Below are 55,896 nucleotides of genomic sequence, written 5' to 3' on the forward strand. Positions count from 1 at the left end.
CCGCAAGGCCTCCCTGAGCCCTTTCTAATGAGGCCCCGATACTGTGGCTGTTTGAACGAGCTGCCGACGCCACGCACTTTCACGAAGCGCACGGCGTTTCCACACGGCCTCCAGCGGTCGCCGACATCGCCCTTCGACAGGCGAACGACAGCTCGCAGGCTTCGAACTGACGGAGCTCGGGGCCAAGGAGTCGACAAGTTGAGAGGCAGTTTCGGCCCATATCCGGCAGGTGTTTCTTCGCTTCGAAGCTGGGTCTTTCCAGCTTCGGTCGTAGCGGATGCCGGCCATTTCCATGGTGGCCTCGCATAAAATGCCCATTTTGGGTATATTTATGCCCAATATGGGCATTCAAGCCAACCCCAAGACGCCGGCGTCCGGCCTCGCCGATGCCCTGTTCTCTGGAACGAGGCAGCGTCTGATCGGCTTGCTGTTCGGCCAAGCTGGACGCAGCTTCTACGCGACCGAGCTGATCGGACTGACGAAGAGCGGCTCCGGCGCCGTGCAGCGTGAGCTGGCCAGTCTGGCGCAGAGCGGTCTCGTCACAGTGCGTGCCGTCGGCAACCAGAAGCACTATCAGGCGAACCCCGAGTCGCCGATCTTCGAAGAGCTGAGCGGCATCGCGCGCAAGACGATCGGGCTGGCAGATCCGTTGCGAGAGGCGCTCGCGCCACTGGCCGAGAAGATCAAGGCTGCCTTTGTGTACGGTTCCATCGCCAAGCGCACCGACACCGTCGGCAGCGACATTGATATGCTGCTGCTGTCCGACGAGCTGGCCTACGCCGACGTCTTTGCCGCGTTGGAGGCAGCGAGTTCAACGCTTGGTCGGCCGGTCAATCCGACCATCCTGACATCCGCCGAGCTCCGGAAACGCCTCAAGAACGAGGAGTCATTTCTGACCCGCGTCCTGGCGCAGCCCAAGATCTGGTTGATCGGAGGTGAAGATGCCCTCGCCATTTGAAAACCTGAGCGGTCCGGGCAAGCCGCTGAAGGCCGAGCCAGCCGACGCCAAGGAATTTGCCGGCCTCAAACGCGCTGGCCTGGCGCGGCTGCAGGATGCCTCCAACACGGGCCTGGCTCTCGAAAGCCGATTCGATCTGGGCTACAACGCTGCCCACGGGTTGTGCCTGGCCGCGCTTCGCTGGCACGGGTATCGATCGACGAATCGATACATCGTTTTCCAACTGCTGCCGCACACGCTCGACTTGGGGCCCGCGGTGTGGCGCGTCCTGTCGAAGTGCCACGAGATCCGCAACCTGGGCGAATATGAGGGTGATCTGAACGTCGATGAGCGGATCGTCGCCGACCTGCTGATTGCCTGTGCGGCCGTCGCGGCGAAGCTCGAGGGCCTGGCGCCCATCGGGACGGCATGAGCCGGATGCAGCGCTCCGCAGTGGCGGACTGACGCCAATGCGCTATTGGTGGGTCAACCAGAACCAAACCTACCGCCACGAGGTGTCGGGCGGGTATCTCTGGTCACCCAAGCGCAAGGCGAATCAGGCGGCGAACCCGTTCTACGACTTCATGAGGGAGGTTTCGCCCGGCGACGTCATCTTCTCGTTCTCCGAGACCCTGATTCGTGCCATCGGCATCGCTGCATCGCACGCGTATGAGGCGCCCAAGCCACTCGAGTTCAAGCAGACAGGGGCCTACTGGGAAAAGATCGGCTGGCGTGTGGATATGCGATTCCATGAGCTCAGGCTGCCCATCAAGCCGTCCCAACACATGGCCGTGCTCAACCCATTGCTGCCGAAGAGGTACGCACCGTTGCAGTCGAGTGGTGCGGGCCTCCAGAGTGTCTATCTAACCCGAGTTCCCGAGGAGCTCGCGGCTGCCCTGATCGATCTGCTGGGGGCCGAAGCGCATGACCTGGTGCTCGGCTACCGGGTGGCGGAGGAGCTGCCGATCGCTTCAGCAGTCGGCCTGGTCGAATGGGAAGAACACGAGCTGAACGCGGTTCAAGGCGACGCGACGCTGCTGGACACACAACGACAAGCAATCGTGCTGGCTCGTCGCGGCCAGGGGCTGTTCAAGAAGCGCGTCATGACCATCGAGCACGCATGCCGCATCACCGGCGTCAACCGCGAGGAGCATCTGCGCGCGAGCCATTGCAAGCCCTGGCGAGACGCAACCAACGACGAGCGCCTGGACGGCGAGAACGGACTCCTTTTGACGCCCAGCATCGATCACCTCTTCGACCGCGGATTCATCGCGTTCGAAGACGACGGCCAAGTCATCGTCTCGCCGGTCGCACACCACGAGTCCTTGCATCGCATGGGCATCCAGCCGGGTAGCCCGCCGAAGACCGGCAACTTTTCGACCGGGCAGCGACGCTTCCTGGCGTATCACCGCGAGAACGTGCTGCTGCGTTCGAGTTTTCTCGAGAAACTATAGGTCGAATCGGTACCAGGTTTGTGATTCGTTCAATGCGAGGACGCTGGTCGATCCGCGCTCCAGCGCTCCAAGTCCGTCACGCGCCAAGCGACTGCGCGAGTCGCCAACACAACCGGTGCAGGAAACTTGTTTGCCGCGATCATGCGATAGATCGTTGACCTGCCGAGCCCAGTCCAATTCATGACCGTGGGCAGCCGCATGAACCGTGGCGGCATGGCTTCTTGTGTGGCCTTCACGGCGTGGCTTTGGGTGTGTTGCATCGTGCACTCCTGACGTCGAGACGTAGTGCAACGATAGGCCGCATGCGCATGGTTCGAGGCGCTGGATTTCGCACAGAATCCAGCGCAGCGTGAGAGCGTCGCTGCTTGAATGCAGCGAAAAAATGTGCAACCAAGCGTGAGCGCGCCGCGGGCTGATCGGATCGCGATGGACGATGCGAGCACGTGCTGGACATTGTGGGACGTGGCGTCGCAGAGGCGTGCCCGTGTTTACGTTGGCAACGAGCTGCGGCACCATCAGCGCATGCAGCCGTTAGGGCAAAGATTCAACGAATTGCAGCTCAATCTGCTCGATAGAGAGCCGGGATCCGAGGAGCTGCGCCCGTCCGTACATCAGCTGGTAAATCCGCAGCCTCGGGCGTCCGAGGTGACTCCAGACCCATCGGGCGGGTCAGGAGTAGGAAGCATCTGCGGCCTGGCGCTGCAGGTTGCGGCTTCCCTGTTGCACGAGGATGCGAGCAACCCACGCACTGAATTTCCGGACAGCGAGATCGACGAGCTGTCCGCAGACATTCGCGAGCGCGGCATCCTGCAGCCCATCGTCGTGCACCCCGCCGACGAGTCAGGTCAGTACCGCATTCACTTCGGCGCGAAGCGGTTGCGCGCGGCGTTGCGAGCGGGGCTGGACGTCGTTCCAGTCGTCGTGCGCAACGCCGCCGCGGATCCGTATGCCGCAGTGGCGGAGAACCAGAAGCGCCACAACCTGTCGCCGCTGGATCTCGCGCGTTTCATCAAGGGACGCGTGGTGGCGGGAGAGTCTAACGCCGTGATCGCCCGCAAGCTCGGCATGGATCTGACGACGGTAGCGCATCACATGGCACTGCTCGACCTGCCGCCGCCCGTCGACCAAGCCTTGAAGACGGGCCTATGTACCTCGCCACGAACCTTGTACGAGTTGAGCAAGCTGCATGACGAGAAGCCCGAGCAGGTCAGAGCGCTGATCGCCGGCGGCGAGATCACCCGGAGCTCGGTTGCGGCATTGAAGGCACCACGTTCCCTCGCGGCGCCCACGCCCTCACCCAGGGTCACTGAACTCACTAAGGCGACCTTCTGCTGCGCACTTCTGGAGGGGTCTCTCGACAAGATCAACCGGGCGCGCGGAGACTTCAGTGAGGCTGATCTCACGGTCTTCCGGCAACGATTGTCCGAGCTCGCGAATCGGCTGGGTTGAGGGTCGGACTGTCCGACCCCTGCGTCTCCCGAAGACGTCGTACGAGACCGTCGACGCCTGGGGGCCGCCAAACGTGTGTAACTGCATCGCATGCAGTAACCAGGAGCACCTACGTCATGGCCACCGCTTCCCGACAACGCGTCACCGTCGATCTCCGCGGCGCGGCAGACCGCTTGCATGCATTCGCGGCTGCGCGGCACATGACGACCGCTGCAGTGGTTCGCATGGCCATCCGCCAGACGCTCGATGGGCAGGTCGGTGCCGACAGCACCGTCACGCAACCTGCCCGCACGCTGATCGACCGGGCCGCCATCAAGGTCACGATCCGCCTGGCCCCCGAGGCTGCGACTGCACTCGTCAGGCGAGCCCATGCGGCGGATGTTTCGCAGGGGGCCTACGTCGCCGGGCTGCTCGAAGGATCCCCGCCGCCCATGAGGCCGTCGGATCACGGCGACGCCGTGGCGGCGCTTGCGAAGTCGACGGATGCGCTTGCCGGGCTGCGCGTCGACTTGAACGCGTTCACGCGGATGATGCGCATGGCCGGCGCGAACGGACTGGCAGGGCAGGACGCGAATCTTGATGTGATGAGCAAACAGATGCTGGAGCACATCGCGATCGCCGCTCGACTGATCATCGGCCTGCAGCCATATGCCCGTGCTCGTCGCGAGCGCCTGGCGGCGCCGCGCACCTCGAAGCGATCGTCATGACGGCAGCGCCTTCGGTGGACGGCGTGCTGGTGCAGTGGGGCGAACGCCTCTTCTATCCCGGCAATCGAATCGTCAAGACAAGCCCGCTGCCGCGACTGAGCAGTTCGGTCTGGCAGCGCGCACAGGGCATCCGCAACCGCATTCACGCGACCGTGACGTTGCGCGCTCCGCAGGTGATGGTCAAGGTCACGGGCGGTGGTCGCGGGATGGCCGCCATCGCCGCGCACTTCCGCTACATCAGCAAGAACGGCCGGCTGACCATCGAGGACGACCGCAGGGTCGATCACGAGGGCAAGGAGGCCTTGCACGACCTGGTCGACCAGTGGCGTTTCGGCGGTTCTTTCATCGACGAGGTCAGCTACCGGCGCGAAGCGTTCAACATCATGCTGTCGATGCCACGGGGCACGGATCCGGACACCGTGAAGGGCGCAGCGCGCGAGTTCGCACAGACCGAGCTCGCAGGACATCGGTGGGTGATGGTGCTGCACGACCACCAGGCCAACCCGCACGTTCACCTGAGCGTTCGGGCCGAGTCCATCTCGGGCCAGCGCCTGAATCCTCGCAAGGGCGATCTGCAGCGCTGGCGCGAAACCTTCGCCGAGAAGCTGCGCGATCGCGGAATCCAGGCCGAAGCGACGCGCCAGTTCACGCGGGGCGCCAACCGGAGCCATGACGCGCTCTGGCGCATCAAGGCAAAGGACGACGATCGACTCCGCAAGGTCGGCGCTGACGTCAAGACTGGCAAGACGTATGAGCTCAGCCGGCGCGAGGCAATAACGGCCTGGGCGCATGTCGTCGTTGCGCTCGAACATTCCGACGACCCGTGGGATCAATCCCTGGCCAAGGACGCCCGTCGATTCTTGAGCGAGTCGGCGTATTTCAAGGAAGCCGTCAAGCGGCGACTGCGAGAGCGCGTGGTGGAAGTCCGGCCAGAGCCCAAGCCCGTCGTGCGTCCGGTGGTGACCCGAGATCGCTCCGGGCCCGAAATGGAGCGTTGACCCCCACCCCTGGCCCCGCCCCGGGGCGGGGAAGGCCTTGCCGCCGGCCGGGCTCGGGGCGCAGCATCACGTTGTGCTGCCACACCCGAGCCATGAGCGTCTCTGTTTGCCGCGCGCCGTCAAGGGTGCGCTGCGCCGGGCAGAGCCCGCCCTTGACCCCGCGCGACAAACGGCTCGTCGACACCGTCCAGTGGCGATCCTCCGTGAGCTGCCCAGTTCTCCCTTGCGTCCGACGCGCGCTCCAGGCTGACCCTGCTCGCCGCGGAAGGGTACTTGGTGTCGTGCGCGGCCAAGATTGTTCGGTTATGCACCGGATACGGTTCGCTTACGGACCGGTCTTGAGTCACATTGAATCCGTTTCTGTTCACTTGTTAGTCGGTCTCGATTCGCTTCTTGTGCAGAATTTATTCACCTGCACCCGTCCCGTGGCTCAGATGAGCGTGCGGCCCGCTGGATTCCGGCCCGAATCCAGCGGTACAACGTACTTGATTTGAACCAAAGGAGCATGTCAAAGAGGAGGGCAGGATAGGCTGGTCGCCAGCAATTGGATGCCAGTCGGATTGCCTTCGTCATAGAAGCTGGGATTGCCACTACGTCCTGTTGGACTGGCCGGGCGGTGACTGAGCCAGCGGCGCCTTGCCGCCCGATGGAACGCCATCAACGGCAGGCGACCCAGATATGACTGCGTCATTTCGCTTTGGCGTGCGCGAAGCGCCCTGCTCCTATCACGACGCAGGCATGGAACGTGGAACTGGAGCGTCGCGGACATGGTGATCGACCGCTTTTGAATGTCGAGCATGCGCGAAATAAGTGCACTTCCGTTGCTGACGAAGCGTATGAGCGTAATTTGTCGCGCATGCGCGACGAAGGTTGCATATCATCCGTGACTTGAGCTCCGCAGGTATAACCCATGATTCGATTCCGACTTCGTGAACGAATGGCCGACAAGTCCTTCAAGTCGGGCCAGCGCGTCACCCTCGAGTCCGTTGCAGAGGCCACCGGCATCCACCGCGCCACGTTGTCCAAGATTGCCTCCCAACGGGCCTACAACACCACGACCGACGTGCTCGAGAAGCTGTGTCGCTTCTTCGAGTGCTCATGGTCTGAGATAGCCGAATACGTCCCGGACGACCTCGTGCCGACGGCGTCGAACGAACAGCATTGAGATTCATGAATCACCAAGCCCTTTCGTCCTTCATCTGGTCGGTCGCCGACCTCCTCCGTGGCGACTACAAGCAATCCGAGTACGGACGCGTCATCCTGCCCTTCACGGTGCTTCGAAGGCTTGACTGCGTGCTGGAGGGCACCAAGCCGGCTGTCCTGGCCGAATTCCAGGCTAAGACCAAAGCCGGTCTGAATCCCGACCCCTTCCTGCGTCGCAAGGCGGGCCAAAGCTTCTACAACACCTCCCCGCTGGACTTGGTCAAGCTGCTCGGCGACCAGGACCACATCCGTCAGAACCTTTACGCCTACGTCCAGGCGTTCTCACCGGCCGCGCGCGACATCTTCGAGCGCTTCGACTTCTATACGCAGGTCGAGCGCCTGGCCAAGGCGAACCTGCTGTATCTCGTCGCCGAGAAGTTCGCCAACATCGACCTGCACCCCACGGCGGTCGACAACGCCGGCATGGGTGCGGTGTTCGAGGAACTCATTCGAAAGTTCGCTGAACTCTCGAACGAGACGGCCGGGGAGCACTTCACGCCCCGCGAGGTCATCCGGCTGATGGTGAACCTGCTGTTCATCGAGGACGACGACGTGCTTAGTCCGGGCAATGCCGTCGTGCGCACCATCTACGACCCCACAGCGGGCACCGGCGGCATGCTCTCGGTGGCGGGCGAGTATCTGCTGGAACACAACCCGCAGGCGCGACTGACGATGTACGGCCAGGAACTCAACGACGAGTCCTACGCCATCTGCAAGGCCGACATGCTGATCAAGGGCCAGGACGTCGCCAACATCGTCTCGGGCAACACGCTCAGTGACGACGGTCACGCTCAGCGCAAGTTCGACTACATGCTCTCTAACCCCCCCTTCGGCGTGGAGTGGAAGAAAGTTGAGAAGGCGGTCCGGCAAGAGTACGAGCAGAAGGGCTTCGACGGCCGCTTCGGCCCTGGCCTGCCTCGCGTGAGCGACGGCTCGATGTTGTTCCTGATGCATCTGCTGTCCAAGATGCGCTCGGCCAAGGACGGCGGCAGCCGCTTTGGCATCGTGCTCAACGGCTCGCCATTGTTCACCGGCGGTGCTGGCAGCGGTGAGAGCGAAATTCGTCGCTACGTGCTGGAAAACGACTTGGTCGAAGCCATCGTCGGCCTTCCCACCGACATGTTCTACAACACTGGCATCAGTACTTACGTCTGGATTCTGTCGAATCGCAAGCCGGCCGACCGCAAGGGCTTTGTGCAGCTCATCGACGCCAGCGGCTTTTGGCAGAAGATGCGTAAGGGCCTGGGCAGCAAGCGCAAGGAGATGAGCGAGGCGCACATTGCCACCGTCACGAGGCTGTTCGGCGGCTTCACCGAAGCCGATTTGGTGACTGCGCTCGATAGCGCAGCCCAACCTGTGGGCCAACCGCGTCTCGTCACCAATACCGACGAGCCGCCCAGTGCCCCCGACGGTGGCCGGCTCAGACGCGTACCCATCGCACGCATCTTTCGCAACGAGGACTTCGGCTACACGAGCATCACGGTTGAACGACCGCTACGCGACGAGCGGGGTCAAGTGGTACTGGGCGAACGCGGCAAACTGAAGGGCAAGCCTCAGCCCGACAGTGCCCTGCGGGACACCGAGAGCGTGCCGCTCACCGCAGACATCGGAGCCTACTTCAAACACGAGGTGCTGCCGCACGCACCCGGCGCGTGGATAGACGAAGAAAAAAGCAAGGTCGGCTACGAGATTCCGTTCAACCGGCACTTCTACGTCTTCGAGCCGCCGCGCAGCCTGCACACCATTGACGAGGAACTGAAAACCATCACGACCAGCATCATGAAGATGCTGGAGGAGTTGGCGGAATGAGTTTGCCGAGGTATCCAGAATACAGGGAGAGTAGTGCCGCATGGCTCGGTAGCCTGCCTGCGCATTGGGAGAATTGGCAAGCACGCCGGCTCTTCGAGCAACGGCGCGATGGCGCTCGCCCGGGTGACGAGCAGCTCTCCGCCACGCAAAAGTACGGAGTCATCCCGCAGCGCATGTTCATGGAACAAGAAGACCAGAAGCTCGTCCTGGCGCTCGGTGGCTTGGACAACTTCAAGCATGTAGAGCCAAACGACTTCGTCATAAGCCTGCGCAGCTTCCAAGGTGGCATAGAACGGAGCGCCCACGCAGGTTGCGTCAGTCCAGCGTACACCGTGCTTCGTCCGAAATCGGGCCTTGTCGCGCACTACTGGGCGTACCTGTTCAAGTGCGCCCAATACATTGCAGCTTTACAGACAACAACCGACGGAATCCGCGAAGGGAAAAGCATCAGCTACGGTCAGTTCGGCGCGCTGTTGCTGCCGCTGCCTCCCAAAAGCGAGCAGACAGCAATCGCCACTTTCCTTGACCGCGAAACCGCCAAGATTGATGCGCTGATTGAGGAGCAGCAAAGGCTCATCACTCTGCTGGACGAAAAGCGCCAAGCCACCATCGTCCACGCCGTCACTCGCGGCCTCAATCCCAACGTGCCTATGAAGGGCTCGGGTGTGACATGGATGGGGGAGGTTCCGGCGCATTGGGAGGTCTGCCTGCTCAAAACTCGATTCAGCTCCGTTGACTATGGAATTTCGGATTCCTTATCGGCTGACGGTTCTGTGGCGGTGCTCCGGATGGGCAACATCGTCGATGGAGAAGTGAGGCTAGATGACCTGAGATTCGTCGACGAAGTGGAACCCTCTTTGTTGCTTCAAAGCGGAGACCTACTGTTCAATCGAACGAACAGTCTTGCTTTGGTAGGCAAGGTTGGGTTGTTTGAATGCGTCGAGTTCCCCGTGTCATTCGCCTCTTACCTCGTGCGAATCCGACTAAGAGTTGGAAATCTGCCGAAATACTTTGCGTACCTATTAAATGCCCCGGGAATGCTGGGCGATGTGCGCTCTCGCGCATTTGAAGCGATTGGCCAGTGCAACCTAAATCCAACCCGATATGGTCAGATTCTTGTAGCCACACCGCCCGGCGTCGAGCAGCGGGCTATAGCTGTCTTCCTTGAGAGCGAAACTCGACGCGTTGACGTTCTGAGAGACGAGGTAAAACAGACCATAGCTCTGCTAGAAGAGCGCCGCGCAGCTTTGATTGCTGCCGCCGTCACAGGCCAAATCGACGTGCGCGATGCTGCACATGAGACCGAGGCTAGGGAGAAAATCGCCGCATGAAGACCATCGACGGGAAGGCACGCACCCTCAGCGAGGTACTCAAAGGCAAGCGCTACGGCATCGACTACTATCAGCGCGAGTACCGTTGGCAGCGCAAGCAGGCCAAGGAGCTGGTGGACGACCTGACCGCGCAGTTCCTGCAATCGCACCGGTCTGGAAACCCGCGAGGAGCTGTGGCGCAGTACGGCAACTACTTCTTGGGCTCCATCATTCTCAGTGAGCGCGACAACCAGTTCTTCATCGTCGACGGCCAACAGCGCCTGACTACCTTGACGTTACTGCTGTTGTTGCTGCATAGCCGCCAGGGGCAGCGACCCGACCGTGTACACCTGGAAGAGCTGATTTACTCCGAACGCTTCGGCGAACGCGCCTTCAACATCGCGGTGGAAGACCGCCGCGCTATCATGAGCGCGCTGTTCAACGGCGAGGTGCCTGACACCAGCGAGGCATCCGAGTCGGTGCAAACTATCGTCGCGCGCTACGCAGACCTGCAAGAGTTGCTGGACGAGCTGGGAGAAGAGCTGGACGATGCTGCCCTGCCCTATTTCTGTGACTGGCTGACCGAGAAGGTCTACCTCATCGAAATACGTGCGGCATCGGATGAGGATGCTTACACCATCTTCGAGACGATGAATGACCGCGGCCTGTCGCTTTCCCCGTTGGACATGCTGAAGGGCTACCTGCTGGCCAACATCAACGACGTTGGTCAGCGCAATGAGGCCGCGCGACTATGGCGTGAGCGTACGGAGGCGCTTCGCAAGCTAGGCAAGGATGAAGACACCGACGCGGTCAAGGCTTGGCTGCGTGCCCGATACGCGAACAGCGTTCGTCAACGTGGTGCCGGCGCAGAGAACAAGGACTTCGAGCGCATCGGCACCGAGTTCCATCGTTGGGTCGGAGAACATGCCGAAGCACTGGGACTGAGCACCGGCGAGGACTACTCGCGCTTCGTCTGCGAGGAGATGGTGTTCTATACGCGCCAGTACGAACGCATCCGCAAGGCCTCCCTCAAGCCCGAGGCCGGGCTGGAACCTGTCTACCACGTGGCTTGCTTTAACTTCAGTCTGCAGTACCCGCTGCTGTTGGCACCTTTGCTGGTGACTGACTCGCCCGAGACAGTGAAGCGCAAGGTGCGCGGAGTGGCCATCTTCCTGGACATCCTGTTGGCCAGGCGCGCGGTGAACTACCTGAGCATGACGTACGGCGCCATGTCGTATGCAGTGTTCCTCATCTTGCGCGACATCCGAGGCAAGAACCTGACCGACCTGGTGGCCCTTCTGTCTGCGCGTCTGGGAGAGCAGGGCTGCGACTTCGAGGGCACCAGCGACCGCAAGCGCAACGGCTTCACAGGTTTCGGCCTCAACCAATGGTCGATGCGCTACATCAAAGTGCTGCTGGCGCGCATGACAGCGCACCTGGAAGCGGTGTCGGGCGTGCACAGTCAGACCAGCGACTATCTGGTCGACGGACGTGGCCGCTTCGAAATCGAGCATATCTGGGCCGACCATCCCGAGCTACACACCGACGAATTCGCATCGCCCACCGAGTTCACCGAGTGGCGCAACCGGTTCGGTGGCTTGCTGCTGCTCCCTAAGACCTTCAACGCCAGCTACAGCGACTTGCCTTACGAAGAGAAGCGCCAGTACTACGTGAGCCAGAACGTGCTAGCGCGCTCGCTTCACGAGCAGTGCTACGAACGCCATCCAGGCTTCCTGGCTTACATCCACCAGGAAGGCCTGCCCTTCGTGCCGTTGCCGCACTTCCACAAGGCGGAACTGTTGGCCCGTCAGCAGTTGTACCGGCAGTTGGCCGACCGCGTCTGGGACCCCCAGCAACTGGCCCGTGAAGCACAGGGAGCCGCATGAGCTTGCATAAGGAAATTCACTTCGAGGCGGAAATCTGCCAGCACCTGGCGGCGAACGGCTGGCTGTACGCCGAGGGTGACGCTGCGCTGTTCGACCGCGCCTACGGCCTTTTCATGCCCGATGTGCTGGCCTGGGTGGCGACCACGCAGCCCGAGAGCTTCGAGCGACTGACCAAGACTCACGGGGCGGCCCTGGCAGCTGTTCTCGCGGAGCGGGTGCGCAAGAACCTGAACGAACGCGGTACGCTCGATGTGCTGAGGCGTGGCGTTGAGATGCTGGGCTTGAAGGAGCCGCTGATGCTGGCGCAGTTCAAGCCGGCGCTGGCCATCAACCCGGCCATCCAGGAGCGTTACGCTGCCAACCGGCTGCGCGTGGTGAGGCAGGTCACTCATTCACCGAACAACCCCAAGGCAGAGCTGGACCTTGTGCTTTTTGTCAACGGCGTTGCCGTGGCCACGGCCGAGCTGAAGTCGGACTTCACGCAGAGCGCCCACGACGCGGTGGACCAGTACCGTTTCGACAGGCACCCGCAACCAAAGGGCGGTGTACTGGAGCCACTGCTGGGCTTCCCCGGTGGCGCCTTGGTGCACTTCGCGGTCAGCCAGTCGGAAGTGATGATGACGACTAGGCTGGCCGGGCCTGGGACAACGTTTCTGCCTTTCAATCGTGGCAATGCCGGCGCCGCCGGAAACGCGCCCAACCCCGAAGGTTTCGCGACCGCCTACCTGTGGGAGGAGGTGTGGACGCGCGAGAGCTGGCTCGACATCCTGCACCGCTACCTCATCGGTAAGCGCGACGACAAGAAGCAGCTCACGAGCGTCATCTTCCCGCGCTACCACCAACTCGACTCGATTCGCAAGCTGGTGGCGGACGTGCGCGTCAACGGTGCCGGCGAGCGTTACCTGATTCAGCACTCCGCCGGCTCAGGCAAGACAAACTCCATCGCATGGACGGCGCACTTCCTGGCTGACCTGCACGGCGCCGAACACACGAAGATGTTCGACAGCGTGCTCGTCGTCTCGGACCGAAACGTGTTGGACGCGCAATTGAAGGAGGCCATCTTCGACTTTCAGCGCACCACTGGCGTGGTCGCCAGCATCACCAATGAGCACGGTAGCAAGAGCGCCCAGCTGAGCCAAGCGCTGAAGGACGGCAAGAAAATCATCGTCTGCACTATCCAGACCTTCCCGTTCGCGCTGCAGGCGGTACGAGAACTGGCAGCGACCGAGGGCAAGCGCTTCGCCGTGATTGCAGACGAGGCGCACAGCTCTCAGACGGGTGAGTCGGCCGCCAAGCTGAAGCAACTGCTGTCAGCCCAGGAGTGGGCGGAGTTGCAGGACGGTGGGGAAGTCGACACCGAGGCACTGCTGGCCGCACAAATGGAAGCCAGGGCAGGAGTGAAAGGGCTGACCTACGTGGCGTTCACGGCCACACCCAAGGCCAAGACGCTGGAGCTGTTCGGACGGCCCGGCCCGGACGGCCTGCCCGTGCCGTTCCACGTCTATTCGATGCGCCAGGCTATCGAGGAGGGCTTCATCCTCGACGTTCTCAAGAACTACACCAGCTACAAGCTGGCGTTCAAGTTGGCGCACGACGGGCAGGAGTACGACGAGAAGCAGGTCGAGCGCAGCACGGCGACGAAGGGCATCATGCAGTGGGTTCGGCTGCACCCGTACAACATCTCGCAGAAGGTTCAGGTGGTCGTCGAGCACTACCGCGAAAACGTGCAACCGCTGTTGTCCGGCCGCGCCAAGGCCATGGTGGTGGTGGGCAGCCGCAAGGAGGCGGTGCGCTGGCAAAAGGCCATCCGATCCTATATCGCGAAGCAGAACTACCCGCTGGGAGTGCTGGTGGCCTTCTCGGGAGAGGTGAACGACCCGGAGAGCTACCCGCAGGCCGTGAGCGAAACCAGCAAGGACCTGAACCCGGGACTGAAGGGCCGCGACATCCGCGATGCATTCGCAGAGCCCGACTATCACCTGCTGCTGGTGGCCAACAAGTTCCAGACCGGCTTCGACCAGCCGCTCCTGTGCGGCATGTACGTGGACAAGATGTTGGGCGGCATCCAGGCGGTTCAGACTTTGTCGCGGCTGAACCGCGCCCATCCGGGCAAGGACACGACCTACATCCTGGACTTCGTCAACGATGCCGGCGACATCCTCAAAGCCTTCAAGACCTACTACGAGACGGCCGAAATGGAGGCCGGGACTGACCCACATCTGGTCTACGACCTGCGTGCCAAGCTGGATGCGACCGGCTACTACGACGAGTTCGAGGTCGACCGAGTTGCCAAGGTCGACCTTAACCCGCATGGCACTCAGAAACAGCTCGACGCGGCGATCGCACCAGTCGCCGACCGTCTCTTGAAGCGCTACAAGGGGGCGCAACAAGAAAAATCTGCCGCGGAGGAGCAAACGGACGACAAGGCCGCCCTGGCAGCGAAGGACGTGCTCGACGCATTGGTGCTGTTCAAGAACGACATGGGCGCGTACGTCCGGTTGTACTCGTTCCTGAGCCAAATCTTCGACTACGGCAACACCGACATCGAGAAGCGATTCCTGTTCTTCAAGCGCCTCATACGGCTGTTGGACTTCGGCCGCGAGCGCGACGTCGTGGACCTGAGCAAAGTAGTGCTGACCCACCACACGCTGAAAGACCAGGGCAAGCAGCCAATGGGGTTGAACCAGGACGGCACGTTCAAACTACCGCCGATGGACGCAGTGGGTAGCGGCTCGGTGCAGGAGAGGCAGCAGGCCTATTTGGTCGAAATCATCCAGAAGGTGAATGGCCTGTTCGAGGGTGAGCTTACCGACGATGACCAGTTGGTCTATGTGAATGGCGTGCTGAAGGGCAAGCTACTTGAAAACGAGACCCTTATGCAGCAGGCCGCAAGCAACAGCAAAGAGCAGTTCGCCAATTCGCCCGACCTGAAAGATGCGCTGCTGCACGCCATCATGGATGCGCTGGACGCGCACACGATGATGAGTACGCAGGCGTTGGGCTCAGAACGCGTACGAGATGGACTCAAAGACATCCTGCTCGGACCGGCGCAGCTATACGAAGCACTGCGAGCAAGAGGAAATCCGGCGCAAGCGAGCCAGTAGTCTTGTGACCGCCCCTTCGAGTATGCAGAGAAGAATCGAGACGATTGGCAGTGCCAAACACCGAAGTGCGCGACGATACGGTTAATCCAGGCTTGTTGCTCATCCGAACCGATTCGCCCGGCCATGGACGCAGCTTTCAGTACGTCGGAAAAGGCAAGCTTCGCCTCATGAAGCTGGAACCGAAGATGGGCACCAAGGGCTCCGGAGCCAGCAGCAGGTCGCCCGCAGCTCTTCGCCCATCATGGAAGCTCGACAGTGGCCGATGCCCAGGAATAAGCTTGCATTCCCGCAACTTGACCAAACTTGACTAAGTGTGACCTAACAAGTAAAATCCTCGACCAATGTCGCTTAACCTCCCCCTCATTCAGGAACGACAGAATTTGCTCGGCCTTTCGGGCACAGCACTGGCGTCCGCTTGCGAAGTCAGCAAAGAAGCCGTTTCCAACTGGTTGCGCGGAGAGTCTGTCCCGCGTCCTAGCAAGCTAGTGCAGCTGGCTCGAACGCTCGAGGTCTCGGTTGCCGAGCTTCTGGGGGTTGCCGCACCCCCGCCAGCACCGGTTATCGCGTACCGCACAAAACTGAATCGCGAGGTCACAGACGAAGCAGCGCTGGCTGCGGAGGGTGTGGCTCAACATCTGCGTCGACTCGTCCCGCTGTTTCCGGCAGAGCCTCGCATCGAGTCTCCTCGTGATGCTGCCCCACAGGCGCTGACTAGCCATGTGCGCGGCGTTGCCGCTGAGATGCGAGAGAAGCTTGGCTTGTCTGCCATGGAGGTTGTCTGCGAAGAACACGTGTTGACGCTCTTGCGTCATTTCGGCGCTATTCTCGTTCCCGTTCTGTGGGGACGAGACAAGGAGCGGCACGAAAACGCCCTGAGTGTCTACCTTCCCGAGTCGGGGCATTCATTTGTGGTCTTCAATCTGGACTGCAAGGCAGACGACTACCTATATTGGCTGTCACACGAGTTTGGTCATTGCCTCTCTTTGCACAAGCTTCAGGGAAAGCCTGGGGAGGACTACGCAGAATTGTTCGCCCAGCATTTCCTCTTTCCAGATGAAGCGGCGCACGCGTGTGCAGAGGAAATCGGCACTGCCTCTTGGAGAGTCGCGATGGAGGTCGCGATTAGGTGGGCATCGAGCTACGGCATCTCGCTGTTGACAATTGTTCGTCGCGTAGATGAGATTCGCGCAGCTCACGGCATGCAGAAGCTCGAAGGCGGGAAGCAATTTTGGTACTGCTTCCACTCGCATCGAACTGATATCCCATCTTGGGGAGACGTCGTTTGCGAGGGAGCGATGTCTTCGGTTTCTCAGTACGTCGAAGTCGCTGAGCGGCACTACAAAACGCCGGTACTGAAGGCACTTGAGATACTTCAAATCGAAGATGGTGGCCGCAATCCTCAAGCCATCCAGGGCACTCTGATGGTACCGATAACTCAAGCTGTAGACCTAAGTCTCGAGTTGTGGAAACGGCGTAACGTCTGAGCTACCGGCTCAACGCTGGCCGTCTGGCGCTTTCGCTTTGAAGTGCCTCTGATAGAGACCGTCGGATTCTCGGTGCAGCGCCTCGCCCCAAAGGCGCCACTGGCGATAGGTCTGGACGCGATGTGCTGAAGTAATGAGCGCTTCGCGCTCAAGTAGCGCGAGAACGTCAACGGAAAGCCAAGACTCGAGTAGCGCGCCACTCTTGCTCGACTGACCTTGGGCCACAAATCGAAGGGGCCACTCGTCGGTAACCAAGACCCCATCGAGTTCGATTGCTGCGCCCAAAGCCAGAGCATCCTTAAAACTCAGAACTCGCGAGGTAATGCCTTGACGAGCGCAGTGCGCGTCAAGCAACGGTTGCCCAGCTGCCATCACGCCATGTGCTTCGACCCTTACGGCGTTAGCCTCCGCACGAGTCAACTTGCAAACGGCAGCATCAATCTCGGGAAGGTCACGGTGAAGCCAGGAGTAGTCCTCTCGCTTGGCGAGATGCTTTACTTCGTTGGCGAGTTCGACCAACGTCAGTAGGTGAAACCCGCCGGCGACATTGCCCGCCACCGGCCGCAATGTGGTGTAGTACAGCCTAGCAAGGCTGCACGTGTCGATGATGACGGTCTTGTTATTTGCAGGCATCGTGTACGTCGTTCCCGTCCGCGTTGATAGGCGCTTGGGTTCCATGGCTTGACAGCTCTCTCATCGGACGGACGTCAGGTTCCAACACGCAATAGAGGAGGTGGCCGCGTATGCGGCCGTTTTCCTTTGCGCTATACATTGCCTACCTCTCGCAGCAGCACGGCCAACCTAGCCTCCAGGGCTTCCATTTCGTCATTGAGTTGCGCGCGTTCAGACCGCAGCGCGCTCACATCGATCGCCGCTTCGTCCTCTGTCGCGTCAACGTAGCGCCCTACACTGAGGTTGCTGTCGTTGTGCAGAATCTCTGGTAGCGGCACCAAACGCGCGTACCGTTCAACATCATGCCGAGCTTGGTATGCGGTCTGAATGCGTGCAATATCTTCTTCACGGAGCAAGTTCTGGGTCTTGCCGTGTTGGTAGTCTCGACTGGCATCGATGAAGAGCACGCTGTTGTCGAGCTTGTCCCTGCGCAATATAAAGAGCGCAACCGGGATGCCCGTGTGCGGGAGCATCTTCGCGGGCAACGCAATCACAGCGTCGATCAGGTTTTCCTGCAGGAGCCGCTCCCGAATCTGCTGCTCTGCACCGCCCCGAAACAGCACGCCGAGTGAGACGACCGCGGCCATCCGGCCTGTCTCGGGCTTGAGCGTTTCGACCATGTGGCTGATGAACGCATAGTCGCCAGCAGCGCGAGGAGGAACGCCTCGGCCGTAACGTTGAAAGGCATCAAGCTCGGCATTTTCGTGCCCCCAGTCCCGCAAGGAAAAAGGAGGGCTGGACACGACGACGTCGAAGGTTAGGAGGCTGCGGCCATCATTGGTGAGCAACTTTGGGTCGCGTAGCGTGTCGCCCCATGCAAGATCTGCTAGTGCTTCGCCGTGCAAAACCATGTTGATTTTGGCCAGTGCCCATGTGCTGCCATTCTTCTCCTGGCCGTACAGAGCGCAGCCTTGTTGACCGGACTTCGCGCGCGCCAATTGACTGCATGTAAGCAGAAGCGTGCCAGATCCGCAGCACGGATCGCAGACGCTTTCTCCAGCCTCAGGCTGCAACAATCCAGCGATAAGCCGCGAGATTTCCGGAGGGGTGAAAAACTCTCCTCCTCGCCTTCCGCTTACCTCCGCGGCTTGCCTGATGAGTGAATCGCAAGCGAAGGCGACGGCATCTGCCGCTGGCGATCCTCCCCCGCGAAAATCAAGGGCTGCGGCCTGGAAGCTAGTCAGCAGTTCCGACAGCACTCGATCCTTCTGCTCATAGTTGCCCAGGGCCGTTGAGTTGAATCCCCTTCCTTGGAAGACAGACCGCAGAGACGGGTTGGCGTCTTCGATGGCTCGGAGCGCGTCGTCGATGCGTTTGCCGTTGCCCGCTTGGTGCCTGGCTGCGTGCAACGTGTAGAAGTCCGAACCCTCAGGCACCACCCATGCGGCCGGAACTGTCAACCCAATCTTTGTGCCATGGGTGTACAGGGTAGAGTCTGAGAGGTACTTCAGCAGGAGCATCGCCAGGACGAAATCCCGAAAGTCGCTCACGTCGGCAGCACCGCGAAGAATGTGACCTGCGGTCCTCACGGCTTCGTCAATCGCGCGCTGCAGTTTGAGTTCAAGCATGGGCACCCCCCGCACGCAGCAGTTGACTGGTGACATAGGCGATTTCGGCATCGTCCAGCTCGCTCAACCGATGCCGGATGGCCCTGATTCGTCGCGTAGTCTGGTCCAGCTCGGCGATTCGCCGTTGCCTTGGAAGGTCGGGCGTTTCGATCTCCAGCGAAACCAGTGAAGTCTTGGTGAGCGCCTTGATGCTGGAACCGGTCAGCATCAGGGAAATCTTTGCCTGCGTTGCCTTCAGGTTCAGGTACCAGACCAAGTAGCCAGCATCTATGCTTGGCGACGGACGAATGACATTCAACTGCCCAACTGGGAGCACAGGCTCTTCTGCTTGAGGGAACAGCCAGGCCTTGTAGTAGTCGCCCCTCGACGGAATCACGACGTCGCCGGGCTGAAGACAGTGAGCGAGATACTTGTCCTGTACAGCCACCCGTGGCAAATCGTGCCATTGCAGTGGCTTGCTCGACACAAGATCCCTAATCGCCAGCGCGCGCACGTTGCCCTTTGGATCTTCCTGGGGGGGCTGATCCCGGAATACCACGGCGGTGAAAACCTGGGAAAGTGCGTTGAGTGGGCTAAACATTTATAGCAAAGAGTTCTACTGTGAATGCAGTGTACGCCAAATTGCATGGCGATACAACAGTAGAACTCTTTGATGCGTCTTAAGCGGTTCGAGGGACTGTTTTACAACCCGCGTCCGTCGCCGCGTCGCGACGCCACGGGCGCCAAAAATCGGCGAGTCTCGGCAGCGCAACAGTACCGGCAGGACCGAGCCAGTCGGACTTCCCCAGCCGGGCCAAACTTGTGCCTTTGAGCCCCTCCAGTAGCGACTCGAGACTCGGGTAGTGACCTTTCCTCCAGATCGGCCTTACCCAACAATTGGGTGCCGGTGAGACGCCCCGATCTCGACTGCATGCAATCCTGCGAGATCAGCCAAGTTATGTTCAACTAACCGGCCCGCTCGACTCGGCATCGACGCACGGTTAGGGTAGACCAATTTGAGGTTGCCATCAGGCGCCGTTGGTCATGTCCGAATACAGCCGTGTACCGGCAGTGCTCAACGTGTCCCCTGCCGATCGACAACGTCCCAGACGGATTCGAGTCGTCTTCGTCGCGAGGCATAAACCTACCCGCGCCAACCTACTTTCAAGCCGGCATCGCTTGCAATCAGACGACGTTGGGAAGATGATCGTCGCAGTCGAAATCGCAGCTTCGATCCCCGCCGAAAGTGCTTAATATTTAAGCGCGCTGGATCCCACACCGCAGCCGACTTTTCGAGCGACGGGAATTCTGGCAGCAACTCTCGCGCCTCCATAACGACGCATTCAAGCATCGCAAAGGCTAACCACTGTCTTCAGCGGGAGCCCCAGGCCACCAGAACATCCAAGCCCTCGATTCCTGCCGGAGTCGAGGGCTTTTTGCGTTTCAGGGCCCAGCCGCTTCGACTCTTTCGCAGGTGTCCATGACGTCCGGCCACAGGTCGTGGCCCCGTCCCACGCAAGGGATCCATGACCGGTTCGCATCCTGAACCGATCTGGCGAAACCCCCAATCGTGGGGGGTCAAAAAGTGCTCCCAAAACGCCGTCGTCGTCTTAGACTGGGGCCAGATACAAATCGCGACAACGACGACGCGCAGCTCCTTGAGGGTCGAGGAGGCGGATTCGATCGGGGAGCGCGTGGAGGGTCAAGACGATGAGCCAGCTGCTGACGCCCGATCAGGAAATCCTGCGGAGCCGTATCCGATTCGCGTTGCGCCGGGCCACCGGCTTCGTGTTCGACATCGACGCGATGCTGCGCAAGCCCGAGCTGCGGTCACGCCGGATCGGCCTGTGGCGGGATGTCGCGAGCGGGGAGCTCAACAGCCTGCTCGATCAGCTCGAGACCGAATTCCAGGCCGACGCCGAGCACGACGACGAGGAGCGCACCGTCGTCCTGCGCCGCGAAGAAATGGACGCGTTGCGGCGCTGAATCCCGGCGCAGGGCCGGCCGCAGCCGCTGCGCCGCGGCGCGCACCCCTAACGTCGCTGCCTCTCCCTATGCCGCCGCCCCGCGCCGGTTGACCGGGGAGAGACCCGCTTCCAGACTTGGCCGTGCGCCAGGCTTTCATGGCGCGCGCGTTTCCCGGGGGTGGCCCAGATGTCGCATCTCGTCGATCGTCGTGTCGCGCTGGCAGTCGCCGGCACGGGGCTGGTCTGGAGCGGACTGCTGCTGCCATCCACCGCCGCCGCCGCTGCGCAAGGCTCCTGGCGCTTCTGCCGCAAGTGCTCGTCGCTGTTCTACGACGGCTTTCCGGCCAAGGGCGTCTGCGCCGCCGGCGGCGCGCACGAGGCGGCCGGGCTGGTGTTCGTGCTGCCGTACGGCGTGCCGGAGACGCCCAAGGCGCAAAGCCATTGGCGCTTCTGCGGCAAGTGCTCGGTGATGTTCTTCAACGGCATGCCCCAGAAGGGCGCCTGCCCGGCACACGGCGGCCACGAGGCCCACGGCTTCGAGTTCACGCTGCCGCACAGCACGCCCGAGACGCCCACCTCGCAGGGCAAGTGGCGATTCTGCGGGCGTTGCGAGGCGATGTTCTTCAACGGCTTTCCCGCCAAGGGCGCCTGTCCGGCGGGCGGCGGACACCAGGCGGTCGGCCTGGACTTCACCCTGCCCTACGAAACCGACTATCCGAACAAGGTGACCAAGCTCGCCCAGCCGAACGGGCAGCTGCAGCGCGTGCTCAAGGAGGCGTGGGACGACGTGGGCCGCGCCGTCGTGGCCGAGCGCGTGCAGAAGGCCGTCAATGGCCGCGAATTCCGCCGCGGCACGAGCGGCTATGACGCGCATGCGTCCATCGGGGAGATGACGGCCGCGTGGTCGCCGAAGGGGCCGCAGCAATGGCATGTGGCGATGACCGTGCCGGGCAACAACGTCGAGTTCCACACGACGACGCCCACGGTCTTCGGCTCTTATGCCGACCCGGCCTTCCGCGTCGGCTTCGGGCTGGTGGTGGAGTTCGACCTGGCGGTACACCAGGGCAATCCGCCGATCACGGTCGGCGTGACCCGGGCCAACACCACCAACGCGAGCGTGCACGGCTCGAATGCGTCGGGCACGATCGTGGAGACGGTCGCGGACTTCTGGACGCACGGCGCGTTCAGCCGCACGATCACCGACCAGGTCAACAACGACCAGCAGTTCCAGAAATCGCTGGCCGGCGCAGTGACCAAGGCGATCGATCGCGCCTGGTGATCGCGGCGCGCCGGCAGAGAAACGCCGGGCGAGGCCCGGCGTCGCGGTCGACGATTACTCGGCCTGACGGTTCGTCTGCGCCGCCTGCAGCGACGCGATCTGCTGCTTGAGCATGCCGATGGCCGCGTGCTGCACGGCGCCGCCGACGGAGCCTTCCATGCGCGCCGCCAGGTTCAGCTGCGAGACCGACAGCGAGATCTCCTCCAGCCACCACGGCTGCGGCGGCGGCGGGTTGTGGTGCAGCAGCCAGGCGATCAGCACGCTCAGCGGCACCGAGCCGCACCAGTCGTCGAACATGTCCGACGCGAAGGCGCTCATCTGGCCGCCCATCTCGGCGGCGGCGCCACCATGCAACTGCAGCGACTGACCGAGCTGGTACAGGCGCACCTGCTGGAAGGCCACGGCGGTCGCCGCGCGGGCGACCGGCGGCAGCGGTTGCGGGTTGATCTCGACCGCGTCGAAGCGGGTCGCGATGATCTCCTCGATCGAGCCCAGGCGCAGCGGGCCACCCGGCCAATGCGGCGGACGCGTGCCGCAATAGGGATCGTCTTCGAGGGCGCTGACGAGCGAACGGAGGGTTGCAGCCATGGTGATCTCCTTGGATCTGAGGGCAGGGACCGCGACGATCCTCCTCGTGCGATGGCGGCACTATCCCTATCTCCGGCCTTCGAGCAACGCGTTCGCCCTGACGCCCGGGCGCAGGCGCGCATACCCCCCACGGTTGGGCCTCGCGGGCCGCTCAGGCGCCGATATCCGCGCGCCTCGCGAGGCGTCTCACCACCACGTCTCGCAGTCGACGCCCGCGCTGTCCAGCGCACCGCCGCACACCATCACCGAGCCGTCCGGCATGAGCGTCGCGGTGGGATTGCTGCGCGTCACCAGCATCGTCGCCGCGGCGGTCCAGACGCCGCTGGCCGGATCGAACAGCTCGGCCGCCGGCTGCGCGAACTGCGTGCCGCCGGCCACGAGGATGCGGCCGTCGGCCAGCAGCACCGCGCCGTGCGAGGTGTGCGTGGCCGCGGTCGCGCCCTGCGTCGTCCAGCCGCCGGCCACCGGATCGTAGATCTCGGTCTGCGTGGTGTTGCCGCCGACCACGACCACGCGGCCATCGGCCAGGCGCGTGGCGCTGTGGCCGTAGTGCGTGAAGGCCATGGGCGTGGTGGCGGTGAAGTCCTGGCCGCCGGTGACGAGGGCCGTCGTGACGCCGTGGCTGTCGGTGCTCGTCGTCGTGTGCAGCACCGGGTCGTAGAGCTCGGCGCTGGTGAGCGGCGTCAGCAGGCCGTTGACGATGTCGAAGCCGCCGGCGATGAGCACGAGGCCGGACGGCAGCGGCGTCGCGGTGTGCTGCGAGCGCCGGGCGATCGGTTGCGAGCGCGGCGCCGACCACGTGTTGGCGACCGGGTCGTAGATCTCCGCCGTCGGCTCGACGAGGTACTGCGCGTTCTCGCCCCCGACCACCAGCACCTTGCCGTCGGGCAGCAGCGTGGCCGTGTGGTGCGAGCGCGCGGCGCCCATCGGCGGGGTGGCCGTCCACGTGTTGGTCACGGGATCGTAGATCTCGGCGCTCGCGTTGTTGACGTAGCCCTTGGCGGCGGTCGACGACACCGTCGAGCCGCCGGTGACCAGCACGCGGCCGTCGGCCAGCAGCGTCGCGGCGTGCGACGAGCGCATCACGTTCATCGGCGCGACCGATGTCCACGTGAGAGCGACCGGGTCGAACACGTCGGCCGCCGCGGTGCCCGCGCCGGCCGACTTCACGCCGCCGGCGACCAGCAGCTTGCCGCCGGTCAGCAGCGTGGCCGTGTGGCCGGCCACGCGTTCGGTGGGCATGGGCGGCGCGGCGGTCCAGGTGTTGGTGGTGACCGCGACGCTGGCGCTGGCGGCCACCGTGCCGAGCGTGGCGGTGACGCTGGTGGTGCCGATCGCGAGGCCGCTGGCCGCGCCGTTGCTCACCGACGCGACGCCGGCGGTCTGCGTGGCCCACGTGGCGCTCGAGGTGACGTCGGCGACGCTGCCGTCGGAGAAGGTGCCGGTGGCCGTGAAGCGGCGCGTGATGCCCACGCCGGTCTGCAGCGTGGCCGGCGCGACGACCATGGACTGGATCGTCGCCGCGACGGTGTGGAGCGACAGCGTGCCGCTGGCCGTGCCCGAGCTCGCCGTGATCGTCGTCGCGCCCAGCGTCAGCGCGTCGGCCAGGCCGCTGGCCGCGCCGATGTCGGCCACCGCGGGCGCGCTCGAGGTCCAGGTGACCGAGTCGGAGACGTCGGCCGTGTGGCCGTCGGCATAGGTGCCGGTGGCCGTGAAGCGCTGCGAGATGCCCAGCGGCAGCGCGCCGCTGGTCGGTGCGATGGCAATGGCCGTGAGGCCCTTGACGAAGGTCACGCGCGCGACGCGCGTGCCGCCGGCCTGCAGGTAGGCCTTGAGCACGCCGTCCGGCAGCGTGGCGGGCGCGGCGAGCGCCACCGTGTCGCCGGCCTTCCAGGTGGCCGCGCCGGTGACGGCCGTGCCGTTGACGACCAGCTGCCCCGCCGTGGTCGTGACGGCCATGCCCGCGCGCGCCGCGACGAAGTCGGCGGGCAGCGCGAAGCTCGACGCGGGCGTGGCGTCGTCGACGCGGAACTCGTCGTGCGCGATCACGCCGTCGCCGTCCTGGTCGAGCCATTGCGCCAGCGCGTTGGCGTCGACCGGCTTGCCGTAGATCGCCGACAGGTTCGCGGCCACCTTGGCGAGGTCGAGCGCCTGCGCGCTGAGCACCAGCGGCTGCCGGTCCGCGCTCGCGACGTTGGCGCCGTTGCTCGCGATGTCCGCCTGCAGCGTCGCGAGCAGCGCATTCACCTGCGCCGACGTGCGGCCCTGCACGACGACGCTGGACAGCGCCGCGAGGAGGTGGCCGCCGTCGGTGTCGGCGCTCGCATCCAGCGAGCCGAACGCGCCGGGCGAGGCGCCCAGCACGACGCCGAAGGTGGCGAGCACCTCGCGTTCCGCCTGCGCGCGCGCGTCCGCGAAGCTCATGCCGTTGGTGTTGAGCAGCGTGTTGATGCGCGTGAACGCGAGCGTGGTGAGCACGTTGACGTTCAGCACGGTCTCGGTGCCGAGGTTCGCGTAGGACTTCAGCGTCACCGGGCCGTCGGACGCCGCGCCCGTCACCTCGTCGGCGTACGTGCCGGTGGCGGTGACGGCGAGCAGCGCGGAGGCGTACTTGTCGCTCGGCGTGAACGCGCCCATGGACGTCGTCGCGTACGTGTACTGGTTGCCGGTGGCCGACAGGTTCAGGCCCAGCTCGCGCGCGGTGACGGTCGAACCGGCCGTCATCGGCCCCTTCTGCGCGACGCCGGAGGCGGCCGTGTAGGTGGCAGCCGGGGGCACGGTCGTCGTGCTGCCGCCGGGCGATCCGCCGCCGCAGGCGGTCAGCAGCGCAGACAGGGCCAACGCGAGCGCGGCGAACGGGGCGGACTTCAGGCGGCGAAGAGGCATGGCGCGGCGGACTCGCGGTGACGGCAGGCTCGTGGATTTACGCATCGCACCCGGGGGGCGTCAATCGACGTTGCCAAGTGTCACGGGTGAGCCGGGGCGAGGGCCGCCGACTGTGCGATCCGTCACCGAAATCAGGGTTGCCGCGCGGCCGAAGGCGGCAGTTCGGCGATCGCGGCCGCCACGGCGGCGCGCATCGCGTCGGGCTGGTCGACGTAGACGGCGACCCAGCGCTTCAGGGGCCTGGCCGCGCCGTTGCGCGTCCAGCACGTGCCGTTCGGGCCGGCGGCGAGCTCGATCAGCAGCGTGGGCCTGTCGAGCGGACTCAGCAGCGTCACCTCGCGTGGCTTCAGCTGGTGGACGTCGTGCCAGTCGTCGTTGCCGCGCGCGGACTGATGATCGATGGTCCGAATGCCGGCGATCGCCGCGAGCGGCAGGCGGCACAGCTGGTTGAACCCGATGGCGAGGGTCAACGCGTGCGGACCCAGGACGTGATCAATGTGTTGCGTCGCGCTGCGCAGCGACACCGCCCACGCCACCATCCACACGGACGCGAACAGCAGCAGGCCGTGCGCAATCGCACGATGCGCGGGCCCGATGGCCAGGTGGATGACGCCCTGCGCGACGAGCACGTCGACGAACTGCGCGACGACGACCATGGGCACCAGCACCGACATCCACGATCCGCGCCGCAGCGTGAAGCGCTGGCCCTCGCCGAGCCGGCGCGCGTAGTCCGCGCTGGGCAGCGGACGGCGCGTCCATTTGCAGGAGGCCTCGGCCCACATCCAGCGCTGCGTGCGCAACAGGCCGACGAGCCGCTCGGCGCCGAACAGGCGGGGCGGCGCGGGTGGCGAAAGACCGTCCGTCATGACTCCCGTTTCGAGGGTTCGTCGGGGCGCGAACCTGCATGGGCCATTCTAGGTTCGCGGTCGAGCGAGAATCGCGCCATGTCCGACCAATCCCCCGCTGCCGCCGACGAATCGCCGTCGGCCGCCAGCCGTCCCGGCGATGCCTTCGTGCAGTCGTTCGCCCGCGGCCTGGCGGTGCTGCGCAGCTTCGGCGCCGATGCGCCCGCGCAGACGCTCACGGGAGCGGCCGAGCGCAGCGGCCTCACGCGCGCGGGGGCGCGGCGCATCCTGCTGACGCTGCAGCAGCTGGGCTACGTCGAGGCCGAGGGGCGGCTGTTCCGCCTGACGCCGCGCGTGATGGAGCTGGGCTTCGCATACCTCAGCTCGCAGCCGGTGTGGCACCTGGCGCAGCCGGTGATGGAGGAGCTCGTCCAGGACATCCACGAGTCGTCGTCGGCCGCCGTGCTCGATGGCGACGACATCGTCTACGTGCTGCGCGTGCCGGCCAAGAAGATCATGGCGATCAGCCTCGGCCCGGGCAGCCGGCTGCCGGCGTTCTGCACGGCCATGGGCCGCGTGCTGCTGGCCGGCTTGCCGGAGACCGAGCGGCGCGCACGCCTCGCGCGCGCGCCGCGCATGGCCCGCACCGCGCGCACCGTCACCGACATCGACGCGCTGATGGCGCTGCTGGACGACGTGCGGCGCGACGGCCACGCGCTGGTGCACGGCGAGCTCGAGGAGGGGCTGGTGTCGATGGCGGCGCCCATCGTCAACCGCAGCGGCCGCGTCGTGGCCGCGATCAACGTCAGCGCGCAGGACCAGCGCATGCCGCCCGACCAGATGCGCAAGCGGTTGCTGCCGCGCCTGCTGGAGTCGGCCGCGAGCATCAACACCTTGATGCGCATGCAGGACTGAGCCCGCCGTTGGAAGCGTTTCCGTTGCATCCGGGCCGAGTGCGGCGAAATATGGCACGCCCGGCGCCGCCGCGGGCGGCGGCGGCCGGACAGATGTGCTCAACTTGGCGCCGTCGCGGCCGATCCAGGAGGTTCGGCCGGCGGCCGGCGAGGTTCTTGCATGGTTCACTGCCGCGCACGAATTCGCCGCGAAACCGTCCCGCGCCGCCCGGCCGCCACGAGCGCCGGCGCTGCCATTCCTGTCCAGCCAGGTCGCCACCGCCGCCATGACCGCCGTTCCTGATGCCCGCCCCGATGCGCCGTTGCCCAAGCCGGCCGCCACCGGCATGGGCACGACTTCCGAGTACGGCCCATATCGGCTCGCCTCGCACTTCCAGCCGATCTACAGCCTGACGCACCATCGCGCGGTCGGCCACGAGGCGCTGCTGCGCGCAACGACGCTGGCCACCGGCGCGCCCGTGGCTCCGATGGAACTGTTCGCCGACGCCGCCAGCGACGAGGCGCGCATCGCCCTCGACCGCGCCGCGCTGCTGCAGCACCTGGCGGCCTATGCCGGGCGCGACGCCGACGAGTGGCTGTTCCTCAACATGCACCCGCGCTCGCTGGCGGACCCGTCCGGGCCAAGCATCCGCCAGATCGACGACACGCTCGCCCGGCACGGCCTGCGGCCCGGGCAGGTCGTGATCGAGGTGCTGGAATCGTCGCTGCCCGACGACGCCGACTTCGATCACCGCGTCGACGAGCTGCGCGAGCTGGGCTGCCTGGTGTCGCTCGACGACTTCGGCGCCGGCCACTCCAATTTCGACCGCGTGTTCAGGCTGCGGCCGGAGATCGTCAAGCTCGATCGCAGCGTGGTCGTGCGCGCGGAGGTCGACGCGCATGCGCGCCGCATCGCCTCGCAGATGGTGTCGCTGCTGCACGAATGCGGCTGCCTGGTGCTGATGGAGGGCATCGAGACCGACGAGGGTGCCTACACCGCGCTGCGTTGCGACGTCGACTTCGTGCAGGGCTACCACTTCGGCCGGCCCGGCCCCGAGCTCGCCGGCATCACCGGCCTGCACGCGTTGCGCGCGGCGTGGGACCGCTTCGATCGCCAGTCGGCCAGCGACGACCGGCTGTGGCAGGAGCAGATGTCGCCCTACAAGCAGTCGATCGAGCTGGCCAGCGTGCTGCTGGCGGGCGGCGCCTCGATGGACGAGGCCTGCCGGCGCTTCCTCTCGCAGCCGGGTTCGGACATGTGCTACCTGCTCGACAAGCAGGGCCGCCAGGTCGTGGGCAACGCGTTCCGCGATGGCTTCTCGCAGCAGCAGCTCGAAAGCGTCGAGCGCTTCGCGCCGCTGCACGACACGCGCCAGGCGCGCTGGTCGCGCCGCGCCTACTTCCGCGGCGCCGAGGCCTCGCCCAACATCGCGCAGGTGACGCGTCCGTACATGACGCTGCAGGGCTCGCGCATGTGCTTCACCGTGTCGATCCAGTTCGACATGGGCGGCCGCACGCTCGTGCTGTGCGGGGACGCTTCGCTATAGCGGCGACAATGGACCCATGGCCCTCAAAGCAACGATCCACAAGGTCCGCCTGCAGCTCGCAGACATGGACCGCAACATCTACGGCGACCACGAGCTCACCATCGCGCGCCACCCGTCGGAGACCGACGAGCGGATGCTGATGCGCGTGCTGGCCTACGCGCTGAACGTGCCGGCCGACAACGAGAAGGGCGACCTCGTGCTCGCCAAGAGCCTGTGGGATGTCGACGAGCCCGATCTCTGGCAAGTGGACCTCACGGGCCAGGTCATCCACTGGATCGAGGTCGGCCAGCCCGACGATCGCCGCCTCGCGAAGGCGAGCAGCCGCGCCGAGAAGGTCACCGTCTACAGCTACATCGCGTCGACGCCGATCTGGTGGGCCGCGCTGGTGGGCAAGCTCAATCGCGCGCCGAAGGTGGAAGTGTGGTCGATCGACCCGGACGTGTCGCAGGCGCTCGGCAAGATGGTGGCGCGCACGATGGCGTGGCAGATCACGATCCAGGACGGGACGGTGTGGGTGTCGGACACGGTCAACACCGTGGAGATCACACCCAAGCTGCTGAAGGCGCGCGACGAGCGCGAGTACAACTGAGGCCGCGGTGCGCTCATTTGCGCGCCAGCCATACCCCGGACACCGTCACCGCCATCCCCGCGAGCGCGAGGCCCGTGAGCGTCTCGCCGAACATCGCCCAGGCGATCAGCGCCGTCACCGGCGGCGTCAGGTAGAACAGGCTCGCGACGTTGACTGCGCTGCCGCTGCGAATGAGCACGTTGAGCAGGCTCACGGCGCCCAGCGACAGCACGAGCACGAGCCAGCCGAGCGCGAAGACGAACGCCGGCGTCCAGTGCACGACCATCGTCTCGGTGCGCCAGGCCACCAGCGCCGTGGCGACGAGGCTGGGCAGGAACTGGATGACCGAGCCGGTGCGCAGGTCGAAGGCTGGGCAGAAACGCTTCTGGTACAGCGTGCCCGCCGTGATGCCGACGAGCGCGGTCACCGCCGGCACCAGCAGCGTCGCGGCGGCCGGACCGCCGGAGCCCGCGACCTTGTGTGCGACGACCAGCACGACGCCCGCCAGGCCCAGCGCGAGTCCGAGCCACTGCGGAGCGCGCACGCGCTCGCGCAGGAACAGGCCGGCGCCGAGGGCGGTCAGCACCGGTTGCAGCCCGACGACCAGCGCCGTGACGCCCGCCGGCAACCCCAGCCGGATGGCCGTGAACACGCCGCCGAGATAGACCGCGTGGATCAGCAGCCCCGACACGCCGATGTGCCCCCACTGCGCCGGGGTCGCGGGCCAGGGCGCGCGCGTGGCGAGCGCGATGGCGCCCATCAGCACCAGCACCGCGCCGTAGCGCAGGCTCAGCAGCGTGAGCGGCTCGCAATCGGGCAGGCCCAGCTTGGCGCCGATGAAGCCGGTGCTCCAGAGGACGACGAACAGCAGCGGAACGAAGGACGCGAAACGGGTGGAGGCGATGGACATGTCTGGCTGAGGTGGCGCCGTCGTCGCAGCGTCGCTGCCGCTTGCGCGTGACGCGCGCACAGGCGCGAGCGACGCATCATCGCGTGGATGCCCGGTCGCTGCCGGCCTGGGGACTTGCGCGCGCTGTCGTCAGCCCGCGGCGGACTCGAGCACCCGCAGGATCTCGCGCCCGTAGGCCTCGAGCTTCTTCGCGCCGACGCCGCTGATGCCGGACAGCTCGTCCAGCGTGGACGGCGCCTGCTGGGCCATTTGCGCCAGTGTCGCGTCGTTGAAGACGATGTAGGCCGGCAGGTTGTGCTCGCGCGCCACCTCGGAGCGCCAGGCGCGCAGAGCCGCGAAGCGCTGGTCGCCGTCGGCGTCGAGCTTGATGGGGGCCGACGTGCTGCGGCCGCCCGAGCTGGTGCTGCTGCGCCGCGTGCGGCCCGAGCCCTTGGGCGTCTCGCGATGTTCGCGCAGCAGGACGGGCACCTCGCCCTTGAGCACCGCGCGCGCGCTGTCGGTCAGCACCAGCGTGTTGTACTCGCCCTCGGACTGCAGGTGCCCCAGCGACAGCAGCTGGCGGATCACGCCGCGCCATTGCTGCTCCGACCACTTCGCGCCGATGCCGAACGTCGACAGCGAGCCGTGGCCGTGCTGCGTCGTCTTGTCGGTGACCTTGCCGCGCAGCACGTCGATCAGGTGGCCGGCGCCGAAGGAGAGGCCCGAGTGCTGGCGGAAGCGATAGACCGTGGACAGCGCCATGCGCGCGGCCTCGGTCGCGTCCCACGTCGCCGGCGGGTTGAGGCAGTTGTCGCAGTTGCCGCAGGCCGAGCTCTTCTCGCCGAAGTACGCCAGCAGCCGCACGCGGCGGCAGTCGTGGGCCTCGGCCAGCGTCAGCAGTGCGTCGAGCTTGCCGCGCTGCATCTTCTTGAATTCGTCGCCGGCCGGGCTCTCGTCGATCATGCGGCGCTGGTTGACGACGTCGGCCAGGCCGTAGGCCATCCAGGCGTCGGCGGCCTCGCCGTCGCGGCCCGCGCGGCCGGTCTCCTGGTAGTAGCCTTCGATGTTCTTGGGCAGGTCCAGGTGGGCGACGAAGCGCACGTCGGGCTTGTCGATGCCCATGCCGAACGCGATGGTGGCGCACATCACCAGGCCGTCCTCGCGCAGGAAGCGGTCCTGGTGGCGGCGGCGCACGTCGGCGTCCAGGCCCGCGTGGTACGGCAGCGCGGAGATGCCTTCGGAGCTGAGCCACGCCGCGGTCTCCTCCACCTTCTTGCGGCTCTGGCAGTAGACGATGCCGGCGTCGCCCTCGTGCTCGTCGCGCAGGAAGCGGATCAGCTGCTTCTTCGCCTCGTCCTTCTCGACGATCGCGTAGCGGATGTTGGGCCGGTCGAAGCTCGAGATGAACTCGCGCGCGCCGGTGAGCGCGAGGCGCTCGCGCATGTCGGCGCGCGTGTGGTCGTCCGCGGTGGCGGTGAGCGCCACGCGCGGCACGTTGGGGAAGCGCTCGTGCAGCTGCGCGAGCTGCAGGTAGTCCTCGCGGAAATCGTGGCCCCACTGGCTGACGCAATGCGCCTCGTCGATGGCGACGAGGCTCAGCAGGCCGCGCTCGTCGAGCGCCGTCAGCATGCCCATGAAACGCGGGTTGGTGACGCGTTCAGGCGCGGCGTAGAGCATCACCAGCCGGCCGCTCATCATCTCGCGCTCGACGCGCGACGCCTCCTCGCCGGTCAGCGACGAGTTGAGGAAGGCCGCGTGCACGCCGAGTTCCTCGAGCGCGCCGACCTGGTCGTGCATCAGCGCGATCAGCGGGCTGATGACCAGCGTGACGCCCAGCCCGGCGCGATGCCGCGCGATCGCCGGCACCTGGTAGCACAGGCTCTTGCCACCGCCGGTGGGCATCAGCACCATGGCGTCGTCGCCGGCGCTCACCGTCTGGATGATGTCCTGCTGCTCGCCGCGGAAGGCGCTGTAGCCGAAGACCTGCTGCAGGATGCCGTGCAGGTCGGCGTCGGTGGCGCCTCGCCGCCGGGCCGGATCGGCGGCGACGCGCACGGCCTCGTTGGCCTCCGCCCCCGCGGGACGCGTGGCGGGCAGGGAATCGAAGTCGTAGTCGTCGTAGTCGAATTCAGACACGGAAAAGGCCGGTGCGGGCGCATCGCGCGTTTCGCACGACAGCCGGAAGACAAGGCCTCCATGGTACAGGGCGCGGGTAAAGCGGACCAGCGCCGAAGCGCCGATTCCGGCCGGAATCGGCGCCGCGGACCGGGCGGCGACGCGGCCGCGCTCAGGAAATCGCTTCGACCACGCGGCTCAGGATGCCCGGCTTGTCTTCCGACAGCGGCCACGACGCCTTGAGCTCGTCCTTGCGCGCCGCGATCTGCGCGCCCAGCGCCTTCATGTCGAGCTTCGTCTTGCGCGCCTTGGGAAACATCTCGGTCTCCTCTTCCTTGACGTGATGCTTCACGTACTCGGACAGCACCTTGACCTTGGCATCGAACATCTCGCCATCGGGCTCCTTGCCCTCGACCTGGGCCATCAGCTCCTTCATCGACGCGTGCTCGATCGTCGCTTCCGGAACCAGCTCCTTGTCCTTCAGCGCGGCCTTCACGGCCGGATAGAAGATCTCCTCCTCGGCCTTCGCGTGGATGCCCAGCTCCATGCAGATGCTGGCGACGAGCGTCTTCTTCCTTGCCGTCGAACGCGTCTTTTCATACTGCTCGAACAGGCTGCTGACCAGCTTGTGGTCGGCCTTCAGCAGCGCGGTGGCTTCCTGGGCGACGGGCGCCTTGGGAGCGCGCGCCGCGCGGGGGGTGGTCTTGCTGGCGACGGCGCTCGTCGCCCGCTTCGCGGGCGCCTGGGTCGTCTTGCGGCTTGCAGTGGCCATGATGGGATGTCCTTTCGAGGATCAGTGCGAGAACAGCGCAATGAGGATGATGATGGGCAGCGGAACGCCGAGGAACAGCAGAAGCAGTGAGCGCATGGAAGTCTCCGGGTGTGTTTAGACGAGGTCGCGCTGGCGACCGCCGAACGTGGCGCAGAAGCTGGCGACGAAGGCGCCGGCGAGCAGCGAGATGAACAGCCACAGCGCGGCGTAGGCCGAGGCCTTGCGCGCCTTGTCCGCGGCTTCCTTCGCGTCGGCCTTGGCCTGGTCGGCCTTGGCCTTCATGCGCGCGAAGGTGTCGTTGACACGCTTCTCGGCGTCGGCCTGCGGCAGCCCGGTGCGTTGCGACACCTGTTGGCCGAGGTACTTGACGTCGTCCGGCGGCAGCGCGCCGGCCTCGAGGCCGCTCGCGAAGATGCGGCCGGCTTCGGCGCCCATCGGGGCCGCGTCGCCGCCATTGCCGATCGGCGCAGACGCTGCGGCAGCAGGTGCCGATGCGTCCTTGCGGAACAGGCTGTCGACGAAGTAGCCGTTGCTCGCGGCCGGAGCCTCCGGCTTCATCGCACCGGCAGCGGCCGGGGCCGCAGCGGCGGCGGCGGTCGTCGCCGCACCGCCCGCCACCGAGCCCACCGCGCTGGCGCTCGTGCCGAGGATGCCGCCGATCGCCGAGGTCAGCATCGCGGCCGTCGCCAGCGTCGCGATGGCCCAGGCCAGGAAGCCGTGCGCGGTGTCGCGGAAGTAGACCTCGTCGACATGCGTCGACGCCCAGCGCGTGCGCAGGCGTCCGGCAAGGTAGCCGCCGATGCCCGAGGCCGCGAGCTGCGTGAACGTGATCCAGACGATCGTCGAGACGCCGAAGGTCGTCGCGCTGGCGCCCGAGCCCGCGAACGGCGAGACGGACGACAGCCCGAGCCCGACACCCAGGATCAGCAGGATCAGCGACAGTGCCGCCGCGCCCGCGGCGCCGGCGAATATCGCGCCCCAGGACACGCCGGAGGTGTGTCGGCTGGAATGCAGGTCGGCGGCGGCTGGCGCGTAGGGCCGCGCGGGGACGCCCGCGCGCAAGTCGCTGGCCAGGGTGGTATCGGTCATGTGCGGAGTCTCCGGGTGGTTTGTGTGTCCCGGGACGTCGGCAAGGCGCGATCCTGTGCGCGCGATCAGCGGCTGCCTAGACGAGCCCGATGTCGCGCGGCGCGCCACCGGGAAACACGCGCTGCAGCTGCTCCGCGTCCAAGCCGTACATGCGCTGGAACAGCCCGCCGAACACGCCGCGGTAGTCGTTGAGCACCGGCCAGTCGCGACCCTGGTTCAACGACGCGGGGCTGGTCAGCGCGACCTGCTCGCCGCGCACGCCGCCCTTCACGCCGCCGCCCATCACCCAGTACGCGGTGCCGTGGCCGTGGTCGGTGCCGCGGTTGCCGTTCTCCTTGAACGTGCGGCCGAACTCGCTGATCACGACGACAACGGTGTCGCGCCACGCCGGACCCATCTCTCGCGCGAAGGCGTCCAGGCCGCGGCTGAGGTCGCCGATGCGCGTGGCCAGCGCGCCGGTGGCGCCGCCCTGGCCGACGTGGGTGTCCCAGCCGCCGACGTCGACGAAGCCGATGCGCACCTGGTCGCGCATCAGGCGCGCGATGCGCGTAGCCTCGAGCTCGAAGCCCTTGGGCGTGACGGCGTCGCGGCTGGCACGCTGCATCTCGTCGGCCATCTCGAGGGCGACCTGCTTCTGCGTGTCGAGGCCCTCGGCGACGCCGCGCTCCAGCGTCGTGCCCGCGTACATCTTCTGCAGCAGCGCGGCCTGGCGCGCGTCCGTGGCGGGCTTGGCGGTGCGCGCGAGGCTGGTGTTGGTGACCATGCGGCGGCCCTGCAGCACGGTGGGCAGGCGGTCGGTGAACGACATCACGCGCTGATCGGAATCCAGCCGTGCGCCGAGTTCCTGGGCCAGGCGGTTGAGGAAACCCTGGGTGGTATCGGGCCGCGGCGTGCCGGGTGCGAGCGCGTCGCCGGGCAGCGGCAGGCCCAGCTCGACGCGATCCTGCGTCTCGAAGTGGCTGCGCGACAGGTCGCCGATGCCGGCGAACGGAATGAACGCGACCTCGCCGGCCTGGATGCGCGGATACAGCGTGGACTGCAGCGCCGGCATCAGCGCCCAGTCGGCATCGAACGCGAGCGCCGCGTTGGCGCCGACGCCGGGCCGCGCGATGGCGATGTTGGGCCGCGACTCGGCGTAGAACGAGGTCTGCGGGATCAGCACGTTGCAGGCGTCGTACGCGCCGCGCAGGAAGACGACCAGCAGCCGGCTGTCGACCGTCGACCCCGCTGGCGCGGCCCACGTGCGCGTCGCGTTCATCGCCAGGCCGGCCATTGCGGCGTTGAGGAAGTGGCGTCGTTGCATGGCGGGCTCCTCGATCAGTTGCGCATGAATTCGGGCGACACGACGGCCGCCCACGCCCAGTCGCCGGGATGCGCCTGCAGCGTCTCGAGGAGCGCCTGGCGCGTCGCCTCGGACTCGCGCGGGGCCTGCGTGCGGAGCCACGCCGCGCTCTCGACGCGCGCCTTCGGCAGCGCCGCGGGCGGCGCCAGGCCGTCGACCTTGAACAGGTTGGCGTTGCCACCGCCATTGCCGCCGACAAGGCTCCTGGCGACGTCGAAACGCGTCGTCATCTGGCCCGGGCTGGCCCACGCGGCCTCGATCATCGGGAAGCCGTCGGGCGTCTCGCGGCCGAATGGCGGCTCGCTCAGCTGGCGCAGCGCGTTGAGCAGGGGCTGCGGGTTGACGACGATGTTGCCGTCGTAGGCGAGCCGCGTGGCCGACAGCACGTATTCCCACGGATCCTTGAAGTGCCGGCCCAGCGACGCGTCGTACTCGGGCGAGGTCAGGAGCGTCTTCATCACCTGCGCGATGTCGCCGTCGGTGGCGAGCCAGCGCTGCGCCATGCGGTCGACGAGCCCCGGCGGCGGCGTGTCGCCGACGAAATACTGCGCGAGCTGCGCGCTGACGTGGCGCGCGGTGGCCGGGTTGCGCGCGAGCCGGTCGAGGACCTGGCGCACCTCGGCCAGGCCGGCCGGCGCGATCGCCTGCCCCAGCACCTGCTTGGGCTTCTGGTCGTGGCGGTTCGGGTTGAACTCGAACGCCCCCGCGTGCACGTACTGCGACTGCAGCGGCGGCTTGACCTTGGCGTCGTCGGCGTCGACGCGCACACCCAGGCCGGTGAGCACGCGCGCCATCTCCTGCACGTCGGCCTGCGTGTAGCCGGCGTCAACGCCCAGCGTGTGCAGCTCCATCAGCTCGCGCGCGTAGTTCTCGTTGATCTGGCCGGCGGCGTTGCGCTCGTTGTCGAGGTAGCGCAGCATCGCCGGGTGCGTCGCCGAGGCCTCGAGCAGGTCGCGGAACCTGCCGAGCGCGTGCGCGCGCAGCGCGATCTCGTAGTCGCCCGCGAACGCGCGCAGGTTGGCCTTGTTCTGCGCGATGCTGAAGTGGTTCAGCCAGAACCACACGAGGCGCTCCTGCACCTGGTTGGGCGAGCCGACGGCTACCAGCAGCCAGCGTTGCGCGGCCTCGTCGGCCTGCGCGTTCAGGCCCTTCTGGTAGGCCTGCTGCGCGCTCTTCTTCTGCTCGTCGTCGGCCACCGCGTCGGCGGCCTTCTTGTCCTTGACATCCTCGCGCAGGCGCACGGCCAGCGGCTCGCGCACGATCCGCATCGCCGCGATGCGGGCGTCGACGGACGCGGGCAGCGCGAACGGCTTCGGGTGCAATTGATCGTCGACCCAGCGCGCGTAGCCGAGGCGGCCGACCTGCTGCAGGACGGTCGCGTCGACGCCGAACGTCGCGCGGTCGACGCGCTGGGCATCGAGCGTGCTCACGCGCATGGCGTCGGCTTCCTGGTGGGTGTCGGGCAACACGACGACCGGCGCCGGGCCGAGCGGGGACGCCGTGGGCGACGTCCCGCAGGCGGCCAGCACGCCCGCCGCCGCGAGCGCGCAGGCGGTGCAGCGCGCTCGTGTCCGGGAAGCGAAGGGGAGGCGGGTCATGCGTCGTGGCGTCTTCCTGATCAACGGCCCACCCGGCCACGCGGTTGATAGGCAGGCGCCGCGGGCAGGGTAAAGGTCTGTGTCGCAGAATGGCTTGCACGACCCTGAACCCGACCGGAGACACGATGTCGACCAAAGCCGAAGAACTGCGCGAGAGGCTGATCCGCAACTTCAACGAGGTGCCGCTCGCGCGCGAGACCCGCGAGCCGCTCTACGACGGCATGGGCGCCCGCCTGGCGCGCGGCACCGCGGCGCTCAAGCTGGGCGCGAGCATCGACGTGCTGGAGCCCGGCAAGCGCGGCTGCCCGTACCACCTGCACCATGCGCAGGAGGAGATGTTCATCGTGCTCGAGGGCCACGGCACGATGCGCGTGGCCGGCGAGATGCTGGCCGTCAAGGCCGGCGACGTCGTCTTCGTGCCGCCGGGGCCGGAATACCCGCACCAGATGATCAACACCTCGGACGCGCCGTTGAAGTACCTGTCGATCTCGACCCGGGACACGCCCGAGGTCGTCGAGTACCCCGACTCGAACAAGGTGCTCGCGAACGCGCGCGTGGCCGGCAGCGACTTCGGCTTCGCGCGGATGAACCGCCTCGACACCGACCTCGACTACTGGGACGGCGAGCCCTGAGCCGGCCGTCCGCGGCCGCGGCGGGTCAGTCCGTGCGCTGGAAGCCCCACTGCGTGACGTGGGGCGCCTCGTCCGGCGGCGCCGAGTTGGGGTCGTAGCTCATCGCGGCGCCGTCGGCCAGCGCCTTTTCGTACAGCCGGGCGAAGGGCTTGTTCTGCGGCAACTCGAGCTTGGCCGGATCGATCACGCCGTAGGCGCTGATCACGGCGTCGAAGGCGGTCAGCCGGGTGCACGCGGCGATCGCGTCGGCGTCCGAGCGGATGTCCTGCGCCTGTTTCAGCAGCAGCAGGCCCTCGCGGGACAGGCCGACGGCCGGCGGGGCGTCCATCGGGTCGGAATGGGAACGGAACTTGGCGCGGAACTGGTAGACGGCGACGATAGCCATGGCGGACTCGGGTTGGAACCAGCGCGAAGCATACCGGGCCGCGCCGAACCGGGCCCGAATGCGAGGTTTTGCCCAGGGCGCCGCGGCGGGCTCCCGGCATAATCCAGGCTCAGCTTCCGGCGCCGAACGGCCCGGAAATCCTCAAGCCGCCACTTCCGGCGGCCGGCCACGGGGGAGCCGTCCCCCAACTTTCCTGGAGCACGCACATGGCGTCAGTCAACAAGGTCATCCTCATCGGCAACTGCGGGCGCGACCCGGAAGTTCGCTACACGCCCAGCGGCACCGCCATCTGCAACGTCTCGGTCGCCACGTCCAGCCGCCGCAAGGACAAGACCAGTGGCGAGAGCATCGAAGACACACAGTGGCACCGCGTCACCTTCTATGACCGCCTGGCCGAGATCGCCGGCGAATACCTGAAGAAGGGCAAGCCGGTCTACATCGAGGGACGCCTGAAATACGGCAAGTACACCGACAAGGACGGCATCGAGCGCAACACGGTCGACATCGTCGCCGAGCAGATGCAGATGCTGGGCGGCCGCGACAGCGGCGGCGACGAAGCCGGCAGCGGTGGTGGCAGCGGCGGTCGCTACCTCGCTCCGCGCGACGGCGTCGACGGCGGCGATCGCGATGAGCGCCCGTCCCGCCCGGCCGCGCGTCCGGCTCCGACGGCCTCACCCCGTCCCGCCCCGAAGGCCTCGACGGGGTTCGACGACATGGACGACGACATTCCGTTCTGAAACCGACCAAAGGCATTTTTGTTGATTGAGGCCTGGCCCTTCAGAGGTGCCAGGCCTCTTTTTCTTGTATCCACGAGGCGGGCTTGGAAGCCGTTCTGGCACAAGCGCCCTCTCAGGGTGATACCCGCAATCGACGCGCAAGAGCGGCGTGTCGGGGAGATGCCGGCAGCGGGTGTGGGGCGAAGCCACGCCGCAGGCTGGGGCACTGCCCAGTTGAAGCCGGCTTTCGATCCCTGGTCCGTTGGCGACGCTGTGAAGAGCGAGCTGCTGGTCGACGAGCTCGGCTGGAGTGCGATGAGGCACTCATTTCGCCGTTCAGGGGGTTATGTCGGTGGGCGCGGCGACCTATTCTCTACAGCGGGCGACCGGATCTGTCCCGCTCCAGAGGTTGAACTTGCCGGCGAGCAGCGCCGCCGCCTTCCTTCCCTCATCCCAAAGGAGGCTCTATGGCAATCACGCACTCGATCTCGCCACCTCGCGCCATCCCCCGGTCGCGCAGCCACGGGGCGGTCACGTTCTTGCTGGTCTCACCGCTGCTGTTCACCGTCGAGCTCGCCCATGCGGAATACGATTTCGGGACGGTCGACATCGGTCCGACGCTCACCGCCACATCCGGATGCTTCAGCGTGCCAAGCGTCAACAGCGATGAATTCTCGATCCGCGCCATCAACGAGTCCGGCAAGCCCTGGGACGACTTCACCGTCCTGATCCTGACCTGTCCGTCCGACAAGGTGAGCCACCCCTCCCTCGACGGCATCACGTTCCTGGGCCCGCCCCCGACGCCGACGGCCGACAAGGGCACGGGGGCCACCAATGTCCTCAACCCGAGCGTGCTCAGCCAGAAGATTGACCTCAACAGCGAGCACTTCGACCTGCCTTTCAACGTGAATCCCCACGAGCACGTCGACCTGAACCTTCCGTACAAGGCGGGATTCACCTTGCCACAGTTCGAACTCCAGCTGATCGCCAGCGTGGTTCCGGAGCCGGGCATCGGATGGATGATGGGCGTCAGCCTGATCGGCCTGTTGGCGTGCGGCACCCGACGGGGTGGCGACCCAGGGCGGGCGGCGTGAGCCTGGCCGCTTTGGCGGATGGCGTGCGCGCGTACCGGCACGCCCAAAAAGGAAGGCGGGCCCATGAGGGCCCGTTTTGCTTGCTTCCCGGGGAAGGCGGAAGCCGTCGCCGCCGAGCTTGCCATGGTCTCGTTCACACAGAACGGCCAAGGAACACGTTTTTTGTGCCGATGAGGCCCTTGAAGCCGGCGTTCAGCCCAGCAGGCCGGCGCGCAGCCGACCCAGCGACGATCCGCCGTTGAGTGCGGCCAGGCAACTGGCCGCGACGTCGTCGGCTGGTGCGCCCGCTTCCCACGCATCGGCCAGCGCCAGCACGCCCTGGCGCGCGCTGCGCGACCAGGAGCCGCCGAGCGGATCCTGGGCATCGGCGCGCAGCTTCGCGCAGTAGAGCGCCCGCGCATCCGCGCTGGCGCCGACCAGGCGCAGCAGCGGTTGCAGCGCCGCGTCGAACGCATTGGCGGGCAGCGGCTCGCGCCCGCTGGGCTGCGCATGCCAGGCGCACAGGTATTCGACCGGGCCCAGGCTGCGGCCGTGGCCGAAGGCGGCGCCGGCGTCGCCACCGCCTTGCAGCGCGGTGCCCCAGGCCGCGAGCCGTCCGCTGGGCAGGCGTCCGCTGCGCAAGGCCTGGACGAGCGCGTCGGCGACCAGCGCCTGCACCGCCGGCTCGCCCTGGCGTTCGATGTGGCACAGCAGGTTGACGAAGGCCGGATAAAGCGCGTCGCCCAGGCCGGCGCAGACCGTCTCCATCAGCGCGGTGCGCCCCTGCGCGTCGGGCAACGCGTCCAGGCCGTCGACCAGCGCCTGCGCGGCCGCGAGCCAGTCGGGCTGCGGCTTGAGCATGGCGCGCCCTTACGCGGTCAGGTGCTGGAGCACCCGCTGCGCCAGCGTGCCGATGTCGGCCGTGTCCGGCAGGCCGGCCGACAGCGCGATCCGTACGCCGCCGGCGTCGCCCTGGAACCAGGCAGTCGCGTCCTGCGTGCTCTCGAAGGACCCGGTCGCGGCAGGCCCGCCCGCGTTGAGCGAGACGCCGAAGGCGAGGTGGGCGAGCGAAGAGGTGTTGATGTCCATGATGAACCTGCGTGACGCCACTCTAGCGAGGCCGGCGCGCGCTGCCCACTGGCATCGTTCCCAGGGGGTCAGCGCAGCATTGCCTTCAGGCTGCGCAGCACGATGGGCGGACGCGAGGCGATGTCGTCGACCAGCAGCTGTGCGAAGGTCGACAGCAACAGGATCAGCAGCGCCTGCGACGCGAGCACCTTGATCGAGCTGGACAGCGCGAACACGTTGAGCTGCTGCGCATAGCGGTTGATCAGCCCGAAGGCGGCCTCGACGATGTAGAGCACCACCAGCGCGGGCGCGCTGATCAGCAGGCCCAGCGTGGCGACGCGTCCGAACTCGGCTTCGATCAGCGTCATCCCGCCCGACTTGAGCGGAGGCAGGGTCGCGCCGACCGGCCACAGCGCGTAGCTTTGCAGCATCAGGCCCACGAGCAGCAGGAAGCCGCCCGAGGACATGAACAGCATGCTGGCCAGCCGCGACAGCAAGGCCGCCGTCAGCGGCGTCTGGTGGCCGGAGAGCGGGTCCATCACCTGCGCCATCGACGCGCCGGTCTTCATGTCGATGATCTGCCCCGCGACATCGAACGCCCACAGCACCGCGCCGAACAGCACGCCGATCACCGCACCGATGAAGACTTCCTTGCCGAACAGGCGCAGCCAGTCGACCGAATGGAAGTGGGCGACGTCCACGGCGGGCTGCAGCGCCACCGACAGCGCGGCCAGCGCGAGGAAGACCGCGTTGCGCACCAGCGCGGGCATGGTGTCCTGCGTGAACAGCGGCAGCAGCAGGAACGCGACGGCGATGCGCGTGGCCGACAGCGCCAGGACGAGGACCTGCGACGACCAGAGGTCGACGTGCTCGAGCGCCTCCATCTCAATGCGGCCGCACTAATGCACCATCCCTGCGAAGCCGGAGAACACGCGGTCGGCGAACTGGTAGAGGCCGCCGCCCAGCATCGAGGCCGTCACGAAGATGGTGACCACGATCGCGAAGAACTTGAGCGCGTATTGCAGCGTCTGCTCCTGGATCTGCGTGGCCGCCTGCAGCACCGCCACGACGAGGCCCACCACCGCCGCCACGATGATGGGCGGCGCCGACAGCAGCATCACGTACCACAGCGCCTGCTGCGTGAGTTGGAGGGCCTGGCTGTTCATCGCGTCAGTGGTAGGTGAGCACCAGGCCGTGCGCGAGCTTGACCCAGCCATCGACGAGCACGAACAGCAGCAGCTTGAACGGCATCGACACCGTCGTCGGCGACAGCATCATCATGCCCATCGCCATCAGGATGTTGGAGATGACGAGATCGATCACCAGGAAGGGCAGGAAGATCAGGAAGCCGATCTGGAACGCGGCCGACAGCTCGCTGACGGTGAAGGACGGCACGACGACGAGGAAGTCGCGATCGCTCAGCTGCGCCGCGCGCTCGGGCGGCAGCGACTTCTGCGCGGTCTTGAGGAAGAACGCGCGCTCGCGCGGCGGCGCATGCTTGACGAGGAAGTCGCGCAGCGGCTCCTTGGCGGTGTCGGCCGCGGCCAGCATCGTCTTGGTGTTGCCGGCGATGTTGTCGAAGCCCTGCAGGCGGTCCGACATCGACTGCACCACCGGGAACATGATGTAGAGGCTCAGCACGAGCGCGAGGCCGTTGAGAACGACGTTGGGCGGCGACTGCTGCAACCCGAGCGCGTTGCGCAGCAGGCTCAGCACGACGACGATCTTCGTGAACGACGTGACCATCACGGCGACGAACGGCGCCAGTGCCAGCAGCACGACGGTCATCAGTGCCGAGGACGGCGAGAACTGGGTCAGGTCCATCGATCGGGACGCGCGCCGGCGCCCTCTCCTCGGTTGCGGGTTCGGCCCGCAGTGTCGGCCAGCGCTGGCGATGTCACCAGCTGGGAGCGTTCCCAGGGGTGGTGGGCGTCGCGGCCTCGACGGCGCTGCCGCCGAGCGCGATGCACAGTCCGCCGAGCGCCACGCGCAGGCGCGTTCGGGTCGCGGGTCTCACGGCGCGATCCATTGCATGAACGAGCAGATCGTGACCGGCGCACCGCGGGCCTTCAGCAAGGTACGCTGCGGCGCTGCGAGGCCGAGGTCCTGCACGCCACCCTGGGCGTCGACCACGCGGATCTCCGCGCAGAATGCCAACAAGGATCGGACGGCGCGTGCCGGCCAAGGATGTCAGCGAGAACGAGGCCAGCGGCCGCAGGCTCTCGCTGTCGAAGACAGTCGGCGTTGCCCCGGTCGTCGGTGCGCAGCAGCGTCCGTGTGGAGACCCGGCTCGCCGACCAGACGTCGACGTTGGTGTGCTGCGCGAATCGTCCGACGAATGCCCGCCAGCAGCCAGCCGTCCTGCGGCGCCTGGGCGGGGATGGCCGCGATGGAGGCCCACAGCAGTGCCCCTTGCGCCAAGCGGTTCAAGGCGCCAGCCACTGCACCGTTTCGCACGAGATGACGGGTGCATTGCCGGCGCGCAGCACGATGTCCGGCGGATCGTTGGCGCCGTCGATGGCGCGAGTGGCACTGTCCACCGGCAGGACCATGACCTTCGTGCAGGGGCTCACGGAGGTCAGGGCGCCATAGGGAACGGCGTCCCGCTGCGTGAAGATCAGCGAGCGCCCGTCGGCGGACCAGCTCGGGCTTCCGTGTCCCATGCTGATGGCCTGGCTCAGGACGCGGTCGGACGGCCGGCTCAATGGCCGCAGGCCGGAGCCGTCGAGCGCCGAGACGAACAGCAGGTTGTACGGACTCACGCCGCCCTTTCCGTTTCTGAGGTCGGCCGCGAGCGTCATCGCCATGCGCGTTCCGTCCGGGCTGACCGCGATGCTGGCCATCCCGGTGCCGACGTTGCGCGGCAACTGCAGCGGCAAGTGCAGCACCTTGTCCGATCCGATCTCCCGGACGACGATGTTGTTGCCGGCCAGGTAGACGTAGCGGCGGGAATCCGGCAGCCAGTCGATCGCGTACCGATTGCGCATCACGTCGTAACGGAACGGCGAGCCGTTCTGGACGATGTGGCCCTGGCGGTCGAACACCACGATCTCGGGTTGGTCCTGGCGCGAACTCGCCTTCCAGTACGCCAGCAGGTATCGACCGTCGGGCGACACGCGCACTGCGCCGAAGATCTCCGGCGCGTGCGTTCCGGGGAGGTCGGCCAGCGAGAAGCCGGCATGTCTCTGCAAGCTGTCGCGATCCAGGAAGTCGACGGCGCCGCGGCTGCTGACGCGCACGAGCTCTCGCGTCGACGTGGTGGCCGTCCAGGCGTCCCATCCGCGACCATGCGACGTCGTGGCGCTGTACGGCAGCAGCTTGGTGGCGCCGTTGCGCAGGTCGACGATGGCCCAGTCGTTGTTGTACTGGTGCGCGACGCCCAGCAGCACGGCGCCGTTGCCTGGCGGCTGGCCTGCGACAGCGGACGCGGCCACGACGCAGATCGCAAGGCCGGCGTGCCGCTGAAGTCGAGTTGGTATCCGGATTCCCAAGCTGTTCCTCGTCGAAGTTGGCCTCGACTGGCGTCGACCCGTCAAGGTTTTGCGATCCAGGACATGTTCGCATAACAGTAGCGGACTTCGGCACTGGTGCCGACGCGTGGGTTCGATCGCACGAATTGCTCGCTGTCCGGATCGGAGAGATCGTCGATCGCCACGGCCTGGCTTGCGGACGGCAGCACGACGACCTCCGGGCAACCGGGTGCAGTGAAGCCGAATGAAGCGCCCGGGAAGGCGATCGAGAACGCGATGAATCGTCCGTCCGGCGACCAGCGCGGCGTCGAATGGCCGACCGCACCGTCGTCGGCCTGTGCCCGCTGGCCGAGCGTCGTGAGTTGCCGGAAGGTGGTCATGGCGCTGTCCGAGATGAACAGCAGCCCGCGTCCCACCTGGTCTCCTTGGGCGTCCTGCAGGTTGACACCCAGCTTGAGCGCAAAACTCCCGCCGTCGGGACTGACGCTCAATTCCGATCCACGGCTCCCGACGCCCGCGGGCAGGCTGACGGTCTTCGTCTGCGCGACCGTCTGGCCGACCGTCGCCGTGACGAGCGTGCTGTCGGCGAGGAAGACATATTGGCCATCGGGCAGCCAGTCGAAGGCATGCCAGTAGGACTGCACGTCGTAGTCCACGGGCGAGCCTTGCTGGACGACGTTGCCCTGCCGATCGAACACGGCGAGCACGGCGTCGGACTGGTGGTAGTCCGCTTTCCAGTACGCCAGGACGTATCGGGCGTCCGGCGACACCTTGACCTCGCTCCAGAACGAGGGGAGGTTCGTGTCTGGAATCCCCGCCAGGGAGAAGCCGCCCGTGTGCTCGAGCGTCTTGCGATCGAAGAAATCGACATCTCCCACCCAGTCGACGCGCACGAGGTCCGACGTCGTGCCGGCCGAAGCGTTGGCGGTCCAGGAGTCGGGTTGCGCGTTCGTGGACAGGGAGTGTGCGCTGCGAGGCAACGAACCCAGCGTGTCGCCCGAAAGATCCAGTTCGGCCTCGTCGTAGGTGGACCCGCCCGGAAACGGATTTCCGATCAGGATGCCCTGCAGATCGGCGGCACCGCCACCGCCGGGCCCCGTTCCGGTACCGGTACCGGTACCCGTTCCCGTTCCCGTTCCCGTTCCCGTTCCCGTTCCCGTTCCGCTTTGTGGGGCGGCAGTGTCGGAGCCGCCGCCACCGCAGGCCGCCAGCGCGAGCGTCAGCAGCAATGGAGCCAGTGCGGCCCTGGGTCGGTGGTGTTCGAAAGGCGCAATCATCATGTCGTTCTCACAATGAAAATTGGCAAGACGCCCGCTGGGCGCTTGCCGGAGAGGGCGCCTCGCGGTGCCCTGTGGTCTGAACGGAGCCGGTCAGTTCTTGCGAGCCATGCCGGACAGCGCGTCTCCCAGGCTCTTGATCGCCGTGGTGAAGGTGTTCTGCAGGATGCTGTATTGCTGGCTCAGGGCCTGGAAGTCGGCCATGTCCTTGTTGAAGGCCTTCGCATCGCCGTTGTTGGAGTTGGTGCCGACGGCAGCGTTGGAGCCGCCCGCGCCGCCCGCAGCGGCGCCGGTCGACGTGCCCTGGGTGCTCGGCGTCTGCACTTCGCTGGACATCTTGTTCGACAGCGACACCAGGTCCGAGGCCTGCTGACCGAGCACTTCGCCCATCGCCGCAGCGATCGCCTCGAGCCAGCCGCCGCTCTTGCCGCTCTGGCCTTCCGCCTTGTGGTGTTGAAGCGCGGAGCCCACGATGAAGCTGCCGAGCTGGTTCTGCAGGTCCTGCATCTGCGCGCCGTATTGATCCTGCGTCTGTTGCTGGATGTCGGCGGGCACGCTCGAATCGGTGTTCTGCGCGGTCTGCGCGGCGGTCTGGTCGTTGACCATGTTGGCCACGTAGGAAGGCATGCCTTGCTGTTGCAGCTGGGACGTGGCCTGGCTCATCGCGCCCTGGATGGCTTGCTGGAGCATGTTGCCCAAGGCCTGGCCGACCATCGCGCCGATCGGGCCGAACTCGGCGCCGCCGATGATGCCGCCGATGTCGCCCAGCAGGCTGCCACCGCCGCTGCCACCCATAACGCTGCTCAATGCTCCGGACATTTCGATCTCCTGGTTTGACGTCGTCGCGACGTCGGTTTCGATGACTGTTTCAGCGGCGCGCTCCAGGTTCCTCCCTGTCGCCTCGGTTGCGGGATCGCGTTGCCGCATCCCGATCCGACACCACCCTTGCTTGCCGCCTGGCCGACCTGCTGCGTCGCAGCTGGGTTCGGTTCGTTCGACGGAATGGATTGAACGCCTTGTGCCCGCCTTTCGTAAGCTGGGTCGGTTCCCAGGTGGGAATCGACCTAGCGGCACTGGCGCTCGGGGCGAGGGGCTGGGAAGGCTCCCAGCTCGCGAGTCGACTGCCGCGCTTCCCGCCGGGCATGCCGCATGCATACCCCTATGTGTATCGCGCGGCAACTCGCCGGCGGCTGCTGTTCCAGTCGTCGTGCGGCGGGTGGGCCTGCCCGGCGCGCCTACGAGCCGGACGCCGCGCTCGCGGCCCGCGGCGCCTGGCACTTCGCGGGCAGCGCCGCCGGTCGCAGGATCGTCTTCGAGTCGTAGTCGAGCGCCTGCAACTGCGACGTCCTGTCGTCGAAGACGAAGCCCAGTCCCCAGGCCTCGGCGCCGAAGATGCTGACCGAGTCCGGCACCTTGCGCGACGCCCGCACGAACACGATGTTGCCCGCTCGATAGACGTGCCCGGGGATCGACGGCCCGCCATTCTCCGACTGCATCGTCGCCGAGCCGTCCGCCGAGAAGTCGACGTCCCAGGGCGCCTCGCCCGCGGTCGCGGCGGAACGCTGCACGGGCCAGCAGGACGTGACCTTCCTGAAGTCGCTGGCTCCGGCAAGCAGTTTGCGCGGGATCCAGCCTTCGTGATCCGCCCCGTCGCTGCGCCAGTGCACGCGGACCCAGGCGTCGCGCGTCACGACTGGAGCCGCATCGTCCACCAGCGTGCCGATGGGAACGACCGCGGGATCGACGGACGAGTCCTCGGCCGGGGTCGCATGCAATCGAAGCGGCGCCGTCGCGTAGTAGCTGGCCGCGCCGGCACGAGTCGCGACCAGCGTCGCGGCGAGGGCTGCAAGGCTTGCGACGATGTCTCGACGATGCATGGTCAGTGGGAGGGCGGCGGCTTGATAGCCAGGTGCAGGTGATTGTGATGCAGGAAGTCGTTGTTCGAGATGGACAACACCGTCGGCGAGTTGTCCGGATGGCCGGCATAGGTGCCGTGGTCGGCCCACATCTGCCAGGGATCGAACAGTTCGCGTTCGGTGCCCTTCTGCGCGTAGAAGTTGTCGTAGAAGGCCTGGTAGACCGCGTTGTCGCGATCGGTCGTCGTCTCGTAGCGACTCGGATGAGAGTCGGGAACCCGCTGGTAGGCCGCCGTGCCGTCCTCGGGCGCGTTGTTGATGTCGTAGGTCCACTTCTGGCCCTGCGCATCGGCGTAGGTGATGGCGTTGATGTCGACGGCCCAGCTCGTGATGTGCAGCGAGCCTTCGTTGTGCGAGCTGGGGGTCATGCCCATCGCGGTGACGTCCGAGGGCGCCGGACGCCAGGCGCCGTTGATGGTGAACCCGGTCATGCCCGGCGTGGCGAAGGCCGCATCGATGGCCTTCTCGTAGACGGCGAAATCGGTCTTGCGCAGCGCGTCGGCCGTCGGCACGCCGGCGGCGTTGGCCCATCCGGAGACGTCGGGCGCGAACGAGACCTTGATGGTGCGATCGCCCCGCGTGACGTCCACCGCGCGAGCGCCGGCCCGGCTCGTCACCTCGATCTTCGAATAGAAGTCGAATCGCGCGGCGCGCCGCTCGGGCGTGCTGCCGGCGAAGTCCTTCATGCTGGCGAGATAGTCGGGCGTGACGTTCGTGTCGTCGAGATTGCCGCGCAGCGAGGCCTTGGCGTGCTCGCGCACCGCGTCGCGATGCGCGACGCGCGCCGCGTAGTCCGCCGTGCCCGGACTGCCGACGCGGGCGCTGGCCGACAGGGCCGAGAGCTGGTCGCTCGCCAGGCGCGTTCCGGCCATCGGATAGCCGTAGTCCTGGAACAGGATCGTCTTCGATTTCGCCAGGTCCTGCGGGGCGATGGCGCCGGTGCTGGCGGTGCGCGCCTGCAACGCCAGCAGGTATTGGGCGCTGGTGGTCTTCGCGTCCCCGTGGCCGAAGTCGAACGTCGAGCAGAGCGGGGGCAGCGCCTTGCCGCTGTCGTCGCGCGCGACGGACGACGTGCGCGGCGGCGGCAACGGCGCGGAGTGTGTTGCGGCGCCTGGCTCGAGCCCCTGGGCCGCCCGCGTCATCTGGGCGAGCGCGCCGTCGAACCGGGGGCCTCCGGCGTCGGCCGTGGCCAGGTCGTAGAGGTTGTCGCGAAGCGAGGCGTCGAGGCTCGGGGACAGCTTGCCGTCGACCAGCGCGTTGCCCAGCTGCTCGAGCGCCTGCTGCACCTGATGCGACTGGGCGGGCGACAGGTCGCCGCGCTGCATGGCCGTGCGCGCATTGGTGCCCGCATCGTCGACCGCGCGCGCTTGCGCGTGCGCAGACGGGGCGGCCGTCGAGGCGGCGATGCGAAAGCCTTCGAGGGCGCGTTGGGCCGGTTCCAGCGACTGGTTGCGCACGCCCGCCAGCTGGGCCTGTGCCGAGGCGACGGGCTCGTCGCCGCCGGCGGCGAGGGACGTGGCGACCGACGAGGCGCCGGCCGATTCGAGTTCCGAGAGCATCGCGCTCGTCTCCTGGTTCAGGCAAATGAGCGCCGCCGGCACCGGGGCGACTGCCCGGTGCCGGCGACGGGCGGGGCGGGCGAGCTCAGGCGAACAGGCGGCCCAGCTTCAGCGAGACGTTCACGTTGACGTTGAGGTCGGCGCGCGCGAAGACGCTGCCGCCGAGCCAGGGCTCGAAGCGGATCGGCGTGACGGTGTTGCCGCCGTGATCAGGATGCGCATGGCCACCGCCGGTGCCGCCGTTGTTGCCCTGATACTGGCCGCGGAAGACGATGTTGATCAGGCCATCCAGGACGCGGAAGGCTTCCTTGTAGGCAGTGGCGATCTGCTGCTGCGGGTTGCCCGTGGCCGGGCCGGACTGCGCCAGCGACGGGTTCTTCAGCACGTCGGTCGCGTTGATCCAGTTCTGGTCGACCGCATGCGTGCCGCCTTGCGCATCCACGGCGACGAAGCCGTTGCCGGTCGCGTTCTCGCTGATCTCGTTGCCGTCGGAGACCGCCCAGTCCATCGTATGGCCCCAGCCGGCTTCCTCGTGGATCGCGAGGTCGCCGTGCGTGTTGCTGTCGACGCCCGTGATCTGCACGCCGTAGCTGCCGTTGGTGATCGTCACCTTGGACGACAGGTCGGCGTTCGGATTGGCGGCATACGGCGTGGTCTGGATGGTGACCTTGGTGCCGTCGTCGAGGTTGAACGTGGTCGTGCCCCAGAAGTCGAAGGCGTGCTGGCCGTTGACCGACACGTGCGGGTCGCCCGAGGCCTGGTAGACGGCACCGGTGTGCTTGTTCGTGATGGTGACGGTGTTGTTGTCGTCGGCCGTGATCTTGTAGTCGTCGTTCTCGAACACCGCCTGGCCGCTCTGCATCGTCGTGCTGGCGTGGCTGGGATTCGTGATCGGCGAGTTCAGGAACAGGTTGCCGGACGCGCTGGCGTCCGTCGGGGCCGCGGGCGCGGCCGTGATGCTGGTGGTCATCCTCTCATCTCCCTGAGCTGGTTTGAATCGATACCGGTTGCACCCCTTGCGAACCGATGCGCTATTGAAGAGGTTTCTGTCGCGCTCGGTAAGCTGGGTCGGTTACCAGCTGGGAATCGACCTAGTCGGCCGTCGTCAGTCCGCTTCGACGCGCAGGACCCAGCCGGCGTGCAGTGGCGGCGACGCGATGCCGGGGATGTCGGCCCCGGCGCCAGGCAGGCGCAAGCCGATCGGCACCAGCTGCGCGGCCAGCGCGCGGCGGCCGTGGCGGGGCGCGGTCAGCAGCGAGACCGGCTGGTCGACGCCACAGGCGCAGGCGGTCTCGCCGTGCCATCCCAGCAGCGCGGGCGGCGTCAGCCGCAGCGGCCTGGCCAGCACGGCCAGCGTGGCGTCGGCGCGCGCGAGATGCTGCAGCGGTGCGGCGTCGCTCCAGGCGAGCCGGCCTCGATCGGGTTGCCACTGCGCCGGCCAGGCCTGGACCTCGTCGCCGCACTGCAGCCGCAACTCGCACGGCCATTGGCCGTCGGCGCCGAAGGACTCGCGCAACAGCCAGCCCGCGCCAGGCTGCTGCAGGGCCTGCCGCTCGTCGTCGGCCAGGACGTCCTGCGCGAGCACCAGCTGCAGCGGGAGTTCGTCCCAACGCACCGCGTCGCGCCAGAAGCCGGCCAGCTCCGGCGCCGGCCGACACGCGAGGAGGGCCGGCCACGGGAGCTCCACCGTCGCGGCGAGCTCGCCCCAGCGCCAGTGCAGTCTGGCGACGGGCGTGTCGAGCGACGCCGGCGTCTCGCAAGGCGACGGATCCAGGGGTTCGCCCAGCCAGTCCTCGAGCCACTGCAGCAGGGACTCGGCGTCCGCCAGCAGGGCAGCGGCGCGCAGGCTGGCGGCGGCGCGCGGCGGCCAGGCGGCGGCGCGGTGCAGGGCGAGACGCAGCGCGCCGTGACGCGTCGGCGCGATGAAGGAGACGGCCGCGGCCGGGCGGGCGGCGGCGTCGATGTCGGAGGCGAGCTGCGTCATGCGGCGGATTCCTTCAGTGCACGCAGCCGCTGGTGACCATGCGCACGAGGTGCACCAGCGACGTGGCCTGCATCTTGTCCATCAGGTTCGCGCGGTGCAGGTCCACTGTCTTGACGCTCAGGCCCAGGTCGCGCGCGATCGATTTGTTGATCTTGCCGGCCATCACGCCGGCCAGCACCTCGCGCTCGCGCGGCGACAGCGCGCCCATGCGGCGCCGGAAGGCCTGGACCTTCTCCTCGTCGTCCGACTGCACGACGGCGCGCCGCTGCACCTCGGCCCCGCGCGCGAAGGCCAGCGCGAGGGCCGCCTCCAGCGCCGCTTCCTCGAACGGCTTCTCGAGGAACGTGACCGCGCCGCGCTGCATCGCCTGCACCGCCAGCGGGACGTCGCCGTGGCCGGTCATGTAGATCACCGGCAGCACGATGCCTTCGGCGGTGAGCGCGTCGTGCAGGTCCAGGCCGGACATCTGCGGCATGCGGAAGTCCAGCAGCAGGCAGGCCTGGCGGCCGTCGGTCTCGGGCACGGCGATGCGCTCGGCGTGCCACGCGCGCAGCGCCTGCAGTGCGGGCGGCGCACCGTCGAGGGCGCGGACGTCGTAGCCGAGCCCGGTCAGCCACCAGGCGCAGGACTCGCGGAACTCGGCGTTGTCGTCGACGATGAACAAGGTGTGGCTGGTGCTCATGCGGGTTCTCCTTGCGGTCGTTGGACGGCCAGCGGCAGCGCGACGTGGAAGGCGCATCCCGCGGGTTCGCGACGGCTGAACCAGAGCCGTCCCTGGTGCAGCTCGACGAAGCTGCGGCAGATGTTGAGGCCGATGCCCATGCCGCTCGGCTTGGTCGACACGAACGGGACGAACAGGCGCGCCTGCGCGTCGTCGGACACGCCGCAGCCGGTGTCGGTGATGGCCACCTCCACCTGCGCGGCGCCGGGCTGCACGTGCGCGCCGAGGACGCGAGGCGCGCCCGCCGGCAGGCCGCGCATCGCGTCGAGCGCGTTGCGCACGAGGTTGACGAAGACCTGCTGCAGCATCGTCTCGTCGCCGACGACGATGCATCCGTCGCCCGTCGGCGCCGACAGCTCGAGCTGCACGTTGTCCCGCGCGATCTCCCAATCGAGCAGCTGCATGCTGGCGCGCAGCGTCCGCATGAGGTCGAAGCGCACGCGCTTGGGCTGGCGCGAATGCGTGTACTCGCGGATGCGCGTGATGATGCGGGCCGCGAACAGCGCCTGGTCGGTGGCGCGACCGAGCGCCTGGCGGATGTCGTCGCCGGGCGCGGCGTCCTCGCGCGCGAGGCGCATCTGCACGCCGCGCAGCAGGTTGACGATGGCGCCGATCGGCTGGTTGAGTTCGTGCGCGAGGGTGGTGGCCATCTCGCCGATCGAGACCACGCGCGACGTGAACAGCAGCTGCTCGCGATCCTCGAGATGGCGCTGCACGGCCTGGTCGCGCGCGCCGGCGTCGACCAGGCGCAACGCGCGCCGGCCGCCGGCCGCGGGCGCGAGCGTCGCCTCGAAGCCGCGGCCGTCGACCTGCACGAGCGCGCGCGCCTCGCCGGGCGCGGCCAGCAGCAGCGCGAGGCCGTCCAGCCGTTCGCACAGCGCGGCCAGCGGCGCGCCGACGCGCAACGGCGCAATCAGCGCGGCCGCCGACGGCGTGCACCACGGCAGCCAGTTGTCGACCGTGTCGATCAGCAGCGCGGCGTCGCCGAACGCGGCCAGGGCCTGTTCGGCCGGGTTCGTCCGTTCGTCGACCAGCACGGCGCTCATGCGACCGCCGCCGCGTTGCGCATCCCGGCGATCGCGCGGCGCAGGCGCGCGCGGCGCGGCAGGGCCTGCGAGGCCAGCCAGTCGGCGCGCGTGATGAGGTAGTGGCGCGCCGGTTCGCCCTCGTAGGGCAGCACGCCGGCGTCCATGAAGCCGAGCGCCAGCACGCAGCTGCGCACCGCCTCGTGGCGGACATGGCAGACGGCCCAGACGCGCTCGCGCCCCAGCGTCTCGAATGCGTGCTGCAGCAGCGCCTCGCCGCCCTCGTCGGACAGTCCAACACCCCAGGCGCGCGGCAGCAGTCGGGCGCCGAGCTCGATCTCGCCGTCGCGCCCCGGCATGGGCATCAGGTTGAACCAGCCGACGAACTCGTCGACCGGCTGTGCGAGCGCGGCCAGCGCGGCGGGGGTCAGCGCCTCGCGCATTGCCGGAGCCGCCAGTTCGGCGTCGCTGAAGCGGCGCACGGAGCGTTCGGCGTGCCAGATGCCCAGGCCTTCATGGGCTCGATACAGCGGCTGAAGCCGGCGCAGGAAATGCTCGCAGACGTCGTGCCGGTGCAGCGGGTGGTCGTCGATCAGCAGGGCGCGCATGCGCGCGTCGGCGTGCATCTGCACGAGTTGCGGGCGGTCCTGCACGACGAATTCGCGCAGGCGGAGCCGGCGCGTCCGCAGCCAGGCCGCGGGCCGCGCCGCGACCGGCGCCAGGACAGGAGTGGAGGCAAGGGTCATGGGTTCATCTCTGCGGGTCGTCGTCGACCTCGAGGCGGTCGACGGCCTGGCCGCGCGCGCGCAGGCGCCGGCGCAGGCGTTCGGTGTAGGCGGCCAGGTCGCGCGCGGGCAGGCCGTTGCCGGCGGTCAGCTGCAGTCCCCAGCCCGCGGACGCGTCGCCGCTGATGCGAAGCGCGGCCAGCGGCGTCAGCGGATCGCCGAGCGTGAAGGTCCACTGTGCGCCGCGGTCGATGCCGGCGACGTCCTGCGTCGAGGGTTCGCGCAGCCAGGCCTGCGTCACGCTGGCGGCGACGTCGTGGGGAGTCAATGCGGATGGCGTCGAAGCGGCGGCCGTGTCGTCGACGCCCGCGAGCAGCGGGTTGGCGGCTGCAAGAAGGGTTTGCAGCGCAACGCCTTCCGGCAAGCGCTTGTCGGTGTGGCGGCGGGAGTCGCGCTGCAAGACGTGATCGTGGGCCGAAGGGCGCGGGCGGGGCCGCGCGTGGCGCGTGTCCTCGGCATCCGCGGGTGCTTGCGCGACTTCGGCCCGCGTCGTCGGCGCGCGCGACTCGCGTGGCTGGGCCTGCTGCTGTCCCTCGCTCGCGGACGTCGCGGCGCGCGGCGGCGTTGCGACTGGCTTGCCCGCGACGGGCATCGCATGGGCCGCCGCGGACTCCTCGTTCGTCGAGTCGCCGCGGGAATTTCCCGGGCGCGGGGAGGGCGGCTTGTCGGGCGATTCGTCGACCGCTGCGTTCGCCCGCTGCGCGGCCGCGCGCAGGCTGTCGCCGAACTGCGTTGCGACGTGCGCGCCATCGTCGCTGGTCGCGTCGCGCGCGGCGATGCGGTGCGAGGCCGAGGCGTCGACCGGCCTCATGACCAGGCCACCCTGCCGACGCGTATCGCGGGTTCTGCCGCGTCCACCATCTCGTGACGCAGGACGGCCGAGCTGGCGGCCTGCCGCAGCATCTGCCGTGTCTCGTCCTCGCGCGCCCGCTCGCGCGCGCGGCGCGCCTGGGCCGCGGCGAGATTCGCGCGTGCCTGGTCCAGTGCGCGTTGGTCGTCCAGGCGGGCGTCGAGATCGCGTTCGTGCTGCTCGACGAGATGCGCGCGGCGCGCCATCGTCGACGGCACGAAGCGCGCGAGCTCACGCGCACCCTCGCCGACGATGAAACGTGCGAGCTCGGCCCGCTCTGCCTGCCAGTGCGCGATGCGCGCGTCGCGGCGGGCCAGCGCGGCCTCGGCGTCGTCGACCTCGCGCGCGCAGCGCACGCAGTCGCGTGCCGCCGCAGCGGCGCGCAGGGTGCGCAGGCGAAGCAGCTGCGCGAGTTCGCGGACCTCGGGCTCGCGCGTCATGTGGCGACTGCCTGCAGGCGCCGCAGCGCCTCGTCGAACGGGCTGGATTCGTCGGGCGGCTGGCACAGCAGCGCCCGGATCGCTGCCTGCTTGGCAATGGCCTCGTCGGCGAGGGCGTCGCTGCCCGCCTTGTACTCGCCCACGCGCAGCAGGAACTCGATCTCCGCATGGCGCGCCATCAGCTCGCGGGCGCGGCCGGCGGCCTGCCGATGTTCGGGCGAGGCCACGCGCGAGAACACGCGGCTGACGCTGGCCAGCGCGTCGATCGCGGGATAGTGCTGCGCCTGCGCCAGCTTGCGCGAGAGCACGAAGTGGCCGTCGAGGATGGAGCGCACCTCCTCGCCGACCGGATCGCTGCCGTCCTCGTCCTCGACCAGCACCGTGTAGAAGCCGGTGATCGAGCCGCGGGCGTCGTTGCCGGCGCGTTCGAACAGCCGCGGCAGCTCCGCGAACACCGACGGCGGAAAGCCGCGCCGCACCGCTGGCTCGCCGATGGCCAGGCCGATCTCGCGCAGCGCGCGCGCGAAGCGCGTGACGGAATCCATCAGCAGCACGACCTCGTCGCCGCGCGCGCGGAAGCCCTCCGCGATCGCCGTGGCCGCATGCGCGGCGCGCACGCGCTCCATCGCCGGACGGTCGGAGGTCGACACCACGACCACCGAGCGCGCCAGCCCCTCCGGCCCGAGGCTGTCGTCGATGAATTCGCGCACCTCGCGCCCGCGTTCGCCGATCAGCGCGACGACGTTGACGCGCCGCGCCGCGCCGGCGGCCGCGGGCTCGCGCGCGGCGCAGGCCTGGCGCGCCAGCATGCCCAGCAGCGTCGACTTGCCGCCGCCGGCCATCGCGAAGACGCCGACCCGCTGGCCGCGGCCCACGGTCAGCACGCTGTCGACGGCGCGCACGCCGGTCGCCAAGGGTCGGTCGATCGGCAGTCGCGCGAGCGGATCCGGCGCGTCCGCGTAGATCGGCACGCGTGCCGCCAGCGGCGGCAGCGGACGGCCATCGAGCGGACGGCCGAAGCAGTCGACCACACGCCCCAGCAGCGCGTCGCCGAACG

The 55,896-nt window shown here is 67.1% G+C and carries 53 protein-coding genes (1 of these 53 only partly in view); 20 read left to right on the forward strand and 33 right to left on the reverse strand.

Features of this window, described 5'->3' with window-relative positions; translation table 11 throughout:
* The first annotated feature begins 277 nt into the window (after window positions 1–277).
* The 3 genes from LPC04_RS27465 to LPC04_RS27475 are packed head-to-tail and all read left to right on the forward strand — an operon-like array spanning window position 278 to window position 2,391.
* The gene (locus LPC04_RS27465; RefSeq protein WP_275685527.1) at window positions 278–958 is read left to right on the forward strand and encodes a transcriptional regulator; all 681 of its coding nucleotides are present in this window, start codon (window positions 278–280) and stop codon (window positions 956–958) included.
* Window positions 942–1,370 carry a hypothetical protein gene (locus LPC04_RS27470; RefSeq protein WP_275685528.1) on the forward strand — a complete coding sequence of 143 codons (429 nt, stop codon included), beginning with the start codon at window positions 942–944 and terminating at the stop codon, window positions 1,368–1,370. Before LPC04_RS27465 ends, LPC04_RS27470 begins: the two co-directional genes overlap by 17 nt.
* 37 nt (window positions 1,371–1,407) lie before the next feature.
* Window positions 1,408–2,391: an HNH endonuclease gene (locus LPC04_RS27475; RefSeq protein ID WP_275685529.1), complete on the forward strand. Its 984-nt coding sequence runs from the start codon at window positions 1,408–1,410 to the stop codon at window positions 2,389–2,391.
* A gap of 29 nt (window positions 2,392–2,420) precedes the next feature.
* Here LPC04_RS27475 and LPC04_RS27480 read toward each other — a convergent pair whose 3' ends face one another.
* Window positions 2,421–2,651 carry a helix-turn-helix transcriptional regulator gene (locus tag LPC04_RS27480; RefSeq protein ID WP_338055490.1) on the reverse strand — a complete coding sequence of 77 codons (231 nt, stop codon included), beginning with the start codon at window positions 2,649–2,651 and terminating at the stop codon, window positions 2,421–2,423.
* Between the two features lie 166 nt (window positions 2,652–2,817).
* On the opposite strand from LPC04_RS27480, the gene LPC04_RS27485 reads away from it, so the two are divergent.
* The 9 genes from LPC04_RS27485 (at window position 2,818) to LPC04_RS27525 (ending at window position 16,341) form a co-directional block, all read left to right on the forward strand.
* A complete protein-coding gene (locus tag LPC04_RS27485) occupies window positions 2,818–3,840 on the forward strand; it encodes a ParB/RepB/Spo0J family partition protein (protein ID WP_275685530.1) in 1,023 nt (340 codons plus the stop codon).
* A 116-nt stretch (window positions 3,841–3,956) separates the two neighbouring features.
* On the forward strand, window positions 3,957–4,547 hold the full coding sequence (locus LPC04_RS27490) for a hypothetical protein (protein ID WP_275685531.1): 591 nt from the start codon (window positions 3,957–3,959) through the stop codon (window positions 4,545–4,547).
* On the forward strand, window positions 4,544–5,545 hold the full coding sequence (locus tag LPC04_RS27495; protein ID WP_275685532.1) for a relaxase/mobilization nuclease domain-containing protein: 1,002 nt from the start codon (window positions 4,544–4,546) through the stop codon (window positions 5,543–5,545). The genes LPC04_RS27490 and LPC04_RS27495 overlap by 4 nt, the downstream gene beginning before the upstream one ends.
* A gap of 910 nt (window positions 5,546–6,455) precedes the next feature.
* Entirely contained in the window at window positions 6,456–6,710 is a 255-nt protein-coding gene (locus LPC04_RS27500) for a helix-turn-helix domain-containing protein (protein ID WP_275685533.1), read from the forward strand.
* A 5-nt stretch (window positions 6,711–6,715) separates the two neighbouring features.
* Window positions 6,716–8,557, forward strand: coding sequence for a type I restriction-modification system subunit M (locus LPC04_RS27505; RefSeq protein ID WP_275685534.1), 1,842 nt, complete (start codon window positions 6,716–6,718; stop codon window positions 8,555–8,557).
* Window positions 8,554–9,888 (forward strand): restriction endonuclease subunit S, encoded by a 1,335-nt coding sequence (locus LPC04_RS27510; protein ID WP_275685535.1) that lies wholly within the window; start codon window positions 8,554–8,556, stop codon window positions 9,886–9,888. The genes LPC04_RS27505 and LPC04_RS27510 overlap by 4 nt, the downstream gene beginning before the upstream one ends.
* On the forward strand, window positions 9,885–11,753 hold the full coding sequence (locus LPC04_RS27515) for a DUF262 domain-containing protein (RefSeq protein WP_275685536.1): 1,869 nt from the start codon (window positions 9,885–9,887) through the stop codon (window positions 11,751–11,753). The genes LPC04_RS27510 and LPC04_RS27515 overlap by 4 nt, the downstream gene beginning before the upstream one ends.
* Window positions 11,750–14,857: a type I restriction endonuclease subunit R gene (locus tag LPC04_RS27520; RefSeq protein ID WP_275685537.1), complete on the forward strand. Its 3,108-nt coding sequence runs from the start codon at window positions 11,750–11,752 to the stop codon at window positions 14,855–14,857. Before LPC04_RS27515 ends, LPC04_RS27520 begins: the two co-directional genes overlap by 4 nt.
* Window positions 14,858–15,198: 341 nt before the next feature.
* A complete protein-coding gene (locus tag LPC04_RS27525) occupies window positions 15,199–16,341 on the forward strand; it encodes a helix-turn-helix domain-containing protein (protein ID WP_275685538.1) in 1,143 nt (380 codons plus the stop codon).
* Between the two features lie 9 nt (window positions 16,342–16,350).
* Here LPC04_RS27525 and LPC04_RS27530 read toward each other — a convergent pair whose 3' ends face one another.
* The 3 genes from LPC04_RS27530 to LPC04_RS27540 form a co-directional block, all read right to left on the reverse strand.
* Window positions 16,351–17,019 carry a hypothetical protein gene (locus LPC04_RS27530; protein WP_275685539.1) on the reverse strand — a complete coding sequence of 223 codons (669 nt, stop codon included), beginning with the start codon at window positions 17,017–17,019 and terminating at the stop codon, window positions 16,351–16,353.
* 86 nt (window positions 17,020–17,105) lie between these two features.
* A complete protein-coding gene (locus LPC04_RS27535; RefSeq protein WP_275685540.1) occupies window positions 17,106–18,581 on the reverse strand; it encodes an N-6 DNA methylase in 1,476 nt (491 codons plus the stop codon).
* On the reverse strand, window positions 18,574–19,161 hold the full coding sequence (locus LPC04_RS27540) for a restriction endonuclease subunit S (RefSeq protein WP_275685541.1): 588 nt from the start codon (window positions 19,159–19,161) through the stop codon (window positions 18,574–18,576). The genes LPC04_RS27535 and LPC04_RS27540 overlap by 8 nt, the downstream gene beginning before the upstream one ends.
* A 1,109-nt stretch (window positions 19,162–20,270) precedes the next feature.
* Between LPC04_RS27540 and LPC04_RS27545 the strand changes: the two genes are divergently transcribed.
* Window positions 20,271–20,546 carry a hypothetical protein gene (locus LPC04_RS27545; protein ID WP_275685542.1) on the forward strand — a complete coding sequence of 92 codons (276 nt, stop codon included), beginning with the start codon at window positions 20,271–20,273 and terminating at the stop codon, window positions 20,544–20,546.
* 168 nt (window positions 20,547–20,714) lie between these two features.
* Window positions 20,715–21,806: a hypothetical protein gene (locus LPC04_RS27550; protein WP_275685543.1), complete on the forward strand. Its 1,092-nt coding sequence runs from the start codon at window positions 20,715–20,717 to the stop codon at window positions 21,804–21,806.
* A gap of 54 nt (window positions 21,807–21,860) precedes the next feature.
* On the opposite strand, the gene LPC04_RS27555 is transcribed toward LPC04_RS27550, so the two are convergent.
* The 3 genes from LPC04_RS27555 to LPC04_RS27565 form a co-directional block, all read right to left on the reverse strand.
* The gene (locus LPC04_RS27555; RefSeq protein ID WP_275685544.1) at window positions 21,861–22,394 is read right to left on the reverse strand and encodes a hypothetical protein; all 534 of its coding nucleotides are present in this window, start codon (window positions 22,392–22,394) and stop codon (window positions 21,861–21,863) included.
* 186 nt (window positions 22,395–22,580) lie between these two features.
* On the reverse strand, window positions 22,581–25,280 hold the full coding sequence (locus tag LPC04_RS27560; protein WP_275685545.1) for a Kelch repeat-containing protein: 2,700 nt from the start codon (window positions 25,278–25,280) through the stop codon (window positions 22,581–22,583).
* 131 nt (window positions 25,281–25,411) lie between these two features.
* Entirely contained in the window at window positions 25,412–26,146 is a 735-nt protein-coding gene (locus tag LPC04_RS27565; RefSeq protein ID WP_275685546.1) for a hypothetical protein, read from the reverse strand.
* Window positions 26,147–26,224: 78 nt separating this feature from the next.
* Between LPC04_RS27565 and LPC04_RS27570 the strand changes: the two genes are divergently transcribed.
* From LPC04_RS27570 to LPC04_RS27580, 3 genes are all read left to right on the forward strand, one after another.
* Window positions 26,225–27,040 (forward strand): IclR family transcriptional regulator domain-containing protein, encoded by an 816-nt coding sequence (locus LPC04_RS27570; RefSeq protein ID WP_275685547.1) that lies wholly within the window; start codon window positions 26,225–26,227, stop codon window positions 27,038–27,040.
* Window positions 27,041–27,305: 265 nt separating this feature from the next.
* Window positions 27,306–28,565, forward strand: coding sequence for an EAL domain-containing protein (locus tag LPC04_RS27575; RefSeq protein WP_275685548.1), 1,260 nt, complete (start codon window positions 27,306–27,308; stop codon window positions 28,563–28,565).
* A gap of 16 nt (window positions 28,566–28,581) precedes the next feature.
* Complete coding sequence (locus LPC04_RS27580) at window positions 28,582–29,154, forward strand: YaeQ family protein (protein WP_275685549.1); 573 nt, start codon at window positions 28,582–28,584, stop codon at window positions 29,152–29,154.
* A gap of 13 nt (window positions 29,155–29,167) precedes the next feature.
* On the opposite strand, the gene LPC04_RS27585 is transcribed toward LPC04_RS27580, so the two are convergent.
* From LPC04_RS27585 to LPC04_RS27610, 6 genes are all read right to left on the reverse strand, one after another.
* Window positions 29,168–30,043, reverse strand: coding sequence for a DMT family transporter (locus LPC04_RS27585; RefSeq protein WP_275685550.1), 876 nt, complete (start codon window positions 30,041–30,043; stop codon window positions 29,168–29,170).
* A gap of 129 nt (window positions 30,044–30,172) precedes the next feature.
* Window positions 30,173–32,014, reverse strand: a complete 1,842-nt coding sequence (gene recQ / locus LPC04_RS27590; protein ID WP_275685613.1) for a DNA helicase RecQ — start codon at window positions 32,012–32,014, stop codon at window positions 30,173–30,175.
* A gap of 295 nt (window positions 32,015–32,309) precedes the next feature.
* Window positions 32,310–32,909, reverse strand: coding sequence for a hemerythrin domain-containing protein (locus LPC04_RS27595; protein WP_275685551.1), 600 nt, complete (start codon window positions 32,907–32,909; stop codon window positions 32,310–32,312).
* Between the two features lie 114 nt (window positions 32,910–33,023).
* The gene (locus tag LPC04_RS27600; protein ID WP_275685552.1) at window positions 33,024–33,998 is read right to left on the reverse strand and encodes a hypothetical protein; all 975 of its coding nucleotides are present in this window, start codon (window positions 33,996–33,998) and stop codon (window positions 33,024–33,026) included.
* Window positions 33,999–34,074: 76 nt separating this feature from the next.
* The gene (locus tag LPC04_RS27605; RefSeq protein WP_275685553.1) at window positions 34,075–35,301 is read right to left on the reverse strand and encodes a DUF1501 domain-containing protein; all 1,227 of its coding nucleotides are present in this window, start codon (window positions 35,299–35,301) and stop codon (window positions 34,075–34,077) included.
* A gap of 14 nt (window positions 35,302–35,315) precedes the next feature.
* A complete protein-coding gene (locus tag LPC04_RS27610; protein WP_275685554.1) occupies window positions 35,316–36,938 on the reverse strand; it encodes a DUF1800 domain-containing protein in 1,623 nt (540 codons plus the stop codon).
* 125 nt (window positions 36,939–37,063) lie between these two features.
* Between LPC04_RS27610 and LPC04_RS27615 the strand changes: the two genes are divergently transcribed.
* Entirely contained in the window at window positions 37,064–37,570 is a 507-nt protein-coding gene (locus LPC04_RS27615) for a cupin domain-containing protein (RefSeq protein ID WP_275685555.1), read from the forward strand.
* 25 nt (window positions 37,571–37,595) lie between these two features.
* On the opposite strand, the gene LPC04_RS27620 is transcribed toward LPC04_RS27615, so the two are convergent.
* Window positions 37,596–37,955 (reverse strand): hypothetical protein, encoded by a 360-nt coding sequence (locus tag LPC04_RS27620; protein WP_275685556.1) that lies wholly within the window; start codon window positions 37,953–37,955, stop codon window positions 37,596–37,598.
* 206 nt (window positions 37,956–38,161) lie between these two features.
* Here LPC04_RS27620 and ssb point away from each other — a divergent pair, with 206 nt between their 5' ends.
* Together ssb and LPC04_RS27630 are read left to right on the forward strand one after the other, a co-directional pair.
* Window positions 38,162–38,692: a single-stranded DNA-binding protein gene (gene ssb, locus LPC04_RS27625; RefSeq protein WP_275685557.1), complete on the forward strand. Its 531-nt coding sequence runs from the start codon at window positions 38,162–38,164 to the stop codon at window positions 38,690–38,692.
* Between the two features lie 446 nt (window positions 38,693–39,138).
* Complete coding sequence (locus LPC04_RS27630) at window positions 39,139–39,765, forward strand: hypothetical protein (RefSeq protein ID WP_275685558.1); 627 nt, start codon at window positions 39,139–39,141, stop codon at window positions 39,763–39,765.
* Window positions 39,766–39,957: 192 nt separating this feature from the next.
* Here the strand turns inward: LPC04_RS27630 and LPC04_RS27635 are convergent, their stop codons facing one another.
* The 19 genes from LPC04_RS27635 to LPC04_RS27725 form a co-directional block, all read right to left on the reverse strand.
* Window positions 39,958–40,605: a hypothetical protein gene (locus LPC04_RS27635; protein WP_275685559.1), complete on the reverse strand. Its 648-nt coding sequence runs from the start codon at window positions 40,603–40,605 to the stop codon at window positions 39,958–39,960.
* Window positions 40,606–40,614: 9 nt separating this feature from the next.
* Window positions 40,615–40,833 (reverse strand): hypothetical protein, encoded by a 219-nt coding sequence (locus LPC04_RS27640; RefSeq protein ID WP_275685560.1) that lies wholly within the window; start codon window positions 40,831–40,833, stop codon window positions 40,615–40,617.
* Between the two features lie 68 nt (window positions 40,834–40,901).
* Window positions 40,902–41,696: a type III secretion system export apparatus subunit SctT gene (gene sctT, locus LPC04_RS27645; protein WP_275685561.1), complete on the reverse strand. Its 795-nt coding sequence runs from the start codon at window positions 41,694–41,696 to the stop codon at window positions 40,902–40,904.
* Window positions 41,697–41,711: 15 nt separating this feature from the next.
* Window positions 41,712–41,978, reverse strand: coding sequence for a type III secretion system export apparatus subunit SctS (sctS, locus tag LPC04_RS27650; protein ID WP_275685562.1), 267 nt, complete (start codon window positions 41,976–41,978; stop codon window positions 41,712–41,714).
* 4 nt (window positions 41,979–41,982) lie between these two features.
* On the reverse strand, window positions 41,983–42,636 hold the full coding sequence (sctR, locus tag LPC04_RS27655) for a type III secretion system export apparatus subunit SctR (protein ID WP_275685563.1): 654 nt from the start codon (window positions 42,634–42,636) through the stop codon (window positions 41,983–41,985).
* 189 nt (window positions 42,637–42,825) lie between these two features.
* Window positions 42,826–42,969 (reverse strand): hypothetical protein, encoded by a 144-nt coding sequence (locus LPC04_RS27660; protein WP_275685564.1) that lies wholly within the window; start codon window positions 42,967–42,969, stop codon window positions 42,826–42,828.
* A gap of 269 nt (window positions 42,970–43,238) precedes the next feature.
* Complete coding sequence (locus LPC04_RS27665; RefSeq protein WP_275685565.1) at window positions 43,239–44,246, reverse strand: TolB family protein; 1,008 nt, start codon at window positions 44,244–44,246, stop codon at window positions 43,239–43,241.
* A 98-nt stretch (window positions 44,247–44,344) separates the two neighbouring features.
* Window positions 44,345–45,562 carry a lactonase family protein gene (locus LPC04_RS27670; protein ID WP_275685566.1) on the reverse strand — a complete coding sequence of 406 codons (1,218 nt, stop codon included), beginning with the start codon at window positions 45,560–45,562 and terminating at the stop codon, window positions 44,345–44,347.
* A 90-nt stretch (window positions 45,563–45,652) separates the two neighbouring features.
* Window positions 45,653–46,378: a hypothetical protein gene (locus tag LPC04_RS27675; RefSeq protein WP_275685567.1), complete on the reverse strand. Its 726-nt coding sequence runs from the start codon at window positions 46,376–46,378 to the stop codon at window positions 45,653–45,655.
* A 416-nt stretch (window positions 46,379–46,794) separates the two neighbouring features.
* On the reverse strand, window positions 46,795–47,436 hold the full coding sequence (locus LPC04_RS27680) for a hypothetical protein (protein WP_275685568.1): 642 nt from the start codon (window positions 47,434–47,436) through the stop codon (window positions 46,795–46,797).
* A 2-nt stretch (window positions 47,437–47,438) separates the two neighbouring features.
* Window positions 47,439–49,034: a hypothetical protein gene (locus LPC04_RS27685; protein WP_275685569.1), complete on the reverse strand. Its 1,596-nt coding sequence runs from the start codon at window positions 49,032–49,034 to the stop codon at window positions 47,439–47,441.
* 85 nt (window positions 49,035–49,119) lie between these two features.
* Entirely contained in the window at window positions 49,120–50,004 is an 885-nt protein-coding gene (locus LPC04_RS27690; RefSeq protein ID WP_275685570.1) for a DUF1521 domain-containing protein, read from the reverse strand.
* A gap of 135 nt (window positions 50,005–50,139) precedes the next feature.
* Window positions 50,140–51,018 (reverse strand): hypothetical protein, encoded by an 879-nt coding sequence (locus tag LPC04_RS27695; protein WP_275685571.1) that lies wholly within the window; start codon window positions 51,016–51,018, stop codon window positions 50,140–50,142.
* Window positions 51,019–51,031: 13 nt separating this feature from the next.
* A complete protein-coding gene (locus LPC04_RS27700; RefSeq protein ID WP_275685572.1) occupies window positions 51,032–51,700 on the reverse strand; it encodes a response regulator transcription factor in 669 nt (222 codons plus the stop codon).
* Window positions 51,697–52,785: a sensor histidine kinase gene (locus tag LPC04_RS27705; protein ID WP_275685573.1), complete on the reverse strand. Its 1,089-nt coding sequence runs from the start codon at window positions 52,783–52,785 to the stop codon at window positions 51,697–51,699. Before LPC04_RS27705 ends, LPC04_RS27700 begins: the two co-directional genes overlap by 4 nt.
* Window positions 52,782–53,510 carry a GNAT family N-acetyltransferase gene (locus tag LPC04_RS27710; protein ID WP_275685574.1) on the reverse strand — a complete coding sequence of 243 codons (729 nt, stop codon included), beginning with the start codon at window positions 53,508–53,510 and terminating at the stop codon, window positions 52,782–52,784. Before LPC04_RS27710 ends, LPC04_RS27705 begins: the two co-directional genes overlap by 4 nt.
* A gap of 4 nt (window positions 53,511–53,514) precedes the next feature.
* Window positions 53,515–54,360, reverse strand: coding sequence for a hypothetical protein (locus LPC04_RS27715; RefSeq protein WP_275685575.1), 846 nt, complete (start codon window positions 54,358–54,360; stop codon window positions 53,515–53,517).
* The gene (locus tag LPC04_RS27720; protein WP_275685576.1) at window positions 54,357–54,839 is read right to left on the reverse strand and encodes a hypothetical protein; all 483 of its coding nucleotides are present in this window, start codon (window positions 54,837–54,839) and stop codon (window positions 54,357–54,359) included. Before LPC04_RS27720 ends, LPC04_RS27715 begins: the two co-directional genes overlap by 4 nt.
* Window positions 54,836–55,896, reverse strand: partial view of a FliI/YscN family ATPase gene (locus LPC04_RS27725; protein ID WP_275685577.1) — the 3' portion only. 298 nt of this gene lie beyond the right edge of the window; the window shows 1,061 of its 1,359 coding nt (coding positions 299–1,359); its start codon lies off the right edge, out of view — the gene reads right to left on this strand; its stop codon occupies window positions 54,836–54,838. Before LPC04_RS27725 ends, LPC04_RS27720 begins: the two co-directional genes overlap by 4 nt.

The sequence above is a fragment of the Scleromatobacter humisilvae genome (assembly GCF_023231945.1).
Lineage (GTDB): Bacteria > Pseudomonadota > Gammaproteobacteria > Burkholderiales > Burkholderiaceae_C > Scleromatobacter > Scleromatobacter humisilvae.

Excerpts from the sequence above, each read along its gene's own strand:
- LPC04_RS27720 (WP_275685576.1), bottom strand. The coding sequence starts at position 54,839 with ATGACGCGCGAGCCCGAGGTCCGCGAACTCGCGCAGCTGCTTCGCCTG.
- LPC04_RS27705 (WP_275685573.1), bottom strand. The coding sequence starts at position 52,785 with ATGAGCGCCGTGCTGGTCGACGAACGGACGAACCCGGCCGAACAGGCC.
- LPC04_RS27700 (WP_275685572.1), bottom strand. The coding sequence starts at position 51,700 with ATGAGCACCAGCCACACCTTGTTCATCGTCGACGACAACGCCGAGTTC.
- LPC04_RS27575 (WP_275685548.1), top strand. The coding sequence starts at position 27,306 with ATGACCGCCGTTCCTGATGCCCGCCCCGATGCGCCGTTGCCCAAGCCG.
- LPC04_RS27540 (WP_275685541.1), bottom strand. The coding sequence starts at position 19,161 with ATGTTTAGCCCACTCAACGCACTTTCCCAGGTTTTCACCGCCGTGGTA.
- LPC04_RS27605 (WP_275685553.1), bottom strand. The coding sequence starts at position 35,301 with ATGCAACGACGCCACTTCCTCAACGCCGCAATGGCCGGCCTGGCGATG.
- LPC04_RS27680 (WP_275685568.1), bottom strand. The coding sequence starts at position 47,436 with ATGCATCGTCGAGACATCGTCGCAAGCCTTGCAGCCCTCGCCGCGACG.
- LPC04_RS27495 (WP_275685532.1), top strand. The coding sequence starts at position 4,544 with ATGACGGCAGCGCCTTCGGTGGACGGCGTGCTGGTGCAGTGGGGCGAA.
- LPC04_RS27535 (WP_275685540.1), bottom strand. The coding sequence starts at position 18,581 with ATGCTTGAACTCAAACTGCAGCGCGCGATTGACGAAGCCGTGAGGACC.
- LPC04_RS27620 (WP_275685556.1), bottom strand. The coding sequence starts at position 37,955 with ATGGCTATCGTCGCCGTCTACCAGTTCCGCGCCAAGTTCCGTTCCCAT.
- LPC04_RS27510 (WP_275685535.1), top strand. The coding sequence starts at position 8,554 with ATGAGTTTGCCGAGGTATCCAGAATACAGGGAGAGTAGTGCCGCATGG.
- LPC04_RS27505 (WP_275685534.1), top strand. The coding sequence starts at position 6,716 with ATGAATCACCAAGCCCTTTCGTCCTTCATCTGGTCGGTCGCCGACCTC.
- LPC04_RS27545 (WP_275685542.1), top strand. The coding sequence starts at position 20,271 with ATGAGCCAGCTGCTGACGCCCGATCAGGAAATCCTGCGGAGCCGTATC.
- LPC04_RS27485 (WP_275685530.1), top strand. The coding sequence starts at position 2,818 with ATGGACGATGCGAGCACGTGCTGGACATTGTGGGACGTGGCGTCGCAG.
- LPC04_RS27610 (WP_275685554.1), bottom strand. The coding sequence starts at position 36,938 with ATGACCCGCCTCCCCTTCGCTTCCCGGACACGAGCGCGCTGCACCGCC.
- LPC04_RS27685 (WP_275685569.1), bottom strand. The coding sequence starts at position 49,034 with ATGCTCTCGGAACTCGAATCGGCCGGCGCCTCGTCGGTCGCCACGTCC.
- LPC04_RS27515 (WP_275685536.1), top strand. The coding sequence starts at position 9,885 with ATGAAGACCATCGACGGGAAGGCACGCACCCTCAGCGAGGTACTCAAA.
- sctT (WP_275685561.1), bottom strand. The coding sequence starts at position 41,696 with ATGGAGGCGCTCGAGCACGTCGACCTCTGGTCGTCGCAGGTCCTCGTC.
- LPC04_RS27695 (WP_275685571.1), bottom strand. The coding sequence starts at position 51,018 with ATGACGCAGCTCGCCTCCGACATCGACGCCGCCGCCCGCCCGGCCGCG.
- LPC04_RS27595 (WP_275685551.1), bottom strand. The coding sequence starts at position 32,909 with ATGGCCACTGCAAGCCGCAAGACGACCCAGGCGCCCGCGAAGCGGGCG.
- LPC04_RS27710 (WP_275685574.1), bottom strand. The coding sequence starts at position 53,510 with ATGACCCTTGCCTCCACTCCTGTCCTGGCGCCGGTCGCGGCGCGGCCC.
- sctS (WP_275685562.1), bottom strand. The coding sequence starts at position 41,978 with ATGAACAGCCAGGCCCTCCAACTCACGCAGCAGGCGCTGTGGTACGTG.
- LPC04_RS27580 (WP_275685549.1), top strand. The coding sequence starts at position 28,582 with ATGGCCCTCAAAGCAACGATCCACAAGGTCCGCCTGCAGCTCGCAGAC.
- LPC04_RS27585 (WP_275685550.1), bottom strand. The coding sequence starts at position 30,043 with ATGTCCATCGCCTCCACCCGTTTCGCGTCCTTCGTTCCGCTGCTGTTC.
- LPC04_RS27615 (WP_275685555.1), top strand. The coding sequence starts at position 37,064 with ATGTCGACCAAAGCCGAAGAACTGCGCGAGAGGCTGATCCGCAACTTC.
- LPC04_RS27570 (WP_275685547.1), top strand. The coding sequence starts at position 26,225 with ATGTCCGACCAATCCCCCGCTGCCGCCGACGAATCGCCGTCGGCCGCC.
- LPC04_RS27525 (WP_275685538.1), top strand. The coding sequence starts at position 15,199 with ATGTCGCTTAACCTCCCCCTCATTCAGGAACGACAGAATTTGCTCGGC.
- LPC04_RS27550 (WP_275685543.1), top strand. The coding sequence starts at position 20,715 with ATGTCGCATCTCGTCGATCGTCGTGTCGCGCTGGCAGTCGCCGGCACG.
- LPC04_RS27565 (WP_275685546.1), bottom strand. The coding sequence starts at position 26,146 with ATGACGGACGGTCTTTCGCCACCCGCGCCGCCCCGCCTGTTCGGCGCC.
- LPC04_RS27480 (WP_338055490.1), bottom strand. The coding sequence starts at position 2,651 with ATGCAACACACCCAAAGCCACGCCGTGAAGGCCACACAAGAAGCCATG.
- LPC04_RS27675 (WP_275685567.1), bottom strand. The coding sequence starts at position 46,378 with ATGTCCGGAGCATTGAGCAGCGTTATGGGTGGCAGCGGCGGTGGCAGC.
- LPC04_RS27555 (WP_275685544.1), bottom strand. The coding sequence starts at position 22,394 with ATGGCTGCAACCCTCCGTTCGCTCGTCAGCGCCCTCGAAGACGATCCC.
- LPC04_RS27500 (WP_275685533.1), top strand. The coding sequence starts at position 6,456 with ATGATTCGATTCCGACTTCGTGAACGAATGGCCGACAAGTCCTTCAAG.
- LPC04_RS27630 (WP_275685558.1), top strand. The coding sequence starts at position 39,139 with ATGGCAATCACGCACTCGATCTCGCCACCTCGCGCCATCCCCCGGTCG.
- LPC04_RS27635 (WP_275685559.1), bottom strand. The coding sequence starts at position 40,605 with ATGCTCAAGCCGCAGCCCGACTGGCTCGCGGCCGCGCAGGCGCTGGTC.
- LPC04_RS27470 (WP_275685528.1), top strand. The coding sequence starts at position 942 with ATGCCCTCGCCATTTGAAAACCTGAGCGGTCCGGGCAAGCCGCTGAAG.
- LPC04_RS27715 (WP_275685575.1), bottom strand. The coding sequence starts at position 54,360 with ATGAGGCCGGTCGACGCCTCGGCCTCGCACCGCATCGCCGCGCGCGAC.
- LPC04_RS27560 (WP_275685545.1), bottom strand. The coding sequence starts at position 25,280 with ATGCCTCTTCGCCGCCTGAAGTCCGCCCCGTTCGCCGCGCTCGCGTTG.
- ssb (WP_275685557.1), top strand. The coding sequence starts at position 38,162 with ATGGCGTCAGTCAACAAGGTCATCCTCATCGGCAACTGCGGGCGCGAC.
- sctR (WP_275685563.1), bottom strand. The coding sequence starts at position 42,636 with ATGGACCTGACCCAGTTCTCGCCGTCCTCGGCACTGATGACCGTCGTG.
- LPC04_RS27475 (WP_275685529.1), top strand. The coding sequence starts at position 1,408 with ATGCGCTATTGGTGGGTCAACCAGAACCAAACCTACCGCCACGAGGTG.
- LPC04_RS27670 (WP_275685566.1), bottom strand. The coding sequence starts at position 45,562 with ATGATGATTGCGCCTTTCGAACACCACCGACCCAGGGCCGCACTGGCT.
- LPC04_RS27530 (WP_275685539.1), bottom strand. The coding sequence starts at position 17,019 with ATGGAACCCAAGCGCCTATCAACGCGGACGGGAACGACGTACACGATG.
- LPC04_RS27520 (WP_275685537.1), top strand. The coding sequence starts at position 11,750 with ATGAGCTTGCATAAGGAAATTCACTTCGAGGCGGAAATCTGCCAGCAC.
- LPC04_RS27465 (WP_275685527.1), top strand. The coding sequence starts at position 278 with ATGCCGGCCATTTCCATGGTGGCCTCGCATAAAATGCCCATTTTGGGT.
- LPC04_RS27490 (WP_275685531.1), top strand. The coding sequence starts at position 3,957 with ATGGCCACCGCTTCCCGACAACGCGTCACCGTCGATCTCCGCGGCGCG.
- LPC04_RS27690 (WP_275685570.1), bottom strand. The coding sequence starts at position 50,004 with ATGACCACCAGCATCACGGCCGCGCCCGCGGCCCCGACGGACGCCAGC.
- LPC04_RS27600 (WP_275685552.1), bottom strand. The coding sequence starts at position 33,998 with ATGACCGATACCACCCTGGCCAGCGACTTGCGCGCGGGCGTCCCCGCG.
- LPC04_RS27640 (WP_275685560.1), bottom strand. The coding sequence starts at position 40,833 with ATGGACATCAACACCTCTTCGCTCGCCCACCTCGCCTTCGGCGTCTCG.